The following is a 56,871-nucleotide window of genomic DNA, read 5'->3' as shown; positions in this document are numbered from 1 at the left end:
CCGCCTCGATCAGCGTGCAGCGCATGGGTGCCGGGCCGTCGATGCCGACGGCCGCGGAGGTTAAGGCCGTGCTCGGCGCGGGTTGATCACGCCAACGCGCTCTTCAGGTCGAAGCTCTCGTCCGCGGCCTGCTCCGGCGTGATCGAGCGGTCCATGGCCTGCAGGCGACGGCCGAACATGTGATCGCCGGCGCGGTTGATGGACTCGATGCCGAGCAGCTTCTCACCCTGGTAGCAGAACGCCGAAAACGCCTTCTTGGCGGGATCGCCGCGCAGCACGACGCGGTCGTAGCCGGTCGTCAGCCCCGCGATCTGGAGCTTGTCGTCGCCCTGGTCGCTCCAGAACCAGGGATGGCCGTCGTAAGGCTTCTTGTCGCCGGTCAGCCGCGCCGCGAGGCAGCGGGCGTGATCGGTGGCGTTCTGCACCGATTCCAGCCGCAACGATCCGCCGAAGCGTGGACTGGCGAACAGCGCGCAATCGCCGATGGCGGAGATGTCGGGGTCAGCGGTCGCAAGATATTCGTCGACGATGATGCCAGCGGCGACCGGCAACCCCGCCTGCGCCGCGAGTTCGATGTTCGGCAGCACGCCGACGCCGACCACGACGAGGTCGGCGGGCAGATGCCGTCCGTCGCTCAGGGACACGCCGGTGACCTTGCCGCCCTCGGCCTCGATCGAGGTCGCCTGCACGCCGAGATGGATGCGGATGCCGGCCTCGCGATGCCGCGCCTGGAAATATTCGGAGACCTCCGCCGTCACCGCACGCGCCATCACGCGCGGGGCAAGCTCGAGCACGTCGACCTCGAGGCCCTTGATCCGGGCGGTCGCGGCAAACTCGAGCCCGATGAAGCCGGCGCCGATGATCACAGCGCGCGTCTTCGACGGCATGATCGCGCGCAGCGCCTCGCTCTCGTCGAGGATGCGCAAATATTTCACGTCCGCCAGGTTGGCGTTGGGCAGATCGAGCAGCCGGTTGCGCGCCCCGGTCGCCAGCACGAGATGGCCGTAGGCAAGCGTCTCGCCCGAGGCGAGATGCAGCTTGCGCCCGGCGCGGTCGATCGACACCGCGCGGCCCGCGATCAGCTCGATCTTCTGATCCTGGTAGAATTTTTCAGGCCGGAACATCAGGCTCTCGGGACCGGCGGAGCCCTTGATATAGGCCTTGGACAGCGGCGGCCGCTGATAGGGCAGATGCGCCTCGTCGTTGATCAGGCAGACGCGCTGCGAAAAGCCCGCCTGGCGCAGCGACGCCGCGACCTGATAGCCGCCATGGCCGGCACCGACGATGATGACCGGACCCTCGCTCATTGGACAGCCCATTTCCGGAAGACACGAGCGTGACCCATGCCGCCTCCTCTCTCGCTGATTTTGGTTGCTGACCTTACGAGGAGCCGGCGCTCGTGTCCGTCCCTTGGCGAAGGCGCGTCCATTTGAGCCTATCGTTCCGTCCAGTGCAAGGGTGCACCGCGGGGATTGTCTCCCCCGCGCTTCTGCGATTTAGTCGCTGCTGACGACCTCACGCCGGGGATATTCCAGATGCCAGCTCCCGTCTCCCAGCCCGATGATCCCGCCCTGCTGCGGATCGACGGCCCGATCGCGACCATCACGCTCAACCGCCCCGCCGCCTTCAACTCGATCAACCTCGCCATCGCGCAGAAGCTCGAGCAGCTCGCGGCCACGATCGAAGGCGATGACGCAGTCCGCGTCGTGGTCCTCGAAGGCGAAGGCCGCGCATTCTCGGCCGGCGGCGATCTGCAGACGATCGGGGCGGCCGCGGAGGCGGGCACGGTGACGCCGGTCGTCGGCGAGCTCTTGAAGCACTATCATGCCTTCATCGAGATCATCCGGCGCATGCCGAAGATCTCGTTGTCGAGCGTGCACGGCTCGGCGGCTGGCGCCGGCATGGGCCTCGCCTTCGTCACCGATCTCTGCATCGCCGCCGACGACGCCAAGTTCACGCCGGCCTACGCCAAGATCGGCGTGTCGCCCGACGGGGGCTCGACCGTCGGCATCGTCGGCACGGTCGGCTCCCGCCGGGCGCTGCAGATCTTCCTGTCGGAGAACAATTTTACCGCGCAGCAGGCCTATGAATGGGGCCTGGTCGCGAAGATCGTGCCCGCCGCGGAATTGAAGGCGGCCACGCGAAAGCTCGCCGAGCGTCTCGCGCAGAACCCGCCGGCCGCCATCGCCGGCACCAAGCAGCTGGTCTATCAGGCCGCCACCACGCCGGTGAAGCAGCAGCTCGACGCCGAGGAGCACAAGATCATCATGGCGATGAACACGGAGGAATTCCGCGTTGCCGTGAAGAAGTTCACGAGCAAGGGCAAGTAGCGCCTGGCGCGATCAGCCCTTCACGGGGCCAGTCCTCTGCATGAAATCGAAGTCGCAGCCCTCGTCGGCCTGCATGATGGTCTCGTTGAACAGCCAGGCGTAGCCGCGCCGTGCTTCTTCCTGCGCGGCGGCCGGCTTCAGTGCGGCACGGCGCCGTTCGAGCTCGGCCGGATCGACCAAAAGCTCGATGCTGCGCTTGGCTACATCGAGGCTGATCATGTCGCCATTCATCACCAGCGCCAGCGGTCCGCCGACGGCCGATTCCGGGGTGATGTGCAGCACGATGGTGCCGAACGCGGTGCCACTCATGCGCGCATCGGAAATGCGCACCATGTCCTTGGTGCCGCCGCGCGCAAGCTTCTTGGGGATCGGCAGATAGCCCGCCTCGGGCATGCCCGGCGCGCCCTTCGGGCCGGCATTGCGCAGCACCAGCACGTCGTCGGAATTCACGTCGAGATCGGGATCGTCGACCCGCAGCGTCATGTCCTCGACGGATTCGAACACGACCGCGCGCCCGGTGTGCTTGAGCAGCTTCGGGCTTGCGGCGGATTGCTTGATGACCGCGCCGCGCGGCGCGAGATTGCCGTGCAGGATGGCGAGACCGCCCTCCTTCTTGATCGGATTGTCGCGCGGACGGATGGCGTCCTGGCCGGGCACGTCCTCGGCATTCGCCGCGATCTCACGCAGCGTCTGGCCGCTGATCGTCCTGGCGTCGAGATCGATGAGATCGCCGAGCTGCGCCAAGAGCTTCGGCACGCCACCAGCGTGATGGAAGTGCTCCATGTAATGCTCGCCGGACGGCTTGAGATCGACCAGCACCGGCACTTCGCGGCCGATCTGGTCGAACGCGCCGAGATCGAGCCGGTGCGGCGAGCGATGCGCCATCGCGGTCAGATGGATCAGGCCGTTGGTCGAGCCGCCGATGGCCTGGAGCACGACCTGCGCATTCTTGAAAGACGCCGGCGTCAGCAGATCGCTGGGCTTCGGCCCCTTGGTCTTGGCCATCTCGGCGGCAACCTTGCCGCTGGCCTCGGCAAGACGAAAGCGCTCGGCATGGGGCGCCGGGATCGTCGCGCTCATCGGCAGCGACAGGCCCATGGCTTCGATCATGCAAGCCATGGTCGAGGCCGTGCCCATCACCATGCAGGTGCCCACCGACGGCGCGAGGCGTCCGTTCACCGCTTCGATCTCGGCATCGTCCATGTCGCCGGCGCGATATTTCGCCCAGAGACGGCGGCAGTCGGTGCAGGCCCCTAACACCTCGCCTTTGTGATGACCGACCACCATGGGACCGACCGGAATGACCACGGTCGGCAGATCGGCGCTGATCGCGGCCATCACCTGCGCCGGCAAAGTCTTGTCGCAGCCGCCGATCACGATCACCGCATCCATCGGCTGGGCCCGGATCATCTCCTCGGTGTCCATCGCCATCAGATTGCGCAGGTACATCGAGGTCGGATGCGCAAAGCTCTCGGCGATCGAGATGGTCGGGAACACGAACGGCATCGCGCCCGACAGCATCACGCCGCGCTTGGCGGCTTCGATGATCTGCGGGACGTTGCCGTGGCAGGGATTGTAGTCGCTATAGGTGTTGGTGATGCCGACGATCGGGCGCTCCAGCGCGTCGTCGGAATAGCCCATGGCCTTGATGAACGCCTTGCGCAGGAACAGCGAGAAGCCGGCATCGCCATAGCTCGTCAGACCCTTGCGCAAACCACTCGTCATCATGCTGCTCCCTAAGCTCTCATTGTGGTACAACCTGCCCCTCGATTGTCAATAAGATCAGTCGATAGCGTCCGGCGTTAGCTTCGCCCCGTCCCGCTTGAGCCGCGCGCCATCGCGTTAAGCGTTTATTTCCTGCAGCCATCCTTCGAGATGCCCGCCTTAGGCGGGCTCCTCAGGATGAGGACCGAGTGCACGGCAGTAAGTTGCGACGAGCTGCGATGCAGCTTAGCCTCATCCTGAGGAGACCGCGAAGCGGTCGTCTTGAAGGACGAGGCGTGCGCGCAGACCGCCGGGAACTCTCCGTGAGCTCAACTCTCATCGTCCTTGCAGAGGCCACCTACCGCGTAGACCAGTCGCGCTGCAGCAAGCCAAGACGCGCAACAGACCGCTCAGTACCGTCTCAAGAGCCCGCGATCTGTGCTTGCCTCGCCATATTCGGCACAGGCCCGGTTCGGGTTTCTGATCAGGTCGGTCCGGACGCGCCTGAATGTCCTGGCGGCCGCATCCGCCACCTCCGGACGGAACTTGCCGGGATCGTAGCTCTCGCCGTCGCGGGCCTTGATGGCCGCGGCATAGGCGTCGATCATGGCCATGGCGGCATCGGGGCTGCCGAGCAGCCGGGCGCCGAGCTGAACGCTGCCGCTGCCGTCGACCTCGTAACCGTCGCATCGCTGTTCGAGCACCACGGATGCGATGACGAGTTGGTCGAGGAACGTCGCCTCGGCCTCGGTGAGCGCTGCGGCTTGCGACGGTTCGGAAGCGATCATCGCGAGCATCGCGACGGCTGACAATTTGATTTTCATTGTCGGGACTTCCGCTGCTGCCGTCGCGCCGCCATCAACGCAACGGGTGCTGATTACAGTCGCACCCATCGAAAGCCGGAAGGCTGGAGCAGCCTTGATCCATATCAACGGACGGAACGCCAGAGCACGCGGTGGCGCCAGTTGGACCGCACAAGACAATCACGCGTCGTCGCACAGGCGGGACACCGATCACGGGCGGCGGCTAGGCAGCACGTCCCGTCGTTCGCGTCTCGACCTCGCGCCGCAAGACCGCACAGGCAGCCTCGAACTTCCGCGAGCCCAGTTCGCCCGCCACCAGCTGGGCGGCGTGAATTTCCGCTGAAGCCCCTCGAACGTCATCATGCGCCAATTGCAGCTTCGCGATACGGAGTCTCAGCCTGACGGCCTGCACTCGCCCGTCGATGCTCGACCACAGTTGCCGGGCCAGGTGCAGATGCCGCAGGGCAGAGTCGTAATCGTCGCGCGCATCGGCAAGAACCGATTGCGCTTCGTTCGTCAATGCCCGGATCGACGGCATCGGCCAGCGGTCCGGACTTCCGGAAAGCTCTTCGATCAGCTCCCGGGCCTGTTCATGACGGCCTGTATGCGCGGCGGCGAGCGCCAGATGCGCGAACAATATTCCTCGCCGCTGCAAGGTCCACCAGGTCTTTCCGATCAAGCTGCGTTCGAGACTGGTGTAGGCCGCTTCTGCCTCGCCACGTTCCAGCAAGAGCATGGCGCGGCCGGGCTCCGGGCACCAGCCGAGGGCATAGGCCTTTTCGTAGGCTTCGAGCGCGGCGTCGTCATTGCCGATCGCAGCCTGGACATCAGCCAGCACGCGATTGGCATCGCCGATCGCCCATGGTGCATCGCTGGTCAGCCGTGCCAACGAATCCTGAATGCGCGACAAGGCTTCACCAAGCGAGCCCCTGACGCCAAGGACTTCCGAGCGATGAAGCTGGCAGGAGCCGGTCAATTCCATCCCGCTCTCGGAGCAATACTTCTGATAGCCCAGCGTCCACTGGTCCGCCCTCGCCCAATCTCCGAACATCCGCGCCGCCCAAAGGATGTTGCAGTAGAGGATGCCTCCGACGATCGGATCGATATCGCCGCTGGAAAGCGCCATCGCAGCGGCGAGGTCCTGATCCGCCAGTCCTGCGCGCGTATCGCCCAGACAGAGCCGGTAGAACCCGCGATAAGCAAGGCTCAGGGCCTCGATGCCAACGGCGTCCTTGTGCCGGACCGTGCTGTAGGCGATATCGGCCAGCGAAAGCGCCTGTTCAGGCTCGCCGTCGAACGCGGCGACTTTCGACTTCATCCAGAGAGTTAGCGCAGTCGTGGCGGGATCCTCGATGTCAGAGGCCCAATCCTCCGCGCGGGCCAGCCAACCCTTGGCAATCGCCGCCTGGCCGCGCTCGAAGTGCAAGCCGGAGAGCGTGACGGCGTCGACGACAGCCAGCGGCACGTTGCCCGCCCTGGTATGGGCGGCGACTGCACGAGCCAACAGAGGCAAGGCTGCATCGGCCCTGCCGGTGCACTGCAAGGCCAGCGCCCATTGGTGCAAGTCGGCGCCATCAAGCGGTTGGACGGGATCGGCCGCCTCGAACAGCGCTGCGGCGTCGTCCCAGGCTTGCGCGGCAGTCGCGCGTTGCGCCTGCGCCCGCAGGTCCGGGGCTTGCTCGTCCGTGGTCTCGAGAGCGGCAACCCGCGGCTCCGATACGCCGTCGATGCAGAAGCGATATCCCCTGCCCGGCATGTTCCGGATGGCGCTATCCATGCCGCCCCTGCGCAGCACCCCACGCAGCATGCTGACCGCCCGCTGCAAGGAATTGTCGGTGACGGTTACGTCAGGCCAGAGGGCATCGAGCAGCTCTTCCTTGGTGACGACCCGGTCCCGGTTCCGCGTCAGGTAGACCAGCAGATCGAACACACGCGGCTGCAACGCGACTTCCCGCTGCGCGTGAAGAAGCGCGCGGCCCGCTTCGTCGAGCTCGAAGGGTCCAAACCTGAGGGTCATATCGTTATGTCCAGGGGAGGCGGAAAAGGTTCAGACAAGGATCAGGCAATGATCAGGCCCCGGTCAGGACGATCAGCGCCGGCGGCGCCTATAGCTCCTCACGGCCTTCGGTCACGACCGACTGGCATCAACCCTGAGGAGACGCCTTATGGAACTCTATGTCATTCGCCGCCCAAGCGCCTGGGCAAACCTGAGCGAACTGGAAGCCGCAGGCGCGAAGTCCGCGCAGATCGGCAACGAGCAGATGTCCGACCGCGTTCGCTGGATCCGCAGCTATGTGGTCCATGAGGCTGACGGCCGCATCGGCACCTTCTGCATCTATGAAGCGCGCGACGGGGAGTCGATCCGCGAGCATGCACGACGCGTCGGCATGCCGGGTGAGGAATTCTACAAGGTCGCCACGACCGTGGTCGTTCGCAGCGATCCCACCCCGCAGACGGCCGCCGCCGAATAGCAGATCGGCGCGGGCGGCGCCTCAACTCGTGCTGCCGTGAAAGGATAAAGAAATGTCCATTCAGTCTCAGGCGCCGCCCGCACTGAGCCCCTCACAGCGATATCTCGCCGGCATCCTGCTGCGGCTTCGCCGACTCATCAATCAGTCTGTCGCCAGCATGCTGGCGAACCGCGAGAAGGCCGCAATGCAGTTCGCGAAGGGTTGCGGCGGGGCCACGGCGAGCGGTGATGGCACGGTTCGAGACGCGCTTCATCATCAGACGATTTGCATTCCCGGCAACAGTTTCAACTCGAGGACATAGTCATGAATTCTTTCTTCCAATCCGACGCTTCCGAAGCCAAGACCTCCGATTTCAAGAATTTCAGGCGCGGAAATCTCAAATCCAGAACCGCCGCGCTGGCGATCGGGACAATCTGTGCCGTCGTGATGTCGCTTGTTCTGGCCTCGGCTGCAACGACGCTCGGCGACCATCGCACCGACGGCGTGAGCGGCGGCGCAGCGGTCCAGAAAGGCCCCGGCAAATGCAAGGCCGCGACGGTTCCGACAGCCCTTGCAACGTGACGAAGGCGGCGGCGACACCGCCCGCTGAAACAGCCGCTTCAATCCTTCACCACTGAACTGGAAGATTCATCATGTCCATCACGATGCAAAACGGACCTACTCAGACCGCAAGCTCGCTCGCAGCACGAAGCTTCGTGCTTGGCTATGGCGTCCTCGCGTATCTCATCTTCTTCGTGACCTTTCTCTACGCCGTCGGCTTCATCACGCAGTTCGTCGTGCCCAAGACGATCGACGGCGGCGCAACCGGCTCGACCGGACAGGCCCTCATGGTCGACCTCGCGCTGATGTCGCTTTTTGCCATCCAGCACAGCGGCATGGCTCGCCAGGGCTTCAAGAAGCTGTTCGCCGCCTTCGCCTCACCCGCGCTCGAGCGCAGCACCTATGTGCTGCTGGCGAGCCTGAGCCTGATCCTGCTGTTCTGGCAATGGCGTCCCATCACCGCCGTGGTTTGGGAGATCGAGACGCCGATGGCAGCCTACGCCGCGGTCGCCGGCGGCTTCGCCGGCTGGCTCATCGTGCTGTACGGCACGTTCCTGATCAGCCATTTCGAATTGTTCGGACTGACGCAAGTCATCAGCCACTTTGCAGGACGGCTCGCGGAGCCGATGAGGTTCAGGACGCCGGGCCTCTACCGCCTGATCCGGCATCCCATCTATCTCGGCTTCATCATCGCGTTCTGGTCGGCGCCCACCATGACGCTCGGGCACCTGCTGTTCGCGACGGTGACGACGGCCTACATCTTCGTCGGCATCTGGTTGGAGGAGCGCGACCTGATGTCTCTGTTCGGAGATCAGTACCGGCACTACAGGGAGAAGGTGGCGATGCTGATCCCGGGCCTGTTCTGATCCGGCGCCAACGTACGGTGAGAGCGGCCAAGCAGAGCCTCGGCCGCTCTCACCATGTGGGGCGCCCTAGCGCTTATTCCAATCGATGATCCGGCTGGGATCGGCATCGAACTCCATGCTGCAGAACGTGCCGCCCTGGAAATAATCGCCGACCGGATCCGGCTTCAGCTTGGCCTGTTCCGCCATGGCATGCTCACGGAAATCCTCGGCGCGGCCCGTGGGCCGATAGCCGAATTCGTAGGCGCGATGGTTGTCCCACCAGGCACGCTCATTGAAGGAGGCGCCGTAGAATACTTCGAAATGAATGTCGGGATGCTCGAGCCCGATGCGGCAGAGCTGCACGAGGTCGTCGGGCTTGAGCCAGATCGAGAGCCGGCGCTGGTCGAGCGGCATGTCGCCGAAATTGCCGATGCGCAGGCAGGTCACCTTCATCCCGTGCTTGTCGGCATAGAGCGCGCCGACGGCCTCGCCGAACACCTTGCTGACGCCGTAGCGGCTATCGGGCCGCGGCGTGACGTCGGTGCCGATCTTGTGGTGGCGCGGATAGAAGCCGACGGCGTGGTTCGAGGAGGCGAACACCACGCGCTTGACGCCCTTGCGATACGCCGCCTCGAACAGATTATCCCCGCCGATGATGTTGGCCTGGAGGATCTGATCCCAGGTGCCTTCCACCGAATAGCCGCCGAAATGCAGGATGCCGTCGACGCCCTCGCAGATCGCCTCGCATTGCGCGAGATCGGCGAGATCCGCCGCCTTGAACTTTTCGTTCGCGCCGAGATCGGCGGGCGGCTTGATGTCGGAGAGCAGGAGATCCGGATAGATTGGCGGCAGCAGCTTGCGCAGGCTCGTACCGATTCCGCCCGAAGCGCCCGTCATCAAAATACGCGGCATGTCTTCCCTCACCTGTGCTGACCGATTTGCGGTCACATGTCTCTAATGATAGCAGGATTGTCCAGAGGGAACGAAACGAGAGAACCGGCATGAATGAGGCATCGTCCCACCCCCAGGAGCGGCCAGGCTGGCGGCCGGCGAGCTACTATCCCGATCCGGCGATCAGGGCATTGGACCCCCGTTTCGAAAAATACTGGCTGAAGCTGTCGGCGGTGGAGAGGATTGCAACCGGGCTGCGCTGGGCCGAGGGTCCGGTCTGGTTCGGCGACGGACGCTATCTGCTCTGCAGCGACATCCCGAACCAGCGCATCATCAAATGGGAAGAGGAGACGGGCGCTGTTTCAGTGTTCCGCAAGCCGTCGAATTTCGCCAACGGCAATACGCGTGACCGTCAGGGCCGGCTCATCACCTGCGAGCATGGTGGGCGCCGCGTGGTGCGCACGGAATATGATGGCAGCATCACCGTGCTGATGGATCAATTCAACGGCAAGCGGTTGAACTCGCCGAACGATGTCGTTGTGAAATCGGACGGCTCGATCTGGTTCACCGATCCGACCTTCGGCCTGCTCGGCAATTACGAGGGCTACAAGGCCGAGAGCGAGATCGAGCCCAACGTCTACCGGCTCGATCCCGAAACCGGCAAGGCGACCATCGTCGCCGAAGGCGTGCTGGGGCCGAACGGGCTCTGCTTCTCCCCGGACGAGAAGATCCTGTACGTGGTGGAATCCCGTGGGCAACCGAACCGCAAGATCCTCGCTTATGACGTCTCGGCCGACGGCACCACGATTTCCAGCAAACGCGTTCACATCGATGCAGGTCCGGGCACGCCGGACGGCATGCGCTGCGACATCGACGGCAATCTCTGGTGCGGCTGGGGCATGGGCGATCCCGAGCTCGACGGCGTCGTGGTGTTTGCGCCCGACGGCGTCATGATCGGCCGCATCGCCCTGCCCGAGCGCTGCGCCAATGTCTGCTTCGGCGGCCTCAAGCGCAACCGCCTGTTCATGGCGGCAAGCCAGTCGATCTACGCGCTGTATGTCAACACGCAGGGCGCGCCGGGGGGATAGGCGCATCTCTCTCCGCCGTCATTCCGGGGCGCACCGTCTTCGGCGCGAGCTATGGTGCGCAATAGCGCACCTGAGAATCCATCGTGCGGCAGAGCCTGCGGACAAATGGATTCCGGGCTCGTCGCTTCGCGACGCCCCGGAATGACGACGGAGCAAAACGAAAAACGCCGGAGCGGTTTCCCGCTCCGGCGTCGTGCTTGTTCAGAAGACTAAGACCTACGCCGCGTTGAAGCCGGCGACGGCCTTCACTTCGAGGAAGTCCTCCAGGCCGAACTTGCCCCACTCGCGGCCGTTGCCGGACTGCTTGTAGCCGCCGAACGGCGCGGTGCGGTCGTTGGGCACGCCTTGCAGGTTGACGTTGCCGGCACGGATCTGGCGGCCGACGCGCTTGGCGTCCTCGACCGAAGGACCGTAGACATAGCCAGCGAGTCCATACGGCGTATCGTTGGCGATCTTGACCGCGTCGGCTTCGTCCTTGGCGCCGATGATGGTCAGCACCGGTCCGAAGATCTCCTCGCGGGCGATCGTCATGTCAGGGGTGACGTCGGCGAAGATGGTCGGACGGACATAGAAGCCCTTGTTGACGCCTTCGGGCAGGCCCGGGCCGCCGGCGACGAGCGTTGCGCCCTCGTCGATGCCCTTCTTGATCAGGCCCTGGATCTTGTCCCACTGGCCGCGATTGACCACCGGGCCGATGGTGGTGCCTTCGGCGCGCGGATCGCCCGCCTTGGTCTTGTCGGCGACGGCCTTCGCGATCGCGGCGACTTCCTTCATCTTGGACAGCGGCACGATCATGCGCGAGGGCGCGTTGCAGGACTGTCCGGAGTTGTTGAACATGTGCATCACGCCACCGGTCACCGCCTTGGTGAGGTCGGCACCTTCCAGGATGACGTTCGGCGACTTGCCGCCGAGCTCCTGGCTGACGCGCTTCACTGTGGGAGCCGCACGCTTGGCGACGTCAATGCCAGCACGGGTCGAGCCGGTGAAGGAGATCATGTCGATGTCGGGGTGCTCGCTCATGGCGGCGCCGACCTCGGGGCCGAGGCCGTTGACGAGGTTGAACACACCCTTGGGCACGCCGGCTTCATGGAGGATTTCGGCGAAGATCAGCGCCGAGGTCGGGGTGAACTCGCTGGGCTTCAGGATCATGGTGCAGCCGGCGGCGAGCGCGGGCGCGACCTTGCAGGCGATCTGGTTGAGCGGCCAGTTCCAGGGTGTGATCATGCCGACCACGCCGATCGGCTCGCGCAGCACCATGGCGGTGCCGACCGGCTCCTCGAAATGATAGTTCTTGAGCACCTCGAGGGTGGTCATGAGATGGCCGAGGCCGGCGCCGGCCTGCAGCTTTTCCGCCATCGGCAGCGGTGCGCCCATCTCGTCGGAGACGGCGGCGCCGATCTCCTTGAGGCGGCCCTTGTAGACTTCGATGACCTTGGTGAGCAGCGCGACGCGCTCCTCACGGCTGGTCTGGGAGAAGGTTGCAAAGGCGCGCTTGGCGGCGGCAACCGCCTTGTCCACGTCGGCCTTCGAGCCCAGCGCAACCTCGTACATCGCCTCTTCCGTCGCGGGATTGACCACGGCGGTGGACTTCTTGACGGCGGGATCGACCCAGGCGCCGTCGATGTAGAATTGCATGCGATTGACCATCGTTAACCTCTTCTTGGGGGCATGGTGGGGGCGTTTCGGCAGGCATCCTTGCACGAAAGCGCCGGCAATTGAACCCGCCATATGCGGGGCCAGCGTTGCGGCGGACGGAGGTTATATGAGCCGATGGCGGGAGAGAGGCAAGGTAGTCCCGCTGTCATTCCGGGGCACGGCAAAGCCGCGAGCCCGGAATCCATTTCACCACCTGGACTGAGGCCCGATGGATTCCGGGTTCGATGCTTCGCATCGCCCCGGAATGACGACGTAGCTACACCGCCATTTTCCGATGCAGCACCGGCGCGCCAGTGGTGAGGCTTTCGGCCGCATCGATGATCGCATTCGCGTCGATGCCGTAGTGCCGATAAAGGTCGGCGATGCTGCCGGTCTGGCCGAACTGCTCGACGCCGAGCGCCTCGACGCGGTGGCCGCGGACGCTGCCGAGCCAGCCGAGCGCAGATGGATGGCCGTCGATCACGGTCACGATGCCGCAGTCGCGCGGCAGCGGCGCCAGCAGCTTCTCGATGTGGCTGAGATGCTGCACGCCGCGCCGGTCGCGGCGCAATTTCCGTGCGGCGGTCCAGCCTGTGTGCAGACGGTCGGCCGAGGTGATCGCGAGCAGCCCGACGTCGCGGCGGCTCTCGCCGATGAAGCCGGTGGCCTCGATCGCTTCCGGCGCGACCGCGCCGGTATAGGCGATCACGACCTCGGCATTCGGGCCCGGCTTGCGCAGCCAATAGGCGCCGTCGGTGATGCCCTGGCGCAGCTCCGGCGTCATGATCCGCTGCGCCTGCTCGATTGCGCGAGTCGAGAGCCGCAAATAGACCGAGCCGCCCTCGCCCGGATCGCGCTGCATGTGCTCGAAGCCGAAAGCCATGATCACGGCGAGCTCGTCGACGAAGGCCGGCTCGAACGAGGCGAGCCCATCCTGCGCCATGCCGATCAAGGGCGTTGCGATCGACTGATGCGCGCCGCCTTCGGGCGCGAGCGTGATGCCCGAGGGCGTCGCCGCCACCATGAAGCGCGCATCCTGGTAGCAGGCGTAGTTCAGCGCATCGAGGCCGCGCTCGATGAAGGGATCGTAGAGCGTGCCGACCGGCAGCAGGCGTTCGCCGTTGATCTGGTGCGACAGGCCGAGCGCCGAGAGCATAATGAACAGGTTCATCTCGGCGATGCCGAGCTCCAGATGCTGGCCCTTGGGCGAGGCGTCCCAATTGTAGGTGGAGGGAATTTTCTCGCTGCGGAATAAGTCCGCCTTCTCGGCGCTGGCGAACAGGCCGCGGCGGTTCACCCAGGGGCCAAGATTGGTGGAGACCGTGACGTCGGGCGAGGTCGTGACGATGCGCCTCGCCAGCTCGCTGTCGTCGCGCGCGATCTCGTTCAGCACGAGGCCAAAGCCCTGCTGGGTCGACATCTGCGGCGACGGCTTGAAGGCGAGCTGCGCGGGCACCTCGACGACGGGCGCGGTCAGGCGGCGGCCGTCCTGGTTGAAGGGAACGCGGGCGAGGAAGGCGTCGAGCTCGGCGGCCGATTGCGGCAGGCCCTCGTACTTGTCCCATTCATGGCCGGGCCGGATGTTCTGGCTGTCGCGATATTTCTCCATCTGCGCGACCGTCATCAGGCCGGCATGGTTGTCCTTGTGACCCTGGAACGGCAGGCCGACGCCCTTGATGGTGTAGGCGATGAAGCAGACCGGGCGATCGTGGTCGATCGATTCGAACGCCTCCAGCATGCTCGCCATGTCGTGGCCGCCGAGATTTGACATCAGCGCCAGCAGCTCCTCGTCGCTGCGCTTGTCGATCAGTCTTGTGATCGGTCCCTGATCGCCGATCTCGTCGTGCAGATGTTTTCGGAAGGCCGCACCGCCCTGGAAGCACAGCGCCGCATAGAGCGCGTTCGGGCAATTGTCGATCCAGCGCTTCAAGGCTTCGCCGCCTGCTTCCGCAAACGCCTCGCGCATCAGCCGGCCGTATTTCACGATGACGACGTCCCAGCCGAAATTGCGGAACATGGTCTCGAACTTTTCCCAGAGCCCCTCGCGCACGACGGCGTCGAGCGACTGCCTGTTGTAGTCGACCACCCACCAGGTGTTGCGCAGGCCGTGCTTCCAGCCCTCCGCCAGGGCCTCGAAAATGTTGCCCTCGTCCATCTCGGCATCGCCGACGAGCGCAATCATCCGCCCTTCGCGGCGGTCCTTCATCCAGCCATGCGCCTTGACGTAGTCCTGCACCAGCGAGGCGAACAGCGTCTGCGCGACGCCGAGGCCGACCGAGCCCGTGGAGAAGTCGACGTCGTCGACGTCCTTGGTGCGCGAGGGATAGGACTGCGCGCCCTTGAAACCGCGGAAGTTCTCCAGCTTCTCACGGCTCTGCCGGCCGAACAGATATTGGATGGCGTGGAACACCGGGCTCGCATGCGGCTTCACCGCGACGCGATCTTCGGGGCGCAGCACGTGAAAGTACAGCGCCGACATGATGGTGGCGAGCGAGGCCGAGGACGCCTGGTGGCCGCCGACCTTGAGGCCATCGGCGTTGGGGCGGATGTGATTGGCGTGGTGGATGGTCCAGGACGACAGCCACAGCGCCTTGCGGCTGAGGGCGGTCAATGTGTCCAGACGGGCGGAATCAACGGGCATGGCAATGCTCCCGGAAACAGATGGGGCGATGATACGCCCACGGACGGCGCCAAACTTCTCAATTTTTCGCGCCATACCTGGCGATATTGGGATATTTTACCAATGGATCGCACCAAGGACAGGTTTCATCCCAATGCCCGAGCTCGACGCCATCGACCGCAAGATCCTCAGCCACCTCCAGGCCGACAGCCGGCTGACCATGCAGGAACTTGCCGACAAGGTCGGGCTCTCGGTCTCGCCCTGCCACCGCCGGGTCAAGCTATTGGAGGAGCGCGGCGTCATTTCGCGCTATGTCGCGACCGTGGACCAGAAGGCGCTCGGCCTGCATGTCAGCGTCTTCATCTCGATCAAGCTGGCGCGGCAGAAGGAAGAGGACCTCAACCGCTTCGCCCGTGCGATCTCGAAATGGGATGAGGTGCTGGAATGCTATCTGATGACCGGCAATCGCGACTATCTGCTCCGCGTCGTCGCGGCCGACCTCGCCTCCTACGAGACCTTCCTGAAGACCAAGCTGCCCCGCCTCGACGGCATCGCCTCGATCGAGTCGAGTTTTGCGCTCAGCCAGGTGAAGTATTCGATCGCACTGCCGGTGTAGCCGTCACCGCCACGGCTGCACGATGATCTTGGTGTGCGCTTCGGGATTGGCGAGGTCGGCGAAGGCCTTTGCGACGCCGTCGAGGCCGACCTCGGCGGTCACCATCGCGGCGGCGTCCACCTGCCCTTCCGCGATCAGGCGCAGCGACGCAGCAAACTCGTCCGGCGTGTAGCCGAGCACGTATTGGACGTTGAGCTCCTTCATGATGCCCAGCATCGGCTCGTTTCTGTCGCTCTCCATGCAGACGCCGACCACCACGATCCCAGCATCGCGCGGCGCGCCCTCGAACACCTGCTGCAACAGGCCGGGCACGCCGACGCATTCGAAGATGATCGCGGGCTTGAGCGCCGGCAGCATGGCCTGGAACGGCGGCCGCGCCGCCTTCTCGGCATCAGACATCTGCGCGTGCTCGGCCCAGGTCGCATAGGGCTGCGACACCCTGGGATCGACGACAATGTCGGCGCCGAGCCTGGCCGCGAGCGCGCGCCGTGCCGGCGAATAATCGGCGGCGACGATCGGATGCAAGCCCTTGATCCGCAGCGCCGCGATCACCGCAAGCCCGACCGGACCGCAGCCGATCACGAGCGGCACCTCGCCGCCACGAATGCCGGCTTTCGCCACGGCGTGGACCCCGACGGCGAGCGGCTCGGTCAGCGCCGCGTGTTCCGGGGCAAGGCCGTTCGGCACTTCGAGCAGCAGCGCTTCGCTCAGCAGCATCGCCTCGGCATAGCCGCCGATATTGTCGTTGGAATAGCCGATGCCCTCGATGCCTTGAGGCGTCACCAGCGCCGGCAGCGAGCAGACATGCGTGCCCGGCTTGAGCTTGCGCGTAGTGCCGGAACCATAGTCGACGATCTCGCAACAGAACTCGTGGCCGAACACGACGTCACGGGTGAGGTCCATCGGCTTGCGCCCGGTCTTCTTCGCCATCTCCACCATGCGGCGAGCGTGCTGGCGCGCATGCAGGTCTGAGCCGCAGATGCCGCAGGCGAGCGTCTTCACCAGTACCTGGCCGGGGCCCGGCCTCGGCGCGGCCATCCGGTCAACGACAATCTCACCGTTCCTGAAGATCGCAGCGCGCATCCGGCTCCTCCCCAATTGTGGGAGCCGTTGATAGCACGAAGTGCGAATAGCGATATTGCGTCAGGCGTTCGGGGAACGCTCTTCCAGCACCAAGAGCTGGGCGCGGCGCACTCGCTCGCGATGGGCGATGTAGAGGCCGCTGGCGACGATGAAGGCCGCGCCGACGACGGTCCAGACGTCAGGGACTTCGCCGAAGATGAAGTAGCCCAAGATGCTGACCCACAGTAGCTGCGTGTAGGAGAACGGCGCCAGCACCGAGGCATCGCCGTAGCGATAGGCCAGCACGATGATCCACTGGCCGACGGTCGAGGCGACGCCGATCACGATGCCGAGCCCGATCGCGCTCCAGCTCGGCGTCACCCAGACGAACGGCACCATCACGGACAGGATCGCAACGCCGGTCAGGGCGGAATACGCCATGGTGGTGAGCACGGCCTCGCGACCGCTCATCATCCGCGTCAGGATCAGCGCGGCAGCCCAGCAGAACGCCGAGATGATCGGGAAAAACGCGGCGGCGTGGAACGCGCTCGTGCCCGGCCGCAGGATGATCAGCACGCCGGTCAGGCCGATCGCGGTCGCGATCCAGCGGCGCATGCCGACCTTCTCGCTCAGGAAAACGATCGACAGCGCCGTGACGAACAGCGGCGAGACGAAGCCGGTGGCGGACGCTTCCGCAATGGGAAGGAAGCTCAGGCCGGTGATGAAGAACAGCGAGGAGCCGAGCAGCGCGGCGCCGCGCATCAGCTGCAGGCCAAGCCGGTCGGTGCGCATCGCATGGAGCGGCGAGCCGGGCAGCATCACCGGCGTGAACATCAGCGCGAAGGTGACGAAGCGGATCCAGGTGATCTCGATCGACGGCAGGCTGGTCGAGAGATATTTCGCGGTAGTGTCGGAGGTGCCGAGAAAGACCGTCGACAACAGCACCAGCGCAATGCCCTTGAAGGGATGATCGACGCGCGCGGGCGCGCGGCGAGCCTTCTGCTGCTTCTTCTCCGGCACAGGCATAGGGATAGTGTCGAGCCTTGCGGCTGCGGCGGGCGGCGGTGTCACGGCTGGAACCCGGGCAAAATGCGAATCGAGAACAGTCGTAAAAAACGACAATTGCGCCGCGTTCACAACTTCCGAAAACAGGATGCCGATATGCGCTCACGTCCGCGCGCGTCAATGCTCCGTTAACAATGGGTGTTTGTGCACTACAGCATTGGCAGGCTGCGCGGCTTCGGGCCGCGTGGAAACGCCGCATCGAGTGCAGAAATCTCGTCTTTCGTCAGCACGAGATCGCCGGCCGCCGCATTCTCGCCGGCATGTTCGGCCGACGACGCCTTCGGGATCGCGAACACCGTAGTTGCCCGGGTCAGGAAGCTCAACGCGACCTGACGCGGCGTCGCGCGACGCGCCTCTGCGACGCGCGCCAGCACGGCACCGCCCTTGCTGCTGCTCGCGGGAAAATCGTCGTGACCGAACGGCGAATAGGCCACCACCGCGACGCCATGCCGCTCGCACCAGGGGATCACCGCGTGCTCGATCGCGCGTTCCTTCAGATGATAGAGCACCTGATTGCAGGCGATGCGGCCCTCGCCGGCAACGCCAAGAATCTCGTCGAGATCGTCCGCGTCGAAATTGGAAACGCCCCAGGACTTGATCTTGCCGGCCTTCACCAGCTCCTCGAAAGCGGCCACGGTATCTTCCAGCGGATAGGCACCGCGCCAGTGCAGCAGATAGCAATCGAGGCGGTCGGTCTTCAGCCGCTTCAGCGAGCGCTCGCAGGCGGAGACGGTTCCACGACGTGAGGCGTTGCTCGGCAGCACTTTCGAAACGAGGAACACCTCATCGCGGCGGCCTGCAATGGCATCGGCAATGACGAGCTCGGCATCGCCATACATCTCGGCCGTATCGATGTGGCTCATGCCGAGATCGAGCCCGCGCTGGAGCGCGGCAACCGCACGCTTGCGGTCGCCGTGGTCGAGATACCAGGTGCCCTGCCCGATGACGGAGACGTTGGCGCCGGTCTTGCCGAAAGGATTTGTGTTCATGTTGGAACTCACAGTCCGCCGAGATCCGCCACCAGCACGCTGCCGGTCGCGGACTCCGTAATGTAGAGATGATCCTTGTTGGCGCCACCGATTGCGACATTCGTGCAATTCGGCCCCGCGCACGACTTGATCCGCGCGATCAATTCACCGTTCGGCGCAAACACGAAGACGTGGCCGAGCGAGGCGTGGCCGACGAACAGCCTGCCCTTGGCATCCATGGTCATCCCATCGGGTCCGCTGGTGCCGAACAGTGAGCAGAAGCGGCCGACCTTGGACACGCTGCCGTCCCTCATGAACGGCAGGCGCCACACCGCATTGTCGCGCGTCATCGCAACGAACAGCACGGTTTCGCTGGGGTCGAGCACCAGGCCGTTCGGGCTGATGCCGGTATGAAGCAGGCAATCGAGGCGGCCATTCAATGCCAGTCGGTAGACCCGGCCGCTTGCGTCATGCAGGCCGGTCTGGCCCTGGTCGGTGAAATAGATGTCGCCATTGGAGGCGAGATGGAGATCGTTGCAGCCGCGGAAGGATTCCGAATTACGGGCCGTCAGGACCGGCCTGACGCGGCCAGCTTCGACATCGAGCTCCATGATGCCGTGCATGTAATCAGCCACCAGGATGCGGCCATCGGGGGGGATCTTCAGCCCGTTCGGCCATCCCTCATATTCGATCACGAGCGACCATGCACCCTCAGGCGCGATGCGGAAGATGCGACCAAACGGAATGTCGACGATGTAGAGATTGCCGTTCTTGTCGAAGGATGGCCCCTCGATGAAACTGTCGGTCGCAATGCCCGGCCGGTTGGCGTCGGCCCAATCCGTCCGCACGTCCTTGCGGCGGAACTTTTCGGGCATGGCAGAGAACAGCCTGGTCTCGATCAGACGCGGCGGCGTTTCCAGGTACATCATTGTCGTTTTTGAATGTGTTGAGGGCAGCGCGCGGCACCATAGGGCACAATCGACGGCGCGTCGATTGGGCGAAGGCATGGCTCCTCCTCCCAACCGTCATTCCCCGCCTTGTGCGCAATTGCGCACTGGGGCGGGGAATCCAGTACGCCACAGTCTCTCGATGACCCGCTGCCGTCTCGGAGTCCTGGATCGCCCGGTCAAGCCAGGCGATGACAGCGGAGTTTATGGCGACGACCGAGAACGTCGCCTCTATCCCGCAGCGACCTTCGCCGGCTTCACCGGCGCGACGTCCGTCGTCGCGATCAGACGCTTCAGCTCGGGGATGCAGGAGCCGCAATTGGTGCCGGCCTTGAGCTTGGCGCCGATCTCCGCCGCCGTGCGCGCGCCGCTCGCGATGGTGTCGCAGATGGTGCCGCGGCCGACACCGAAGCAGGCGCAGACGATCGGCCCGGTCGAGGCCGCCCCCTCCGTCGACTTGCCCGATAGCAGCATGCGGCGCTGCTCGTCGGTGACGTGATCGGCCGCAAAGGCCGTTCTGACCACCTCCCAATCGCCGGCGTCATGTCCGGGACCGACGAACAGGCAGGCCTCGATGCGATCTCCGGCGAAGGAGGCAGCACGATAGATGCCGCCGCCAAAATCGCGATATTCGGCGACGTCCTCGCCCGCGATGCCTTCGAGCCAGGCCGGCCAGCGCGACAGATCCGCGTTGTCGGCGAACAGATAGCCGAAGCCGCCGGCGACCGTGACGCGGGTCCAGAGCAGGTTCGATGGAAGGTCGAGCTGCTTGCGTGCCAGCGCAAAGCCGCGGAAGACGAATTCGTAAGGCGCGATCGCCGCCGGCGTCGCCTTCGATTCCGGCTGCCCGGAGAACGGATCGGTGAAGGACTGCACCAGCGCACCGACGCGGCCGTGCGAGGCGTTCATCGCGCTCCAATGGATCGGCGCGAACAGTGTGCCGCGCTGTTGGCGGTCGCTCACGACGGCCTTCAGGATGCATTGGCCGTAGTCGGTGGTGATCCGGACATAGCCGTCATGGGCGATGCCGTATTTGCTGGCGTCGTCGGGATGGATCTCGACGAAGGGCTCGGGCAGGTGCGCGCCCAGTCGCTGGCTGAGCCCGGTGCGCGTCATGGTGTGCCACTGGTCGCGGATGCGCCCGGTGTTGAGCCGCAGGGGGCGCGACGGGCCGATCTCGCTGCGCAGCGACGGCACCTCCGGCGCGACGAAGCGGCCCTTGCCGTCATTGGTGAAGAAGCCGCCTTGCGCGAAGAAGCGCTCGCCGGGCGTCCCGCCTTCGCGCATCGGCCACTGCACCGGTTTCAATGCGTCGAAGGCTTCGTCGGACAGCGAGGTCAGCGCCCCAATGTCGAAATCGCGGCGGCCGTCGTTCTCGAACGCCGAGAGCGCGGCATGCTCGCGGAAAATGTCCGCGGCGGATTTGTAGTTGAAGCTGTCGCCGAAGCCGAGGCGTTTCGCGGTCTCACTGAGGATCCACCAATCGGGGCGCGCCTCGCCCGGCGCCGGCAGGAACGAGCGCTGGCGCGAGATGCGGCGCTCGGAGTTGGTCACCGTGCCCGACTTCTCGCCCCAGGCGAGCGCCGGCAGCAGCACATGCGGACCCGCCTCGACCGTGTCGTTGGTCAGCACGTTCTCGGAGACGACGAACAGCTCGAGCTTCTTCAGCGCCTCGCGCACCAGATCCGCATCGGGCAGCGACACTGCGGGATTGGTGCCCATCACCCAGAGCGCCTTGACCTCGCCGCGATTGATCGCCTCGAACAATTGCACCGCCTTCAGGCCTTCATGGGTGGCGATGCGCGGCGCCTTCCAGAACCGCCTGACCCGATCGATGTCGGGCGGCGTGAAGCCCATATGGGCGGCGAGCATGTTGGCGAGGCCGCCGACCTCGCGGCCGCCCATCGCGTTCGGCTGCCCGGTCAGCGAGAACGGCGAGGCGCCCGGCTTGCCGATGCGCCCGGTGGCGAGATGGCAATTCAGGATGGCGTTGACCTTGTCGGTGCCCTGCGCCGACTGGTTGACGCCTTGCGAGTAGAGCGTGACGACCTTCTCGGTGTCGCGGAACATCCTGAAGAAGGCGGCGACGTCCTGCTCGGACAAGCCCGTGGCAAGCGCAGTCGCGGTGATGCTGCCGGCGATGCTGCGCGCGCGCGCCAGCGCATCCTCGAAGCCCGACGTGTTGTCGGCGACGTAGCCCTTGTCCAACGCGCCGCTGTCGACGAGATCAACGAACAGTCCGGAGAAGAGGGCCGTGTCGGTGCCCGGCTTGAGACCGAGGAACAGATCGACGTCGTCAGCGGTGTCGGTGCGGCGCGGATCGATCACGATCATCCGCGCGCCCCGCTCCTGCCGGTTCTTCAGCATGCGCTGGAACAGCACCGGATGACACCAGGCTGCGTTCGAGCCGACGAAGACGAGCAGATCGGCCTGGTCGAGATCCTCGTAACAGCCGGGCACGGTGTCGGCGCCGAAGGCGCGGCGATGGCCGGCAACCGACGACGACATGCAGAGCCGCGAGTTGGTATCGACGTTGGCCGTGCCGACAAAGCCCTTCATCAGCTTGTTGGCGGCATAATAATCCTCGGTGAGAAGCTGGCCGGAGAGATAGAACGCGACCGCATCGGCGCCGTCGCGGGCCACGATGTGCTGCATGCGATGGGCGACGTGATCGAGCGCATCGCTCCAGGCGACGCGTTCGAGCACGCCCTTGCAGCGGATCATCGGATGGAGCAGGCGGCCCTCCAGTCCGACGGTCTCACCGAGCGCGGAGCCCTTGGAGCACAGCCGGCCGAAATTGGCGGGATGATCGGGATCGCCCGCGATCGCCGCGCCGCCCTTGCCGTCCGGCGTTGCCAGCACGCCGCAGCCGACGCCGCAATAGGGACAGGTCGTTCGGGTGGTGCGGAGCGTGGGATCGATCGCCGTCATGTCAGGCTGCTTTCGAAGGAAGCGCGAGCGCGCGGCCAAACATCATGTCGGTGCGGATCGCCGCCACCTTGTCGCGATTGCGGATCAGCTCGAGATACCAGAGTGCGTCGACGGTATCGCCGATCAGCACCGCACCGGTGAGCCGGCCGTCGGCGATCACGAGCTTCTTGTAGGTGCCGCGCCTGCGGTCGGTCAGCACCAGGCTCTCGCTGCCCTGCACGCCCATGAAGTCGCCGGCGGAGAACACGCTGACGCCGGACACCTTCAGATTGGTCGAGACCACGCTGCCCTGATAGGCGGCGGGCTTAGCGGCGAGATGCCGCGCCAGCACCCGCGCCTGCTCATAGGCGGGCTCAACCAGGCCATAGCAGGTGCCGCGGTGCTCGGCACATTCGCCGAGCGCGAAAATGTCGGATGAGGAGGTCTGCATCACGTCGTTGACGACGACGCCGCGGTTGACGGCGATCCCCGCCTCTTTCGCCAGCGTGACGTTCGGCCTGATGCCGGCGGCGAAGATCACCGCGTCGGCCTCGATGCGGCTGCCGTCGGCAAGCTCGACGGCCTCGACATGTCCATCACCATGGATGCGGGCGGTCGAGGCGTTGAGCAGGATGCGGATGCCCTTGCGCTCGACCAGCGTCTTGAGCAAGTCGGCAGCCGGCCCATCGAGCTGACGCTCCATCAGACGGTCCATCAGGTGCAGCAGCGTCACCGGCGCGCCGGCCTTGGCGAGGCCATAGGCCGCTTCAAGGCCTAGCAGCCCGCCGCCGACCACGACGACGCGCTTCTTCGCCGCGGCCAGCGTCAGCAGAAGGTCGACGTCGCGCGTATCGCGAAACGTGTGCACGCCGGCGAGATCGGCGCCGGGCACGTTGAGCCGCAGCGGCGTCGAGCCGGTGGCAAGCACGAGCTTGGAATATTCCATGCTCTCTTCGCCCGCGATCTTGAGCTCGCGGCGGCCGGTGTCGATCTCGGTAACGCGGTAGCCGTAGCGAACGGTGACGCCGCGATGGCGCCACCAATCGGCCGGTCTGAGCTCGATCTCGTGCGAGCCGGTCTCGCCGGCCAGCACGGACGAGAGCAGCACGCGATTGTAAGCGAGCCGAGGCTCCTCGCCGATGACGGCGACCGCGTAGCGGCCGAGCGCGGTCTTGGCGAGCTCGTCGACCAGACGCGCGGCCGCCATACCGTTACCGACGATCACCAGCGGTTCACTCACGAAGCATCTCCTATTCAGCGGCCTGCGGCTGTGCACCGTAGGCTTCGGACATCATGTAGCCGGACAGCACGCCGTAGGCGTCGGTCCAGGCCTTTGCCAGCTCGGGCGTCCAGGCTTCGCCGAGACCCTTCTCCAGGGTCCAGAGCAACGTCGCGCCGACCACCGGATAGTGCTCGGCCGTTGCGCCGTAGGCGACGTGACGCTTGGCGAGTGCGGAGGCAGCGGGAAGAATCGAGTCCAGGTTCGACAGGCCGCCGACGACGGCGGCAAGCATGCCCATCAGCTTTTTGCGCTGCTCGGTCATGTCTTCAGGGAACATCGCGCGCACGGACGGCGCGACCTCGAACAGTCGGTCGTAGAACAGCACTGCAGCCTGCTCCGAGATCGGTGCGACCTTGGCGAAGCTCTGCTGGATGAGGGCGATCTGCTCGGGCGTCATAGTGTTCTCCTGTCTGTTTCGGTCTGCCTTCGTCCGCGACGTTGCGGAAAAGGTTCATGGATCAAACGTCATCAGAGGGGCTTCTCCCCGCGTACGGAGAGAAGCGAGATTCGTACCAAGTGTTACACGCGAGCCTCTGCAAGGCTTGGCGCGCCGTCAGGCTGCGGGCTGCGACGCAGGTAGAACCACCAGGTGAGCGCGAGGCACGAGGCGTAGAAGGCAAGATAGATCGCAAGCGCGAGCGACGGGCCGCCGGTCATGGCGATCGACTTGCCGAAGCCGCTCGGGATCAGGTAGCCGCCGACGGCGCCGACCGCGCCGATGAAGCCGACGGCCGCGCCGCTCTCGATGCTCGCCGTCTTCAAGGCTGCGCTACGTGCCGCATCGCCCTTGCCGCGAACCTTGAACAGATTTTCTTCGCGGAAGATCGAGGGGATCATGCGGTAGGTCGAGCCGTTGCCGATGCCCGTCGTCACGAACAGGATCAGGAACATCGACAGGAAGCCGATGAAATCCTTGTGCCCGACGAAGTAGAGCACGCCGACCGTCGCCGCCGCCATCAGCATGAAATTCCAGAAGGTGATGATGGAGCCGCCGACCTTGTCGGCGAGCCAGCCGCCGAACGGGCGCGCCAGCGAGCCGACCAGCGGTCCGAGGAACGCGATCGAGATCGTCACGGTCGGGAACTGGGTCTTGATCAGCAGCGGAAAGGCCGCGGAGTAGCCGATGAAGGAGCCGAACGTGCCGATATAGAGATACGCCATGATCCAGGTGTGCTTGCGCTTGACGATCGCCAGCTGGTTCTTCACCGACGATTTCGCCGAGGTGAGGTTGTTCATGAAGAACACCGCGCCGAACACCGCGATCGCGATCGGCAGCACCCACATCAGGCCGGCGTTCTGGAGATAGATGCCGTCGACGGGCGTCGCCTGGAACAGGTTGAAGACGGCGAGCGTCATCAGGATCGGGGTCAGGAGCTGCACGCTGGAAACGCCGATATTGCCGCCGGCCGCGTTCAGGCCGAGCGCCCAGCCCTTCATCCGGTCCGGAAAGAAGAACGAGATATTGGTCATGCTGGAGGCGAAGTTGCCGCCGCCGAGGCCGGCGGTCGAGGCGATCAGCAGCATCAGCCAGAACGGCGTGTCGGGCTGGCTCACGAAATAGGCAAGAGACAACGTCGGGATGAACAGGATCGCCGCGCTGAAGATGGTCCAGTTGCGGCCGCCGAAGGTCGTCACTGCGAATGTATAGGGAAAGCGCATCAGGGCGCCGATCAGGCCCGGCACCGCGACGAGCTGGAACAGCTGGTCGGTGCTGTAGTGGAAGCCCGCCTGCGGCAGCTTGGTGGTCACGATGCTCCAGATCAGCCAGACCGAGAAGCCGATATGCTCGGCCACGATCGACCAGATCAGGTTGCGTCGGGCGATCGTCTTGCCAGTCGCGTTCCAGAACGCCTCATCTTCGGGGCGCCAGTCTGAAATCCAAGTCGGGTTCAGAGTCGGATTCTTCGTCATTGAGTATCCCTTCCAGGCTCACCGCTGCGTCGTTGCAGGCTCTGCCTCCAGGCATGGAGGCGCGCTCCGAGGCGCTACCCCGGTGGCGAGTTCACGATGCTGATTGATGATGTTGAGGGACGTCGTCGTTGGCGTCGCGCAAACACGTTTCAATTTCCGTGCCAGTTGCGCTCGCGCTGGAAATGCAGGGATTTCAGGATGTTATTCGTATTGCCCGAATTCTTTGCAGGGCTGTTTCCGCACGCTAATTTTGCGATTCGCTCAATCCCTGTGCGACGCACAAGGATTGAGCGAGATGTCGATTATTTGGGCGCGGGCATCTTTCGCGTTAACGCTTCGCTCATGCAGCCTCGACGAAGCGATGACGCTCGTAGAGGAATTCGAGCACGCGCTGGCGACACTTCAGGTAAGTGGCGTTGGTGGCAAGCTCGAGCCGCTTGCGCGGCCGCGCCAGCGGCACCTCCAGCACCTCGCCGATGCGCGCGCTCGGTCCGTTCGTCATCATCACGATGCGATCGGACAACAGCACGGCTTCGTCGACGTCGTGGGTGATCATCAGGATCGTGTTGCCGAGCTTCTGATGCAGCGCCATCACCGAGTCCTGCAGGTGCGCACGGGTCAGCGCATCGAGCGCGCCGAACGGCTCGTCCAGCAGCAGCACCTTCGGCTCCATGGCCAGCGCCCGGGCGATACCGACGCGCTGCTTCATGCCGCCGGAAATCTCGGACGGACGCTTGTCCCTGGCATGGGCCATCTGCACGAGGTTGAGATTGTGCATGACCCAGGCGTCGCGCTCGGCGCGGGACTTGGTCTTGGCGAAGACCTTGTCGACGCCGAGCCTGACGTTCTCGTAGACGGTCAGCCATGGCAACAGGCTGTGGTTCTGGAACACGACCGCACGGTCGGGCCCCGGCGAGTTGACCTCGCGATTCTCCAGCAGCACGCCCCCCGTGGTGGCGTTGGTCAGCCCTGCGATGATGTTGAGCAGGGTCGACTTGCCGCAGCCGGAATGGCCGATGATCGAGACGTATTCGCCCTTCTCGATCGTCAGGTTGATGTCCTTGAGCACCTCCGTGGTCGCGGCGCCGCGGGTGAAGACCTTGTCGATGTGGTCGAGCTTCAGATAGGCGGTCATGTGGCCCTCTCCTCTCAGTTCTGCGCGGTGCCGCGGGTGACGACCTTGCCGAGGCCGGCGATCAGGCGGTCCAGCACGAAGCCGACGATGCCGACATAGAACAGCGCCAGGATGATCTCGCTGATATGCGAGGAGTTCCAGGCGTCCCAGATGAAGAAGCCGATGCCGACGCCGCCGATCAGCATTTCCGCCGCGACGATCGCCAGCCACGACAGGCCGATGCCGATGCGCAGGCCGGTGAAGATGTAGGGCGCGGCCGCCGGAATCATGATCTTGGAGAAGAACTCGAGCGGGTTGAGCTGCACCACCGCGGCGACGTTGCGATAGTCCTGCGGGATGTTGCGGATGCCGACCGCGGTGTTGATGATGATCGGCCAGATCGAGGTGATGAAGATGACGAAGATCGCCGAGGGCTGGCCGTCGCGGAACGCCGCCAGCGAGAGCGGCAGCCAGGCCAGCGGCGGAATCGTGCGCAGCACCTGGAACAGCGGATCGAGCCCGCGCATGGCCCAGACCGACTGCCCGACCAGCACGCCGAGCGCGATGCCGGCGACCGCAGACAGCGAATAGCCGAGCGCGACGCGCTGGAGACTGGCGGACAGATGCCAGAACAGGCCCTTGTCGATGCCGCCATGGTCGAAGAACGGATCGAAGATCAACTCCTTGGTGTCGTTGAAAACTTTCGACGGCGGCGGCAGGGCCGAGCCGGCGCGGCGGCAGACCAGCTCCCACACCAGCGTCAGAAGCGCGATCACGACCAGCGGCGGGATCACGCGCACCGCGGTTTCGCGCGCCATCCGTGCGTAGGTCTCGGCGCGCGGCGGACGCTTCGGCGTCAGCGCGACGACCGGCGCCGCAACGGCCGCAGGCGCTGCGGTCTCAAGCTCAATCTTCGTGGCAGGCATGTTCATCGAAAATCCCTTTTCCGGCATGATCAGGACGATGCGGCCGCCCAATGGGCGGCCGCAGGGCTGCATCAGACTTCGACGCGCTTGATCGCGAGCGACTTCAGATACGCCGCCGGATTTTCGGGATCGAACACCTTGCCGTCGAAGAAGGTCTCCTTGCCGCGCGAGGTCGAGGTCGGGATTTCCGCGGCAGCGACGCCGAGCGTCTTGGCCGCATCGCGCCACATGTCCTCGCGGTTGACCTTGGCGATCAACGCCTTGGTGTCGAAATTCGCCTCGTACTTGCCCCAGCGGATGTCCTCGGTGAGGAACCAGAGATCGTGGCTCTGGAACGGATAGGAGGCGAAATCGCGCCAGTACTTCATGATGTGCGGCGAGTTTTCGACGACCTTGCCCGGGATGCCGTAATCGAACTTGCCTGCAGTGCGGTCGAGCACGTCCTCGACCGGGCAGTTCATCCACTGCCGCTTGCCCATGATGGCGGCAAGCTCGGCCTTGTTCTCGGCCTTGTCGGACCATTGCTGGGCTTCCATCACGGCCATCAGCAGCGCCTTTGCCGCTTTCGGGTATTTGTCGACGAAGGCGGCGCGCATGCCGAAGGATTTTTCCGGATGCTTGTTCCAGAGCTCGCCGGTGTTGACCGCGGTGTAGCCTATCTTCTGGTGGATCAGCTGCAGGTTCCAGGGCTCGCCGACGCAGAAGCAGTCCATGGTGCCGACCTTCATGTTGGCCACCATCTGCGGCGGCGGCACCACGATGGTCTCGATGTCCTTGTCGGGATCGATGCCGCCGGCGGCGAGCCAATAGCGGATCCAGAGGTCGTGGGTACCGCCGGGGAAAGTCATCGCGGCTTTCACCGCCTTGCCCGACGCCTTCTTCTTCTCCAGCGCGGCCTTGAACGGCGCCGCATCGACGCCGAGCTTGAGGTCGGCATATTCATTGGCGACGGAGATGCACTGGCTGTCGAGATTGAGCCGCGCCAAAATGTACATCGGCGTCGGCTGGTTGTTCTGCGTCACCTTGCCGGCCGAGATCAGGTACGGCATTGGGGTCAGGATATGCGCGCCGTCGATGCCGTTGCCTTCCGAGCCGAGCACGAGGTTGTCGCGCGTCGTGCCCCAGGAGGCCTGCTTCTGCACGTCGACGTCGGGCATGCCGTATTTGGCGAACAGGCCCTTGTCCTTGGCGACGAAGAGCGGTCCGGCGTCGCTGAGTGCGATGAAGCCGAGCTTGGCGCCCTTGACCTCGGGGCCTGAATCCTGCGCGAAGGCGCCGGCGGGGAAATTGAGTTTGGCGGCGGCGAGAAGTGCGGCGGTGGAGCCGGTGGCTTTCAACAATTGACGGCGGCTAAGGCCCGTCTCCGAGGGCCGGCGAGTGCGCATGGTCATAGGCAGTGTCGTCCTTTGCATCGTTGCAGAATTGATTGGCGTCTGTGCACACGAGCAGCCCGTCCGTCCGGCGGCGCCATCCTTGGCGCATGCGAACGCGCGACGGGGGAGACCCCCGCCGGGTGGCGTCGGCAAGTCGGATGAGAAATCTCGCGGGACGGCTTCAATGGCGTCGCAGGGAACCATTCAAGCTTCGTGCCAAGGCCGACACCTGAAAAAATATCAATAACTCAGCACGTTAATTGAGATGCGCCAGACTGCCGCAGGGCTGTTCCGCTTGCGAAACCAGCGCCCTGCTTAATTGTTGTGCGGCGCACAAAGCTTGTGCAGCCGCTCATACAACAGGCCCGCGGTCGCATGGGATCCGTTCGGCCAAAGATGCATCATATTGATATCATTGCCTCTTTCCAGCATCACGACCCGGCACGCGACTTGCATCGCCTTTGGCGTCAACGACGACTGCGGCTTGCCGCATCGGTGCAGCCTCTGGCGGCTGCATCCGGAAGCTCAACTGCTTCGCGGCCCTCGCCGGCTCAGTCCTCGTGACGCGATTCCCAAGGCTTCCAACTCTCCATAGCCCCCGTGCGCGGCCGGCCAGCCCGCACGGCCCAAGACGTTCAGCCGCGCCTTCGCCAGGAACGTGTCGATCTCACTTATGAAGCAAAGGAACCATTGATGTCGTATCTCGCGCCTTCGGAATTCGTCGCCAAGATGGTGGATGCGGGCGAGTCCAAGATCTTCATGTCCACCCGGGATACCATCATCCGCGCCTACATGGCCGGCGCCATCCTGGCATTGGCGGCCTGGTTCGCCGTCACGATCAACGTCAACACCGGCCAGCCGCTGATCGGCGCGCTGTTGTTCCCGGTCGGCTTCGTCATGCTCTATCTCCTGGGCTTCGACCTGCTGACCGGCGTGTTCGTGCTCTCGCCGCTCGCTCTGATCGACAAGCGCCCGGGCGTCACGCTCGGCGGCGTGCTGCGCAATTGGGGTCTCGTCTTCCTCGGCAACTTCGCCGGCGCCTTCACCGTGGCCTTCATGATGGCTTTCGTCACCACCTTCGGCTTCACGCAGGCGCCCGACAAGGTCGGCACGGCGATCGGCAACATCGGCGAGGGCCGAACGCTCGGCTACGCCGCGCACGGCGCGGCCGGCATGGCGACACTGTTCATGCGCGGCATGCTCTGCAATTGGATGGTCTCGACCGGCGTCGTCGGCGCCATGATCTCGACCTCGGTCTCCGGCAAGGTCATCGCCATGTGGATGCCGATCCTGGTGTTCTTCTACATGGTGTTCGAGCATTCGGTGGTGAACATGTTCCTGTTCCCGTCGGGCCTGATGCTCCATGCCAAGTTCTCGATCATGGACTATCTGATCTGGAACGAGATCCCGACCGTGCTCGGCAACCTCGTCGGCGGCCTCGCCTTCACCGGCATGACCCTCTACGCCACACATGTCATGACCCTGCCGAAGCGCCAGGTCGACAAGGCCGCGAAGCCCCGCGTCGCCGCCTGATCGAATACGTCTCGACAGGGGAGCCCCGCCCGAGCAGGGTGAGGCTCCCCTCTCCTGGTGATGACGATGACCCGCGGACTCCTGATTTCGGTCGGCCAGCACTCCGACAAGGGTCGCAAGCCCGTCAACCAGGATTTCCACGGCGTCCTGATTCCCGAGGAGCCGTTGCTCGGCCTGAAGGGGATCGCCGCGGTCCTCGCCGACGGGATCTCGAGCAGCACGGTGAGCCAGATCGCCAGCGAGTCGGCGGTCAAGAGCTTCCTGATGGACTATTACTGCACGTCGGAATCCTGGACGGTGAAGACGTCCGCCCGCCGCGTGCTGAACGCCACCAATTCCTGGCTGCACGCACAGACGCGCAAGAGCCAATACGCCTATGACCGCGACAAGGGCTATGTCTGCACCCTCAGCGCCATGGTCATCAAGGCAACGACCGCGCACATCTTCCATGTCGGCGACTGCCGCATCTACCGCGTTGCCGGCAAGGCGCTCGAGCAGCTGACCGACGATCACCGCATCATCGTCTCGTCGGAGCAGACCTATCTCGGCCGCGCGCTCGGCATCAATCCGCAGCTCGAGATCGACTACCAGGCGCTCGAGGTCGAGGCCGGCGACACCTTCCTGCTGGCGACCGACGGCGCCTACGAATTCGTCGACGCGCGTTTCGTCACGAGCGCGCTGAGCGAGCATGCAGCCGAGCTCGACGGGGCGGCAAAGGCGATCGTCGAGGAAGCCTATCGGCGCGGCAGCGACGACAACATCACGGTCCAGATCCTCCGCATCGATGCGGTGCCGCAGCGCGAGCCGGCCGGCATCTTCAACCAGCCCTCGGCCCTGCCGCTTCCCGCGCTGCCGGAGCCGCGCGCGATCTTCGACGGCTACCGGATCGTCCGCGAGATCCACGGCAGCAGCCGCAGCCATATCTACCTTGCGGTCGACACCGAGCCCGAGCAGCCGGTCGCGCTCAAGCTGCCGTCGATCGATCTGCGCGACAACGCCGCCTATCTCAAGCGTTTCCTGATGGAGGAATGGATCGCGCGCCGGATCGACAGTCCGCATGTGCTGAAGCCGCTGTCGCAGTCGCGGCGGCGCGGCTATCTCTACGTCGCGACGGAATTCGTCGAAGGGCAGACCCTGAAGCAGTGGATGATAGACAACCCGCGCCCGGATCTCGAAACGGTGCGCGGCATCATCGAGCAGATCGCCGCGGGCCTGCGCGCTTTCCATCGCATGGAGATGCTGCATCAGGACCTCCGACCCGACAACATCCTGATCGACAAGACCGGCACCGCGAAGATCATCGACTTCGGATCGGTCAGGGTCGCCGGCGTCGCGGAAGCGGCGCCGCCGGGCGAGGCCGGCGAAATCCTGGGGACGGTCCAGTACACCGCGCCGGAATACTTCCTTGGGCAGGGCGGCTCGCCGCGCTCCGACATGTTTTCGCTGGCCGTGATCTGTTACCAGATGCTGACGGGGAAGCTTCCCTACGGCACCCAGATCGCCAGGATCCGGCGCAAGGCGGACGTGCGGAGGCTCAAGTACCGCCCGGCCGACGACGACCGCAACGTGCCGGCCTGGGTCGACGGCGCGCTCCGGCGCGCGCTTCATCCCGATCCCTACAAGCGGCACGAGGATCTGTCGGAGTTCATCTTCGAGCTTCGCACCCCCAATCCGGCCTATCTCGACGCCCGGATCACGCCGCTGCTCGAGCGCAGCCCGCTGATGTTCTGGAAGCTGACCTCGGCCGCACTCGCCTGCGCGGTCGTCGTGCTGCTGGCGCTGCTGCACGCGCGCTGATCGAGCTTGCCCGCTCACCACATGATCCGTGGTGAGCGGTGCAGCCAGGCGCCAGCACACACCTGCTCGATGGACCTCAGACAGCCGCCGTGATCTCGGCGACGAAGTCGCGATAAGAGCGCAAGGGACGGCCCAGGATGTCGGTCAGACGCTTGACGTCGCCGGCCTCGGGGATCATTCCCTCCGAGAGGAAACGCTCGCTCATCACCCGCATATCGAAAGCCATCCAGCCGGGCATGAACTGCCTCAGGTTCTTCTCAAATCCCGCGGCGTCATCGCCGCCATAGGCGATCGCACGGCCGAGCACGTCCGACCAGATTGCGGCAGCCTTGGCACCGGTGAGTGTATCGGGACCAACGAGATTGAGCCGCTCGCGCGGAAGCGGCGTGGCGGATGTCTCGCGGCGGATCAGTTCGAGGGCCGCGATCTCGCCGATATCGCGCACATCAATCATCGCAAGTCCCTTGCTGCCGATCGGCATGGGGTAGACGCCGTATCCGGTCACGACATCCCTGATCATGAGCTCGTTGTTCATGAAATAGGCCGGGCGCAGGATGGTCGCCTTGAAGTCCATCTGCTCGATCATGCGCTCGACGCCGAACTTGCCGGCGAAGTGCGGCACGTTCACGTAGAGATCGCTGTGGATGACCGATAGATAGACGAACCGCTCGATGCCGGCCTCGCGCGCGAGATTGAGCGCAGTCAGCGCCTGGGTGAATTCGTCCGGCACGACGGCGTTGAGCAGAAACAGCGTCGAGACGCCTGAGAACGCGGCGCGCAGGGAATCGACGTCCAGCAGGTCGCCCTGCGCCACAGCGACGCCTGCCGGCAAGTTCGCCTTGGCGGGATTTCGGACGAGTGCGCGCACATCGGCGCCACGCCTGACGAGTTGCTCGACGACGTGGCGGCCGATCGTGCCGGTGGCGCCGGTAACGAGGATGGTCATGGGATCACTCCGGTTTGGGTTCAGAAGACAAGCCGGAAATTAGTGATCCACGTGCGGGCCGATAGACGCTATATTTAGACAGTTCGTCTCACTGGTGGAACAGATGGATTTGCTTGCACTGGCCGACTTCAATCTCGTCGCCCGCCACGGAGGGTTCGGAAAGGCCGCGCGCGCCGCGGGACGTCCGAAAGCGACCTTGTCCCGCCGCGTGTCCGAGCTCGAGAGCAGCCTCGATTTGCGCCTGTTCGAGCGCGGCGGGCGCACGCTCAAGCTCACCCAGGAAGGACGAGCGCTCTACGAGCGGACCGGAGCGCTCCTCACCGAGCTCGACGAGACGGCGGCAGCGATCGCCTCGGGCGGAGACAAGCCAAAGGGCAGGTTGCGGATCAGCGCTCCCCTGCTCTTTTCACAAACTGCCATGGGCCGGCTCGCGGCCGGCTTCGCGCTTCTGCATCCGCAAGTCCGGCTCGAGGTCACCACTGAAGATCGCCACGTCGACATGATCGAGGAGGGTTTTGACCTCGTGATCCGGGTCAATCCCGATCCGGACGAAAGTCTCGTCGGCCGTATCTTCTTGCGTGACCGATTGGTGGTCGTAGCCAGCCCCACACTCAAACGACCGAAGCGCCATCTGGCCGTTCCGGTGGTGGTGCGCGGAGATGATGAGGCCGCAGCGTGGGAAATCAGGCGCCCAGGCGGAACATCGCGAATCTCCGTCGACCCGGTGCTTCGCCTGTCATCGCTGATGATGGTTCGCGACGCAATTCGAGCCGGCGTAGGCGCGGCCCGGCTGCCGCTGTCACTCGTCAGTCGCGATCTCGCCGCTGGGGCGCTTGTACGATGGGGCGACGTCGACGGGTTCGACATCGCTCTCTGGACGCTCTATCCCTCGCGGCGATTGCTCAGTGCCCGCGTCTCCGCCTTTCTCGATTATCTCAAGGACGCCTTTCCGAAGGGAACGCCCGACGAATTGGCTGCCTATATCGGGGGATGACCGAGATATTAAACCCTCACGCCGGCTCCGCCGCCTTCACGCCCAGCGGCTTCGGCGCCATGCCGCCGCCGGGCTTGAGGTGGAACTCGTAAGTCATCAGATGCCACTGCCCGTTCGCCTTAGTGCCGTCGGGCATCTCAGCATCGTTGCGTGGCTCGACCTTGGCAACGAGGTCGTCCTTGACGCCGAACACGACGTCGGAATCCAGATATTTGTCGCCGCCGATGAAGACGTGGGTGATCAGCGGCTCATAGCCTTTCGCATTGACCAGGAAATGCACATGTGCGGGGCGCATCGGATGGCGGTTGGTCTGCACGATCATCTCGCCGACCGGGCCGTCGGTCGGGATCGGATAGCTGCACGGCAGGATGGTGCGGAAGAAGAAGCGGCCGTCGCTATCGGTGATGAAACGCGCCCGCGCCGAGGCGCCGACCTCGTCATAATTGGCCTTCTGTGAATCGTAGAAGCCGTCATCGTCGGCATGCCAGACGTCGACGGGGACGTTCGCGAGTGGCTTGCCCTTCAGATCCGTGACGCGGCTCTGCACGAACATCCGCTCGCCGGTCTGGTTGTTCGGAGAAATATCCGTGCCGTGCGCCGTCACCTTGTGCTCGCCGACATAGAACGGGCCGAGCACGGTGGTCTCGGTGGCGCCCTCGCGGTCGCGATGGTTGACCGCGTCGACCAGCATGGAAACGCCGAGCACGTCGGACAGGAGAATGAATTCCTGGCGCGTGTCGGTGCATTTCTGCCCGGTGCGGGTCAGGAAATCGATCGCGTAGTCCCATTCCTCGAAGGTCAGGCCGGTCTTGCTCACGTAATCGTGCAGCGACTTGACCAATTCCTGGAGCAGGAATTTCGCGCGCGGATTGGGCGTGTTGTCGAAGCTCCTGACGACGGCTTCGGTGAGATCGGTCTCGTTGAACTGGGTCATAAGCGTTTGCCCTCTCGTTTTTGTCGTTGGCCCGGGCGGGCTGCCTGGAAGCGTTCCAGCGCGAGCCTACACCAACCGGCAGGGTCGCGTTAAGCGCAACCGGCTTGGAATGGGGCCGCTATTTCGCTATCAACTTTCCGAGAAACTGTCCGGAGGAACTGATGCTCGCGCCCGCCCCCGCCTCGCCCGAATCCGTCGGCATGTCCAAGGCCGCGCTCGACCGCATCGATGCGCATCTGAAGAGCCGGTACATCGACGCCGGCCGCTTCCCGGGCACGCATCTTTTGGTGTACCGCCGCGGCAAGGTCGCGCACAGCTCGGTTCAGGGCTTCGCCGATGTCGAGCGCAAGCTGCCGGTCAAGGATGACACCATCTACCGCATCTATTCCATGACCAAGCCGCTCACCAGCGTCGCCTTCATGATGCTGGTCGAGCAAGGCCTGGTCGCGATCGACGAACCCGTCGCCAAATACATTCCGGAATGGAAGGACCTCGGCGTGTTCGTCGCTGGCACCTATCCGGCCTTCCTGACCCGGCCGCCGTCCCGGCCGATGCTGATCGTCGACCTCTTGCGCCACACCGCCGGCCTCACCTACGGCTTCCAGCAGCGTTCCAATGTCGATGCCGCCTATCGCAGTGAGAAGATCGGCGAGGTCGAGAAGTCAGGCACGCTGCAGACCATGATCGAGGGCCTCGCGAAGATCCCGCTGGAATTCTCGCCGGGCGATTCCTGGAACTATTCCGTCGCGACCGACGTGATCGGCTATCTCGTCGGCAAGATCTCGGGCATGCCGTTCGAGCAATTCCTCAAAGAGCGCATCCTCGACCCGCTCGGCATGACCGACACCGACTTCCACGTCCCGGCCTCCAAGGCGCATCGCTTTGCGGCGTGCTATTCCGCCGATCCCGGCGGCGGCATGACCTTCCATGCCGGCCAGCGACGTGAGGGCCTGACGCTTCAGGACGATCCGACGACGAGCTCATTCCTGTCGCCGCCCTCGTTCATTTCCGGCGGCGGAGGCCTGTGCTCGACGGTCGCCGACTACCTCACCTTCTGCCGTGCGCTGCTCAATGGCGGCGAGCTCGGCGGTGTCAGGCTGATCGGCCCGAAGACGCTGGCGCTGATGACGACCAACCACATTCCGGGCGGCCGTGCGCTGCCGGAAGTCTCGCGCTCGCTGTTCTCGGAAGCCACCTATAACGGCATCGGCTTTGGTCTCGGCTTCGCCGTCACCATGCGCCCGGCCGAGACGCTGATCGCGGGCAGTCCCGGCGAATATAATTGGGGTGGCGCGGCCACGACCTCGTTCTGGATCGATCCGGCTGAGGAGCTGATTGCGATCTTCATGACGCAGGTGCTGCCATCGAGCGCCTACCCGATCCGGCGCGAGCTGCGCAGCATGGTCTACGCTGCCATCACCGAGAGCATCCTCTAACCGATAGTGATGATCCCGCGGCCGGCGGCCGCGGGACCTCGCCATCACATGCTCATTTGAGCATCTCCGGCACGATCAGGCGCGGCAGGAACAGCGACACGCTGGGCCAGACGATGACGGCCGCGAGCACGAGCAGCATCGGGATCAGCATGATCACCGTGTCCTTCAGCGCATAGCGCAGCCGTACGCCGGCGATCGAACAGGCGATCATCAGGCAGAGGCCATAGGGCGGCGTCACCAGCCCGAAAGCCAGCGACACGATGGAAATGATCGCGAACTGGACCGGATGAAGGTCGACCGACTTGGCGAGCGGCTCCAGCACGGTGCCGACGATGATGATGGCCGGGATGGCGTCGAGGAAGCAGCCCACCACCAGAAAACAGAAGGAGATGAAGAAACCGGCGGCGACAGTGCCCATGCCCCATGTCGAGACGTTGGCCAGCAGCTCCTGCGGAATCCTGTAATAGGCGAGCAGCCAGCCGAAAGCGCTCGCCGTGCCGACGCAAAACAGCGCCACGCCGGCAAGGCGCCCGGTGTCGAGCAAGGCCTTGTACAATTCGCGCACGCCCGTCTCGCGGTAGAAAAATGCGGAGAGCATCACGGAATAAAGCACCGCGACGCAGGCGGACTCGGTCGCTGTGAACCAGCCCAGCAGAATGCCACCGACGATGATGAACGGCGTCATCAGCGCAGGTATCGATCGCCAAATGGCGCATCGCATCTCGACCCAGGTCGCCTTCGGATAGGTCGGGTAGCCGCGGCGCACGGCATAGACGTGCACCGTCGCCATCTGCGCGCCCGCGATCAGCAGGCCCGGCACGATTCCGGCCAGATACATCGCGGCAATCGAGGTCGAGATCAGCCCGCCCCACACGATCATCAGGATCGAAGGTGGAATGATGACTGCGAGCACCGCGGAGACCGCAGTGATGGCGATGGAGAACGAAAGATCGTACCCCTCCTTGGTCTGCGCATCGATGAAGATCTTGGACTGGCTCGCCGCATCCGCAGTGGAGGAGCCCGAGATGCCCGCAAAGAACACCGACAGCACGACGTTGATCTGTGCCAGCGATCCCGGCCAATGCCCGACCATGGAGCGCGACAGCGCCACCAGGCGGTCGGTGATGCCGCCGATGCTCATCAGGTTCGCCGTCAGGAGGAAGAACGGCACTGCGAGCAGAATGAACGAATTGTACGCGTTGAACGTCTCCTGCGCGAGCATCATCAGCGACAGGCGCGGCTCGACCAAGAGGATCGGCACGCAGGCAAGGCCGAGCGCGAAAGCCACTGGCACGCGCACGATGAGCAGGCCGATGAAGACCCCGAACAGCACCATCGCGGCCTGTCCGGCAGAGAGTACATTGCCGCTCATCGCCCCACCCCGACCAGAACGCGCATTTCATCAAGGATCTGTTCGCCCGCAAACACGATCCAGGTCACGCCGGCCACCGGCCAGGCGACGTGGATCAGCCAGAGTGGCAGATCAGCCAGCTCCGACGTCCTGTTCCAGGCGAAGCGTGTGAACTCGATTCCGGCCCACACAAACACGATCGCCAGTGCCAGCACGCCGAGCCGCGCGATGATCCGCACCGCGGCCTCCGATCGCCGCGAGAGGTCGGGCCACACGTCGACCTCGAAATGCTGCGCCTCGCGGATGCCCACCATGGCGCCGATCATGATCGTCCAGACGAACAGGAACCGCGCCATCTCCTCCGTCCAGATGTAGGAGGGAATGAAGGGCGTGTAGCGCGAGATGATTTGCAGCGTGACCGGAATGATCAGGATGCCGACGCAGGCGGCCAGCAGGAATTCCAGCAATTTCGCATAGGCCGCGGTGACGCGACGCCACAGCGACGGTGTGGACGGGGCGTGCATTTCGGACATTGGAGCTCCGTACGGCGCTCATCCGCCAATTCCGGGCAGAAGGCGGGGCCTGCCCGGAATGCTGTCGGCGGACAGAACGACCTCAGACGACGTTGATCTTCTCGAAAATGCCCTCCGCGCCGATCTCCTTGGCGTAGGTGGCCATCACGGGGTCGGCGAGCTTCTTCATGGCGTCGCGCTCCTCGAACGGGACGCGCTTGAGCTTGCCGGCCTTCTCCAGCGTGTCGAGCTTGACGACCTCCTCGCTCGATTCGAGCTGGCGGCCGTAATCGCCGGCCTCCTTGCCAGCCTTCATGATCGCGTCCTGCAGATCCTTTGGCAGGGTCTTCAGCGTCTTCACCGAGAAGCAGATCGGCCGGATCGACACGGCGTGCTGGGTCAGGCTGAGATGCGGAGCCACTTCGTAGAACTTCATCGCCTCGACGCCGGCCGCCTCGTTCTCACCTGCCGATATCACGCCGTTCTGGATCGCGTTGTAGATCTCGTTATAGGCGATCACGGTCGGGCTCATGCCGACGGCCGCAAAGGTCTTCGACCAGATCGGCGCGCCCTGCACGCGGACTTTGAGACCTTTGAGATCGGCTAGATTCTTGAGCGGCTTGTTGGCGAAAATGTTGCGAATGCCGCCGCCGGCATAGCCGATCAGCACGACCTCGGCCTTCGCCGCGACCTCGTCGGCGATCGGCGCCAGGATATTGGCCTCGACGACCTTGTTCATGTGCTCGATGCCCTTGAACACGAAGGGCGCATCGATGAACGGGGCGGCCTTGGCGAAGGTCGACATGTGAGCCGGCGAGACGATGCCGTAGTCGACCGCCTTGCCTTGCGACATGTACTCGAAATACTGCTTCTCGAGGCCGAGCGAGGAGTTCTTGTGCAGGGTGAAATTGACGGGCTTTCCGTAGTACTTCTTCACCAGCTCCTCGAACCGGATCAGCGCCCGGTTGAAGGCATGGTCATCGTTGAACTGCACGGCTCCGTTGAGCGTGATCGGTGCCTGCGCCCCGACGATCGACGGCATGCCGACCACGGCCGCCGCAGTGGTCGCACCGAACCCAGCGAGGAATAATCTTCGCTTCATGGTCTCCCCTCCCTTTGATCCTCCGCCCCTGTCGCCGGGGCGTGAGCGCAGCCGGTATGCGGCTTGCGAGAGCAAGCGTATGAAAAACCTCGGCCAGACGGAAGTCATTTCGCCTGCTTCGCGGAGACTCCTTCGTCGCAGAACACACCTGCCATACCCTGTTGCACTGCAACCCGGGCTACTTCTGGCACGCGATTTCTCAATTCTCTTCGAGGACCCGACCGGTGCCGTAAGCATCAGCGCGGCCGGGCACAGCCTCGGCCGTCTTCGCCATGTGTCCACTATTGACCACAATCGGCACGCGCCGAAGCGCAGTACGTATCGACGAGGCAGCAAGATTCCGTTTCGCCCTAGCCGCCGATGCGAAAATCGTGGCGCCATGCAGGCTCCGCCCGTATGGTCTTGCCAAAATGATGATCCGGCGCCGCTGCGCCGGAATCGGGACGCCCGTGTTGTCAAAGCTCCCCCTGCCGGTCCGCCTCGCTCTCCTCGTCACGGGAACGATGTTGCCGCTGATCGTCTTTGCGGTCGGTATCGTCGTCTACAATTACACGCAGGATCGCAACGACGCGACGCGCCGGGTGCTGGAGAACGTGCGCAGCATGCGCCTGGTGCTGGATTCCGAAGTGCAGCGGATGACCGGCGGCCTGCAGGTCCTGGCGCTGACGAATTCGCTGCGCAACGACGACTTTGAAACCTTTCGGCGCATCGCGCTCGGTTTCGTCGAGCAGTACGGCAGGGGCGGCCTCGTGCTGATCTCGGACCGCAAGGGCCGGCTGTTGTTCTCCTCCGCGACAGAAGACACCGCAAGCGTGCCGCCGCGCGGCCATCTCGAGACCATCGAAAGGGTCTTTACGAACAAATCGCCGCAATATTCGGACCTGTTCACCGGCGCGATCAATGGGCGCCAGGTGCTCACCGTCGAGGTCCCGGTGTTCCGCGATGGCGAGGTGATCTACGATCTCTGCTTCAGTCCGCCGATCAGCATCTTTCAGGAGCTGGTTGAGAAGCAGCGGCCCGACCAGCTCTGGACCGTGTCGCTGCTCGACACCAAAGGCGTCGTGTTCGCGCGTGCGCCGAACCCGGGCGAGACGATCGGCAGGCAGGCTTCCGGCGCGCTCCACGACGCGATGTCTCGCACGTCCGAGGCCGCCCTTTCGACCGTCTCGCTCGACGGGGTAGCGCTGTCCTCTGCTTTTACCAGATCCCGCCTGACCGGCTGGACGGTCGTGGCCGGCGTTGCCGAGAGCTCGCTGATCGCGCCGCTCTGGCGCAACATCGCCATCGCTAGCCTGATCGGCGGCATCCTGCTGCTGACCGGCCTGACCTTCGCGGTTAGGATGGCGACCACGATCGCGCGCGGCGAGATGCTGCACAATCTCCTGATCGAGGAGCTCAACCACCGCGTCAAGAACACGCTCGCCCTGATGCAGGCGATCGCGGTGCAGACATTCCGCAGCGCCAGCCGGGACGAGCGGATCAAATTCGAGGGACGGCTCGGCGCACTGGCGGAGGCGCACAACCTTCTGAGCCAGGAGAAATGGGCGGGCTCCGAGCTCCGGGACGTGATCGTCCGCGTGCTCCAGCCGTTCGTGCTGAACAATCCCGATCGCATCCGCATGGCCGCCCCCGCCATGCCGTTGTCGCCGCGGCTCGCCGTGGTGCTGTCGATGATCGTGCACGAGATCGCCACGAACGCCGCGAAATACGGTGCACTGTCCAACGAGACCGGCCGGGTGACGCTCGACTGGGAGATCATCGCCGAGACACCGAAGCCGCGGCTGCGGCTGATCTGGACCGAGACCGGCGGACCGCCGGTGACGGCGCCGGTGCAGCGCGGCTTCGGCTCGCGCCTGATTGAGCGCAGCGCGCGGGACCAGCTCGGCGGCGAAGCAACCGTCGACTTCCTGCCGCGCGGCGTGGTCTGCACGGTGGTCTGCACGCTGGACGAGACGCGGTGAACGGACGAGGCCCCTACCCGATCGTCTGCAATGTCGGAAACGTCTCCAACAGCCAGATGCTCACATTCGAGACTGCGCCGGTGAGAAAGCCGATGCCGGTGATCACCATCAACACGCCCATGGCGCGCTCGACATTGACGAGGTGACCCTTCATGCGTGCGAACAATGCGGAGAACTGTTCGATCATCAGCGCGGCGATCAGGAAGGGAATGCCGAGACCTGCGGAATAGACCGCGAGCAGGCCGGCGCCCTTCGTCACCGTGGCTTCGGCCGCGGCGATCGAGAGGATCGCCGCGAGGATCGGACCGATGCAGGGGGTCCAGCCGAAGGCGAAGGCGAGGCCCATGATGTAGGCCCCCCAGAGCCCGACCGGCCTTGGAATCGGCAGCCGTCCCTCGCGCATCAACAGGCCGATGCGCGTCAGTCCGAGAAAATGCAGGCCCATGACGATGATGACAATGCCGGCGAGGATCGACAGCTCCGCCGACCAGGCCCGGATCAGCCCGCCGATCAGCGAGGCGCTGGCGCCGAGGGCGACGAACACCGTGGAGAAGCCCAGCACGAACAGCAGCGCCGACATTGTGATCGCACGCTTGGAGGCCGAGACCGGCTCGTCGCTCTCGACATGTTCGATGGTGGCGCCGGTGAGGTAGATCAGATAGGGCGGCACCAGCGGCAGGACGCAAGGCGAGAGGAAGCTGACGAGGCCGGCAATCAGCGCCGCCGGGATCGAAACATTTTGCATGATGCCGTCTGAGCCATCTCAGGTGCCGTTAGGGCGCACGGGACATGCGCCCGGCCGGAACCGAACCGGCTCTGGTGTAGCCGATGCCGGAGAATGCGCAACAGAGGCGCACGGAACCAGGGCTCCTCCCGATGCCGTCTGCGATCACAGGTGCGGCACCGGGACGCGCGCAAATCTCGCCAAAAAGCGAGATTCGGCGGCGTGGCTACTTCACCACGCGGAGCAGCGGACGCCGGGGCTGGTCCTGCGTCTGCTTGGAAGGGGATGGCGGCACGCTCGCGGCGCTCCGCAGCATTTCGTCGCACAGCGCCTTGAGATCGGCACTGTCTATTCCTTTGAGCTTCATCCTGACGTCGAGGATGACGATGGACAGCAGCTCGGCCGACTCCCGGCTGTTGCACGCGTTGAGAACCTTGCGGCACTCCTCGAGCGTTTCCAGCACCGACTGCAACTGTTCGTCTGAATGCGACACCGGCGTTCTTTCCGTTAGTTCGGCCTGCGAGACGTGATGGTGACGACCCCTTCGGCCGCCATGAAATATCGAGGATAGCATGAGGCCGCTGAGCCTCCGAACCTGATTTCACCGCGTTTCTGCCGTGGAACCGCGGTTCCTGCCAACATCGCTACGCTGCGCCGTCGGCCATGATCGAAACAGTCTGGGAGAAAACGCCTGGCAGGCTGCGATTGATCCACCAAGGGCGGCAAAGCCGGCTCTCGCGCAGAGACGATCATTGCGGACAGCGCCGACAATCCCGCAGCCAAGTTAAGGCTCGCAACGGAACTCACGCCACACCCCTCATTCAGGCGAATAGCCTGCCCGATTCCCAGCCCGTGGCAGCACCCAGATACCACCCGCGAGGTAGTAAGGATGACGTTCAAAACTCATCATCCCCCAACCCGCAGTGGTTGTGGTTTGCGCCAGATTCTGCCAGTTTAGCCACCCGAAGGGAATTGTATGCACTCCTTGGCGGAAAGGGGCGTTCCTCTGGCGGAACGCCCAAAGACAAATCTCAGCGGCCTCTCGGATTGGGATGCGGCCCGCATATTTCTTGAAGTCGTCCGATGCGGAAGCTTCCGGTCGGCGGCCGAACGGCTGTCGCTATCGATCAACGCCGTGCGCCGGCGAATCGACGATTTCGAACGCCAGACCGGCACCACGCTGTTCACCCGCGACGTCCACGGCACCCATCTGACCGATGAAGGCGCGCTGGTGGTGTCCGCCGTCGAGCGCATGGAGGCTGCCACCTTTGACGTGCTGCGCGCCAGCGATTCGATGGCGAATGCCCTATCCGGCGAGGTTCGCGTCGCCGTCACCGAGGGGCTCGGCACGTTCTGGCTCGCCCCGCGCCTGGTTGAATTCCAGCAGGCCTATCCGAAGATCCTGGTCGACCTGCATTGCGCGATGCGCTCGGCCGACGTCTCGCGCCACGAGGCCGACGTCGCCATCCATCTCTCCCGTCCCTCGGCGCTCGACATCAAGCTGGTGCGGCTCGGCCGCATGCATCTGATGTTCTGGGCCTCCGAGAAATATATCGAAAAGCATGGCGCGCCGCGTTCGGCGGCGGAGTTGATCAAGCACCGCCTGGTGCTGCAATTCGCCGACCAGCTCGCCGCCAAGGAATCCTTCGAGAGCTTCTTCCCGGGCGTTTCGGAACGTGACCTTCTGGTCATGAAGACCAACGTCTCAAGCGCCAACTATTGGGCGGTCGCGAATGGCGCCGGCATCGGCGTCTTCCCCAGCTACGCCATTGCGCTTGGCGGGAAGTTGATTCCACTTGAGGTCGAGTTGAACCGACCGCTGGATATCTGGTTGTCCTACCATCCTGGTAGCGGCCGGATTCCGCGCGTGCGGCACATGATTGACTGGCTGATCGAGGCTTTCAATCCAGCTCGCTTCCCGTGGTTTAAGGAAGAGTTCGTGCACCCGCATGAATTCAGGCACTCGTATATGGGCGAACCCCTGACCCAGCTCTTCGGGGGATTTTCAACCGAAGAACAAAGGTGAAAACAGAGATGAAAGCAGCGGCGAAAAGAATGAAGCAGCGCAGCGCCGGCAAGCCGGATATCGAGCTTGGCAAGCGGATCCGTCTGCGGCGCGTCGAGATGAAGATCTCGCAGGCCGAGCTCGGCGAAAAGCTCGGCGTCAGCTTCCAGCAGGTCCAGAAGTACGAGAAGGGCGTCAATCGCGTCGGCGCGGCTCGGCTCCAGCAGATTGCTTCCGCCCTCGACGTGCCCGTGACCTTCTTCTACGACGGCGACAACAAGGCGCGCGAAGTCGAGAGCCTGCTGTTCCTCGATTCGGCCTTCAGCCTCCGCCTGCTGCGCGCCTACAGCAAGATCAAGGACCAGACGGTTCAGCGCCAGCTCGTCTCGCTGATGGAATCGATCGCAGCCAACGAAAGCTGAGATCGACCGACGGTCCGTCTTGACCGCCGATCTTCAATCCGCCGCGTCACAGGGGCGCGGCCGGATTGAGCGGGACCGGATCGCATGTCATTGCGTCCGCCTTGGCCCGCGCGCTTTCTGCGCGCGGCCTTTGCTTCCAGGGGCGGTCTGACCGCCCTTTTTTGTTGTCGAATGGCCCGCCATTCCTCCCCGTCTTGCGAACGTCGTTCCATCGCCGCCATGCAATGGCGGCACAGGCGGATGCAAGCCTCCTCATCTGCCGCCGTTGACCGCGGCAACGCCCCCGCAGCACATTGCCCCTTGCAACGATGAGCGAGCGCGCGATGCCTGACATGTCCAGCACGATCGAAACACCTTACGCCGACGGCAAGATCCTCAAGCACGCGGCCGGCGGCGTCGGCGTGATCACCTTCAACAACCCCGACAAGCGCAACGCGATGTCGCTGGAAATGTGGGAGGGATTTGGCGAGGCGCTGACGGCCCTGCGCGACGACGAGACGGTGCGCGTCGTGATCCTGCGCGGTGCCGGCGGCAAGGCCTTCGTCTCTGGCGCCGACATCAGCCAGTTCGAGAAGGTCAGGCACAACGCGGCGGCGTCCGAGGAATACGCCAGGCGCAGCGCCGCCCAGCGCGCCCTGCTCGCCGACTATCCCAAGCCGACGATCGCCTGCATCGACGGCTATTGTCTCGGCGGCGGCATGCAGGTCGCCATGCTCGCCGACATCCGTCTCGCCTCGCATGGCAGCCAGTTCGGCATTCCCGCGGCGAAACTCGGCATCGCCTACGGTTTTGATGGACTGCGGCACCTGGTGTCGCTGGTCGGCCCGTCCTGGGCGCGCCTGTTGATGTACACGGGCATGCGGATCGATTCCGCCGAAGCGCTGCGCATTGGTCTCGTCGAGCGCGTGTTTCCAGTCGACGAGCTCTGGGGCGAGACCATGACGATTGCCGAGACGATCTCGCAGAACGCCCCGCTCGCGATCGAGGCCGCCAAGATCACCATCGCGCAGGTGCTCAAGGACGAGAGCCGGCGCGACATGGAAGCGATCAAGGCGATCGGCAACGCCTGCATGGACAGCGCGGATTTTCGCGAGGGCCGGCAGGCCTTCATGGAGAAACGGAAGCCCCGGTTCCAGGGGAAGTAGCTGAACCCCTATTCAGGAAGATTAAATTCTTCGCGCAGCTCTCTGCGGAAGCAACCAGTTGATCCACCGATAGTTCTCCCGCCACCAATGAGGGAGATCGCGATGACATTCAAATTTGCTGTTCTTGGTCTGGCTGCGCTGGGCGGCGCGGCGCTGGGGTCGGGGCAAGCGCTCGCGGCGATGCCGAACGGCATTCCGCAGGCCGACGGCATCGCCAGCGGGCCGGCCGCGAATATCGATCAGGTCCGCATGGTCTGCAACGCCTGGGGCCGCTGCTGGTGGCGACCGAACTATTACGGTGCCTATGGCTATTACGGCCCACGTCGTTTCTACGGGCCACGGCCATATGGCTATTACGGCTACCGCCACTGGCGTCGCTGGTAAACGACGAAGGGCGGCCCCGAGGGCCGCTTTTTCGTGTGCGCACTCTGATTACAACGCGCCCAGCACGGCTTTGGTGATGTCGGCGGTGCCATTGCTGCCGCCGAACTCCATCGGCTTGATGCCGCCGGCATAGACCCGATCCACCGCACGCTCGATCGCCTCGCCCGCTTCCGCCGCGCTCTCAATGCCGTGCTTGTCGGCGAGCCAGTCGAGCATCATCGCCGCCGACAGGATCATGCCGGTGGGATTGGCCTTGCCCTGCCCCATGATATCGGGGGCGGTGCCGTGGCACGGCTGGAACACGGCGTATTTGTCGCCGATGTCGGCCGACGGCGCCATGCCGAGGCCGCCGATCAGGCTCGCGGTGATGTCGGAAACGATGTCGCCGAACATGTTCTCCATCACCATCACGTCGAAATCCCAGGGCCGCTTGACCAGCATCGCCGAGCAGGCGTCGACATAGAGCCGGTCGGTCTTCACCCCTGGATGCTTCTTCTCGATCTCGTCGAAGATGCCGCGAAAGAATGCGAACGCCTTGAACACGTTTGCCTTGTCGACGCAGGTGAGCATCCCGGGCTTGCCGCGCGCCTTACGCCGCTCGGCGAGGCGGAACGAGAACTCGAACAGGCGCTCGGACGTCCTGCGCGTGATCACCATGGTCTCGCGCGCGTCCTCATGAGTGACGACGCCCTTGCCCATCGAGGCGAACAGGCCCTCGGTGGATTCACGGATCACGACGAGATCGATGCCGCGCTGGTCGGCACCGACGATCGGGCTCGGCACGCCGGGAATGAGGCGCGCCGGCCGCACGCCGGCATAGAGATCGAAGATGAAACGCAGCTCGATCTGCGGCGCGATCTCGGTATTGTCGGGATAGCGCACCGATGGCAGGCCGCAGGCCCCGAGCAGGATCGCATCCGCCTCCTCGCAGAGCTTGATCGTGGAGTCCGGCATCGACTTGCCGGTCGCGAGATAATTGTTGGCGCCGGCCGGCGCCTCGGTGAAGCGGAAGCCGAGACCGGATTTTTCGCCGACCTTGCGCAGCACCTCCAGCGCCGGCGCCATGACTTCGGGACCGATGCCGTCACCGGCGAGCACGGCAATGTGGAAGGCGTTGTTTGCGGACATGGGGTTCCTGTATCGGATACGTCATCCCGGGGCGGCTCGAAGAGCCAAACCCGGGATCTCGAGATTCTCAGGTGCGCAATTGCGCACCATAGTTCGGTCCTTCGGACCGCCCCGGAATGACGGAGGTTGTTACGGCATCAGCACCGTGCGGCCGACCACCGCGCCCTGCTGCAACTGCACCAGCGCGTCATTGGCCTTGGCGAGCGGGGCCGTCGTCACCGGGATCGGCGGTACCTTCTTGCTGCGCACGAGGTCGAGCAGCTCCTGCGTCTCGCGCAAATTGCCGACATAGCTGCCCTGGATCGTCACCGCCTTGATCGGAATCAGCGGCAGCGCCCAGGTCGCGCCGCCGCCGAACAGGCCGACGATGACGAGCTTGCCGCCCTTGGTCAGGCAATCAAAACCGAGCTGCGTCGTGGCGGCATTGCCGACGAGATCGATCACGGCGCGGATCGGTCCGCCCGCCTTCTTGGCAAGCTGCTCCAGCGCATCCGGCGCCTTGGGATCGACGGTTGAGAGCGCGCCGGCCTTCTCCGCCGCCTCGCGCTTCCTGGCGTCGATGTCGACCATAATCGCGCCCTTGCCGCCCATCGCCTTCAAGAGCGACAGCGCCATCAGGCCAAGGCCGCCGGCGCCGAACATCACGATCGGTGTGTCGAAATGCTGCTCGACCTTCTTCAGCGCGCTGTAGGTGGTGACGCCGGAGCAGGCATAGGGCGCGGTCGTCGCCGGATCGAGCCCTCTCAAATTGAGCAGGTAACGCGGATGCGGCACCAGCATGTGGTCGGAATAGCCGCCGTCACAATAGACGCCGAGCGAGCGTGGCGTCAGGCACATGTTCTCGTCGCCGGCAAGGCACGTGGCGCATTTGCCGCAACCGATCCAGGGATAGACCAGGCCAACATCGCCAATCTTGAGGTCGCCCTGGTCGGTCGGCTTCACGTCGGGACCGAACGCCAGGATTTCGCCGACGGTCTCGTGCCCCATGGTCAGCGGCAGGTTGATGCCGCGATCCTTCAGCGACAGCGGCTTTCGGCCATGGCCGAGATCGTAGCCGCCTTCCCAGATGTGGAGATCGCTGTGACAGACACCGGCCGCTTTCACCTTGATCAGCACCTGCGTGCCCGATGGCTGCGGCGTCGCCTCGTCGACCTCCTGCAGCGGCGCCTTGAAATCGGCAACCTTGAAACTCTTCATCGGCATCCTCCCGGCATGCTTGTCCTTGTCGCCACCATGCCATGGGTGGCGTGACGAGACAAATTCGAGTGCTGTCTTAGTTTAGGCCAGCGGATGGTGGCAAGCCGCGAACTGGCCGGGCCCAACTTCGCGTAACTCCGGTATCTCCGCGCTGCATCGCTGATCGGCCCGCGGGCAGCGGGTGCGGAAGCGGCAGCCGGACGGCGGCGCAATCGGCGATGGCGGCTCGCCCGCTGCCACACTCTCGGCGGGACGGATATCCGGGTCGGGCACCGGGATCGCCTGCAACAGCAGGTTCGTGTAGGGATGCCGAGGCCTCGCGAACAATTGCTCTGATGGCCCGACCTCGCAGAGCCGGCCCAGATACATCACCGCCACGCGGTCGCTGACCGCTTTGACCACCGCAAGGTCGTGCGCGATGAACAGCAGCGTCAAGCCGAAGCGCGTCTTCATCTCCTCCAGCAGGTTCAGGATCTGCGCGCGGATCGAGACGTCGAGCGCCGAGACCGGCTCGTCGCAGACGATGAACTCCGGGTTGAGCACCAGCGATCGCGCGATGCAGATGCGCTGGCACTGGCCGCCGGAGAACTCATGCGGCAGGCGGTTCGCCACCAGATCAGGATCGAGCCCGACGGCCGAGAGCACCTCGTGAACCCTGCGCTGGCGCTCGGCGGCATCCCTAACGCCGGCGATGATCAGCGGCTCGGCCACGATATCGCCGATGCGACGGCGCGGATTGAGCGAGGCGATCGGGTCCTGGAAAATGAGCTGCACGCGACGGCGCATCTTGCGCAGCGCCTCGCCCTCCATCGCGGTGAGATCCTCGCCGTCGAACAGCACTCGTCCTGATTTGGCCCGGCGCAATTGCAGCACTGCGCGCCCCAGCGTCGACTTGCCGCAGCCGGATTCGCCGACCAGCCCCAGCGTCTCGCCGCGCGCGACCCGAAGGCTGACGCCGGAGACCGCATGCACGGCCTTGTTGCCGAGGCCATATTCGACGACGAGATTGTCGACGCTCAGGAGCGGCTCGGTGCGCACGGCAAGCTGCATCATGCGCCAACGCCTTCCGCGATCCGGATCGGGTGGAAGCAGGCATAGAGATGATCGGGCATCTCGGCACTCGTCAGTTCGGGCTTGGCTTCACGACAGCGGCCGACCGCATAGCGGCAGCGCGGCGCAAAGGAGCAGCCTCGCAGCGGCCGGGTCGGATCGGGCGGACGGCCCGAGATGGCCGGCAGCGGCGTATGCGGCGCGGCATCCAGCTTCGGGATCGCCGCCAGCAGCGCCTCGGTGTAGGGCATGTGCATGCGCTTGAACAAGGCTTGCGTCGGCGCGCGCTCCACTACCCTGCCCGCGTACATCACCGCGACCTCGTCGGCACGGCCGGCGACGACGCCGAGATCGTGGGTGATGATAATCATCGCCATGTGGCGGCGGCGCTGCTCGCGGGCGAGCAGATCGAGGATCTGTGCCTGGATGGTGACGTCGAGCGCGGTGGTCGGCTCGTCCGCGATCAAGAGCTTCGGCTCGCAGGACAGTGCGATCGCGATCGCGATGCGCTGGCGCATGCCGCCGGAGCATTGGTGCGGATATTGCGGGAGCCGCTGCTCCGGCGCGGGAATGCCGACGGCCGCCAGCAGCTCGATGCTGCGCTTGCGTGCCTCCGGGGCATCGAGCTCGAGATGCTCCTGGATCGTCTCCATCAACTGCGTGCCGATGGTGAGCACCGGATTGAGCGAGGTCATGGGGTCCTGGAACACGACTGCGAGGTCCCGCCCGCGCAGCCGCCGCAGGCTTTCAGGCTCAAGCCGCACCAGATCCTGGCCGTCGAACATCACGCGGCCGGTCAGCTTCGCCTTCTTGGGCAGCAACTGAAGCACGGCGCGCGACAACATGGTCTTGCCGCAACCGGATTCGCCGACGATGCCGAGCGTGCGGCCCGCCGCCAGCGACAGGTCGACATGATCCACCGCGCGCAAATTGCCGCGGGGCGTCGGCAGCTCGACCACGACGTCCGCGATGGTGAGCAGCGGGGCGCTCACAGCGCCCCCTGACGTGGGTCGGTCAGCGCCCGCAAGGTGTCGCCGACCAGGTTGAAGGCCAGCACGGTGAGGAACAGTCCGGCCGCCGGCAGGAACGCCAGCCGCGGCGCGACGTCGAGGCTGTCGCGCCCCTCGCCGATCATGCTGCCCCAGCTCGCCATCGGCGGCGGCACGCCAAGACCGAGGAAGGACAGCGCGCCCTCGACCACGATAGTGACGGCAACACCGAGCAGGAAGAAGGCCAACAGCGGCAGGATCACGTTCGGCAACAACTCGCGCAGCAGGATGCGCGCATGGCTGGCGCCGAGCGCCTCGGCCGCGATCACGAACTCGCGTCGCGCCAAGGTCAGCGTCGCCGCCCGCGCCACGCGCATGAAGGCGGGAATGCCGAGCACGCCGAGGATCAAGGTGAGGTTGGGGACGGACTGCCCGAGATAGGCGGTCACGGCGAGCGCGAAAATCAGCGGCGGAAAGGCGAGCAGCACGTCCATGCTGCCGACCACCAATGTCTCGAACCGGCCGCGGAAATAGCCGGCGAACAGGCCAAGCGCACCACCGATGGTGAGGCCGATCATCGGTGCGATCAGCCCGACCGTCAGCGACGCCCGCGCGCCAAAAATCAGGCGGGCGAGCTCGTCGCGGCCGAGCGCGTCGGTGCCGAGCCAGTGCTCCCCGGAGAACGCCGCGCGACGCTCCAGCATGTCCATGTCTACCGGATTCTGCAGCGGCAGCACCGGCGCGAGGATTGCGAGCGCAAGGATGATTGCGAGCCAGGCGCTCGCGATCCAGAACAGCAGGCCGAGCTTGCGCTTGCGGCCGGCCGATACGGGCGCCGCCTCATCCTGCAGCGAGAGCTCAAGCGTGGCCATGGCGGATCCTGGGGTCGAGCACGGCATAGAGCATGTCGACGATGAAGTTCACGAGGACGAAGCCGCATGCGACCAGCAGCACGACGCCCTGGAGGATGACGAGGTCGCGGGTGTAGATCGCCCCGACCAGGAGCCGGCCGATTCCGGGCAGCGCAAAGATCGATTCCACGATCAGCGTGCCGCCGAGCAGGCGGCCGATATTGATGCCGGTCACCGTCACCAGAGTCAGCGAGGACGGCTTCAGCGCATGCACGAACAGGATGCGCGCGGGCTTGAGGCCCTTTGCTTTCGCGAGCGCGATATAGTCCTCTTGCAAGGTCGCGATCATGTCGGAGCGCAGCACCCGCATGATGCCCGGCCATTCCGCCAGCGCCAGCGTCAGCGCCGGCAGCACGAAGAAGCGCAGATTCGCCAGCGGCTCCTCGGTGAACGGCACATAGCCGGTCGCCGGCAGCCAGTGCAGCTCGACCGCGAACAGATAGATCAAGAGGATCGCCACCAGGAAGGACGGCATCGACAGCATCGCAAACGCGCTGCCGGTCATGAAGCGGTCGAAGGCGCTGCCGGCGCGCGCAGCGCAGGCGATCGCGACGGGAACGCCGATCAGGAGGCCGATGAACTCCGCCATCAGCATCAGCTGAAGCGAGACCGGAATGCGCTCGGCGACCGCCTGCAGCACGGTCTGACCGGTGCGGAACGAGCGGCCGAGATCGCCCTGCAGGACATGGCCGAGCCAGCTCAGGTAACGCCACCACAGCGGCTGGTCGAGCCCCATGTCACGGCGCAGCGCCGCGACATTCTCCGGCGTCGCCTGGTCGCCGAGGATGACGAGAGCGAGATCGCCCGGCAGCAGCGAGGCGATCAGGAATGTCAGCAGCGAGGCGGCGAGCAACACCGGCAGCATGCCGAGCAGCCGGCGAACGACAAAGTTCAGCATCGCACCGTCATTCCAGCCAGGTGGTCGAGACGTCGATCACGCCATTGTAGATCTTCGGGAAGCCCTTCAGCTTGGCGCTCGACAGCGCGTAGTAGGTGTTCTGGAAGGTCCAGAACCAGATCGCCTCCTTGTTGATCAGGCGGCTGATGGCGCAGTAATCCTCGGTGCGCTCGCCGAGATCGGGAGTGACGCGCGCGTGGTCCAGGAGCTTGTCGAGCTCGGGGTTTGAGTATCCGGCGAGTGCGAGCGGGCTGCCGCTGCGGAAATTCGCGTACATCTGCGGATCGGGATCGGCGAGATCGACGATGCGCCACGGCGTCATCTGGAACTGGCGGGGGAAGGCGCGCGATGGAATGGTGGCCTGGTCGACTTGCTCGATCTCCATGTTGGCGCCGACGCGCTTCCAGAATTGCTGAAGCACCTGGCCGACCATCCGGCCGCGCGGCGTCGCGGTCACCAGCATCTTGAACTCGACCGGCTTGCCGTAATCCTTGATCAGCGCCTTGGCCTTCTCGACGTCGAACGGCAGCGCGCCGTCGTCCTTGCACTTGACCCAGGAGCCGTCACCGTATGGATTGGTCGCGGGCCGGCTCAGGCCGTTGCTGATCGCCTGCGACATCTTCGGACGATCGAGCGCCATCACCAGCGCCTGGCGCACGCGGACGTCGTCGAACGGCGCGACCTTGGTATTGAAGGCATAGACCGCAGCGCCCGAGCCCTTGTAGGTGTGAACGGTGAGCTTGGGGTCCTTCTGCGCCCTCGTGATGTTGTCGGCGTCGGCTTCGTCGTCCCAGATGATGTCGGCCTCGCCCGATTGCAGCGAGGCGAAGCGCGACTGCGCGTCCGGAAGCGGCTTTAAGATGATGCGGTCGAGATAAGGCCGCCCCTTGTCCCAATAGTTCGGGTTCTTCTCCAGCACCATGCGGTCGCCGGCGGTCCAGGATTTCAGAATGTAGGGACCGGTCCCGACGGGATTGCGGTTATAATCGTCGCCCTTGGTCTTCCAGGCCGTCGGCGAGTGCACGACGTTGTTCTGGCTCTGGATGGTGATCGTCGCCGGCAGGTTCACGCTAGGATCGGTCAGATTGTAGACGACCGTGTATTCGTCCGGCGCCAGCACTTCCTTGATGTTGGTGATGTAGAAGGCACAGCGGCACTTGTTGGCGGGATCCTTCTGCCGGTCGAAATTCTCCTTGAAGGCCTGCGCATTGAACGGCGTGCCGTCGTGGAATTTCACGCCTTCGCGCAGCTTGAAGGTCCAGCTCTTGTAGTCCTCGGAATGCGTCCAGGACACCGCGAGCTTCGGCGCGGCCTCTCCCTTCTCGTTCAATGTGGTCAGCGTGTCGAAGATAGCGGCGGCAGCGGTGAAGGTTGAGGTATCGTAGACACCGACCTTGAGCGGATCGAAGCCGGCGATATCCAGCTCCTGGCCGACGGTGATGCTGCCGCCGGACTTCTGCGCCTGCGCGGGCTCGGCCGGAGGAAGGACGGCAAATGCCGCAACAAGGAAAATCGGCGCGTGCTTGCGCGCCGCAGCAGCAATCTTCGTCATGGTTCCTCCCGGGATCCCTCGTCCGATGTTTCGGATCGTTGAATGACTGGGAGGCGAGATTGGCGACAAATGCTCGCGACGGCAAGAGGAACGCACGAGAGATCACATGCCGCAGGTGCGGCGCAACGGTGCTCAGAACGTCGCGGCCGTTTTGCCTATCGGAATTGGCGCGTCATCCGCGACGCCGATCTCGTCGCGCAGCGCATCCGTGTGCTCGCCGAGCACGGCCATCGTCCTTGCGGGCGTGATGTCGGCCGCCGACATTCGGAACGGCAGGGTGAGCACCTTGAAGGAGCCGCCCTCGTCCCGCACCTCTGTGAGCGCCTGCCGGTGCGCGAGCTGCGGATCGTTCAGCGCCTCGGACACGGTGCGATAGGCCGACGCCGGCACGCCGGCCGCGCCGAGCGCAGCGAGACAGGCATCGGTCGTGAGCTGCCGCGACCAGGCCTCGACACCGTCCATCACCTCGGCCCAGTTCTCGCGGCGCGGGGCATAGGTCGAGAAGCGCGGATCGGAGATCCATTCGGCTCGGCCGATCACGCCCATCAATCCCTGGAACGTCTTCTCGCTGGCGACCGTGATCATGACATAGCCGTTCGCCGTTTCGGTCGGGCCGAACATCGGGCGCGGCGGCGGCTTCACTGCGAATTGCGCGCTCTGCAATTCGGTCAGCGTCAGCGACAGCATCGTTTCCAGCATGGACACGTCGATATGCTGGCCGAGCCCGGTCACGGTCCGCTGATAGAGCGCGGAGGCGATTGCGCCGAAGCCATAGGTGCCGGTGACGACGTCGGCGTGATAGATGCCGCAATAATCGGGGCGGCTGCGGCCGGGCTGGTAGGCGAGATGCGCCATGTCGTAGCCAGAGGCGGCATGGATCACCGGCGCATAGGCCGGCAGCTCGGCCGAGGGGCCGGTCTGGCCGTAGCCGGAGATCGAGCAATAGATCAGCCGCGGGTTGACGGCGCGCAGGCTGTCGTAATCGAGCTGCAGCCGATGCATGACGCCAGGGCGGAAGTTCTCGACCAGGATGTCTGATGTCGCGGCCAGCCGGCGGACGACCTCCTTGCCGTCAGCGGATTTGAGGTCGAGCACCATGCTCTTCTTGCCGACATTGAGTTGGCCAAACGCGGTGCTGCACCCCTTGCGCAGCGGCGGCCGGGTCCGCATCGTCTCCCCGCCGTCGGTCTCGATCTTGATGACCTCGGCGCCCATGTCGGCAAGCATCCGCGCGCAATGGGGACCGGCGATCGTGGTCAAAAAATCCAGGCCCCGCAGGCCCGCCATGATCTTTGTCAAAGTCCCCTCATGCTTGTCTGGTAGCTGCATGCTTGCTCACGTCCTTGGGTCGCTTCGGAACAATCAATGTTCTCTGTTGTTGATGCGGCGACCCTAGAGGGCGGCGGCTGAGTAGGAAAGTGTTTACCGAACAGACGTGCCGCGTGGGCGGGCTTTGGAATTCCAGCACAACTGGACCCGTTCTTGCATAGGAGCAAGCGGGGTCTGAAGAGGGCGGCTGTTCTTGAGGGTCTTGTTCGTCACCACGGAGATGGACGACTTTGTCCGCGTCGGCGGACTTGGCGCCGTTTCCGCAGCCCTTCCCCGAGCCCTTCGCCCCTTCGCCGATATCCGGGTCATGCTACCGGGCTATCGCGACATCATCGAGCAACTCACGCACATTCAGATCGTCGGCCGCTGCCCGGCGTTCGCGGAAATGCCGGCCTGCACGCTCGGTCGGGCCGCGACCAAGGACGGCCTACCGGTCTACGTGCTGTTGTGCTCGCAACTCTACGACCGGCCCGGCAATCCCTATGGCGACGAGTCCGGGCGCGACTGGCCGGACAACGACATCCGCTTCGCGCGCTTTGCCTCGGCAGCCGCTGAGCTCGCCATGGGCACGCTGGACAAGAATTGGGCAGCAGACCTGATCCATGCCAATGACTGGCAGGCCTCGCTGGTGCCGGCCTATCTCGCCTGGCGCGGGGCCAAGCTGCCGTCGATCCTGACCATTCACAACCTCGCCTATCAGGGCCTCTTCCCGAAGGACTCGCTGCGGCGGATCGGCGCACCGGAGAGCTCCTTCCACATCGACGGCATCGAGTTCTACGACCAGCTCTCCTTCCTCAAGGCGGGGCTGGTCTACGCCTCGCACCTCACCACGGTCAGCGGCACCTATGCCCGGGAGATCACCACGGTCGAGTTCGGCTGCGGCCTGGAGGGCCTGCTTCGCCTGCGCTCGGACGCCGCCGAGCTCACCGGCATCCTCAACGGCATCGATGAGAGCTGGGACCCGCGGTCCTGCGCCCAGCTCGCCCAGCAGTTCGGCGCCGGCGACTGGGCCGGCAAGAGGGCCAATGCGGATTACGTCCGTAAGCAATTCGGCCTGGCGGTCTCGCGCGGCCCGATGTTCGGCATCGTCGCGCGCCTGGTGCACCAAAAGGGCATCGACCTCGTGCTGTCGGCGGCCGACGAGATCGTCGACGCCGGCGGGCAGATCGTCGTCACCGGCTCCGGCGAGCCGGCGCTCGAACAGGCCCTGATCGACGCGCATCGCCGTCGCCCCGACGCCATCGGCGTGGTGATCGGCTTCAACGACGCCCAGGCCCGCCGCATCTTTGCCGGCAGCGATTTCACCCTGATGCCGTCGCGCTTCGAGCCCTGCGGGTTGAGCCAGATGTACGCCCAGCGCTTCGGCTCGCTGCCGATCGGGCACCAGACCGGCGGCCTTGCCGAGACCATCACCGACGGTGAGACCGGCTTCCTGTTCTCCAAACCCTCGCGCGATTCGTTCCTCGGCGG

The 56,871-nt window shown here is 64.7% G+C and carries 51 protein-coding genes (2 of these 51 cut by a window edge); 18 read left to right on the top strand and 33 right to left on the bottom strand.

Features of this window, described 5'->3' with window-relative positions; all coding sequences use genetic code 11:
* Positions 1-86, top strand: partial view of a ribokinase gene (locus X268_RS08105; RefSeq protein WP_128924441.1) — the 3' end only. It extends 832 nt beyond the left edge of the window; the window shows 86 of its 918 coding nt (coding positions 833-918); its start codon lies off the left edge, out of view; it ends in the stop codon at positions 84-86.
* On the opposite strand, the gene X268_RS08100 is transcribed toward X268_RS08105, so the two are convergent.
* Positions 87-1,307, bottom strand: a complete 1,221-nt coding sequence (locus tag X268_RS08100) for an NAD(P)/FAD-dependent oxidoreductase (protein ID WP_128924440.1) — start codon at positions 1,305-1,307, stop codon at positions 87-89.
* 228 nt (positions 1,308-1,535) lie between these two features.
* On the opposite strand from X268_RS08100, the gene X268_RS08095 reads away from it, so the two are divergent.
* A complete protein-coding gene (locus tag X268_RS08095; RefSeq protein ID WP_128924439.1) occupies positions 1,536-2,330 on the top strand; it encodes an enoyl-CoA hydratase/isomerase family protein in 795 nt (264 codons plus the stop codon).
* 12 nt (positions 2,331-2,342) lie between these two features.
* Here X268_RS08095 and X268_RS08090 read toward each other — a convergent pair whose 3' ends face one another.
* From X268_RS08090 to X268_RS08080, 3 genes are all read right to left on the bottom strand, one after another.
* On the bottom strand, positions 2,343-4,055 hold the full coding sequence (locus X268_RS08090; RefSeq protein ID WP_164937609.1) for an IlvD/Edd family dehydratase: 1,713 nt from the start codon (positions 4,053-4,055) through the stop codon (positions 2,343-2,345).
* Positions 4,056-4,444: 389 nt separating this feature from the next.
* Positions 4,445-4,858 carry a hypothetical protein gene (locus X268_RS08085; protein ID WP_128924437.1) on the bottom strand — a complete coding sequence of 138 codons (414 nt, stop codon included), beginning with the start codon at positions 4,856-4,858 and terminating at the stop codon, positions 4,445-4,447.
* A 202-nt stretch (positions 4,859-5,060) separates the two neighbouring features.
* Positions 5,061-6,854, bottom strand: a complete 1,794-nt coding sequence (locus X268_RS08080) for a winged helix-turn-helix domain-containing protein (RefSeq protein WP_128924436.1) — start codon at positions 6,852-6,854, stop codon at positions 5,061-5,063.
* Positions 6,855-7,002: 148 nt separating this feature from the next.
* Here X268_RS08080 and X268_RS08075 point away from each other — a divergent pair, with 148 nt between their 5' ends.
* The 4 genes from X268_RS08075 (at position 7,003) to mddA (ending at position 8,714) form a co-directional block, all read left to right on the top strand.
* Positions 7,003-7,308, top strand: coding sequence for a nickel-binding protein (locus tag X268_RS08075; protein ID WP_128924435.1), 306 nt, complete (start codon positions 7,003-7,005; stop codon positions 7,306-7,308).
* Positions 7,309-7,360: 52 nt separating this feature from the next.
* Positions 7,361-7,609, top strand: coding sequence for a hypothetical protein (locus X268_RS08070; RefSeq protein WP_128924434.1), 249 nt, complete (start codon positions 7,361-7,363; stop codon positions 7,607-7,609).
* A gap of 2 nt (positions 7,610-7,611) precedes the next feature.
* The gene (locus X268_RS08065; protein ID WP_128924433.1) at positions 7,612-7,869 is read left to right on the top strand and encodes a hypothetical protein; all 258 of its coding nucleotides are present in this window, start codon (positions 7,612-7,614) and stop codon (positions 7,867-7,869) included.
* 71 nt (positions 7,870-7,940) lie between these two features.
* A complete protein-coding gene (mddA, locus tag X268_RS08060; protein ID WP_128924432.1) occupies positions 7,941-8,714 on the top strand; it encodes a methanethiol S-methyltransferase in 774 nt (257 codons plus the stop codon).
* A 66-nt stretch (positions 8,715-8,780) separates the two neighbouring features.
* Here mddA and X268_RS08055 read toward each other — a convergent pair whose 3' ends face one another.
* The gene (locus X268_RS08055; RefSeq protein WP_128924431.1) at positions 8,781-9,605 is read right to left on the bottom strand and encodes an NAD-dependent epimerase/dehydratase family protein; all 825 of its coding nucleotides are present in this window, start codon (positions 9,603-9,605) and stop codon (positions 8,781-8,783) included.
* 89 nt (positions 9,606-9,694) lie between these two features.
* Here X268_RS08055 and X268_RS08050 point away from each other — a divergent pair, with 89 nt between their 5' ends.
* Positions 9,695-10,672 carry an SMP-30/gluconolactonase/LRE family protein gene (locus X268_RS08050; protein WP_128924430.1) on the top strand — a complete coding sequence of 326 codons (978 nt, stop codon included), beginning with the start codon at positions 9,695-9,697 and terminating at the stop codon, positions 10,670-10,672.
* A gap of 216 nt (positions 10,673-10,888) precedes the next feature.
* On the opposite strand, the gene X268_RS08045 is transcribed toward X268_RS08050, so the two are convergent.
* Positions 10,889-12,319 carry an aldehyde dehydrogenase family protein gene (locus X268_RS08045; RefSeq protein WP_128924429.1) on the bottom strand — a complete coding sequence of 477 codons (1,431 nt, stop codon included), beginning with the start codon at positions 12,317-12,319 and terminating at the stop codon, positions 10,889-10,891.
* A 265-nt stretch (positions 12,320-12,584) separates the two neighbouring features.
* Complete coding sequence (locus X268_RS08040; protein WP_128924428.1) at positions 12,585-14,948, bottom strand: transketolase; 2,364 nt, start codon at positions 14,946-14,948, stop codon at positions 12,585-12,587.
* 133 nt (positions 14,949-15,081) lie between these two features.
* On the opposite strand from X268_RS08040, the gene X268_RS08035 reads away from it, so the two are divergent.
* On the top strand, positions 15,082-15,543 hold the full coding sequence (locus X268_RS08035; protein WP_128924427.1) for an Lrp/AsnC family transcriptional regulator: 462 nt from the start codon (positions 15,082-15,084) through the stop codon (positions 15,541-15,543).
* A gap of 3 nt (positions 15,544-15,546) precedes the next feature.
* Here X268_RS08035 and X268_RS08030 read toward each other — a convergent pair whose 3' ends face one another.
* From X268_RS08030 to X268_RS07980, 11 genes are all read right to left on the bottom strand, one after another.
* Positions 15,547-16,626 carry a zinc-binding dehydrogenase gene (locus X268_RS08030; protein WP_128924426.1) on the bottom strand — a complete coding sequence of 360 codons (1,080 nt, stop codon included), beginning with the start codon at positions 16,624-16,626 and terminating at the stop codon, positions 15,547-15,549.
* Between the two features lie 60 nt (positions 16,627-16,686).
* Positions 16,687-17,631 (bottom strand): DMT family transporter, encoded by a 945-nt coding sequence (locus X268_RS08025; protein WP_164938102.1) that lies wholly within the window; start codon positions 17,629-17,631, stop codon positions 16,687-16,689.
* Positions 17,632-17,819: 188 nt separating this feature from the next.
* Complete coding sequence (locus X268_RS08020; protein WP_128924424.1) at positions 17,820-18,659, bottom strand: aldo/keto reductase; 840 nt, start codon at positions 18,657-18,659, stop codon at positions 17,820-17,822.
* 8 nt (positions 18,660-18,667) lie between these two features.
* Positions 18,668-19,564, bottom strand: a complete 897-nt coding sequence (locus X268_RS08015) for an SMP-30/gluconolactonase/LRE family protein (RefSeq protein WP_128929190.1) — start codon at positions 19,562-19,564, stop codon at positions 18,668-18,670.
* A gap of 252 nt (positions 19,565-19,816) precedes the next feature.
* Positions 19,817-22,516: a nitrate reductase gene (locus X268_RS08010; protein WP_128924423.1), complete on the bottom strand. Its 2,700-nt coding sequence runs from the start codon at positions 22,514-22,516 to the stop codon at positions 19,817-19,819.
* Position 22,517: 1 nt separating this feature from the next.
* Positions 22,518-23,735, bottom strand: coding sequence for an NAD(P)/FAD-dependent oxidoreductase (locus X268_RS08005; protein ID WP_164937608.1), 1,218 nt, complete (start codon positions 23,733-23,735; stop codon positions 22,518-22,520).
* 10 nt (positions 23,736-23,745) lie between these two features.
* Positions 23,746-24,174, bottom strand: coding sequence for a globin family protein (locus tag X268_RS08000; protein ID WP_128924421.1), 429 nt, complete (start codon positions 24,172-24,174; stop codon positions 23,746-23,748).
* A gap of 122 nt (positions 24,175-24,296) precedes the next feature.
* The gene (locus X268_RS07995; RefSeq protein WP_128924420.1) at positions 24,297-25,688 is read right to left on the bottom strand and encodes an MFS transporter; all 1,392 of its coding nucleotides are present in this window, start codon (positions 25,686-25,688) and stop codon (positions 24,297-24,299) included.
* A gap of 340 nt (positions 25,689-26,028) precedes the next feature.
* Complete coding sequence (locus X268_RS07990) at positions 26,029-26,823, bottom strand: ABC transporter ATP-binding protein (protein WP_128924419.1); 795 nt, start codon at positions 26,821-26,823, stop codon at positions 26,029-26,031.
* A gap of 14 nt (positions 26,824-26,837) precedes the next feature.
* Positions 26,838-27,734, bottom strand: coding sequence for a nitrate ABC transporter permease (ntrB, locus tag X268_RS07985; protein ID WP_128924418.1), 897 nt, complete (start codon positions 27,732-27,734; stop codon positions 26,838-26,840).
* 65 nt (positions 27,735-27,799) lie between these two features.
* Positions 27,800-29,119, bottom strand: coding sequence for a CmpA/NrtA family ABC transporter substrate-binding protein (locus X268_RS07980; RefSeq protein WP_128924417.1), 1,320 nt, complete (start codon positions 29,117-29,119; stop codon positions 27,800-27,802).
* A 675-nt stretch (positions 29,120-29,794) separates the two neighbouring features.
* Between X268_RS07980 and X268_RS07970 the strand changes: the two genes are divergently transcribed.
* Entirely contained in the window at positions 29,795-30,634 is an 840-nt protein-coding gene (locus X268_RS07970) for a formate/nitrite transporter family protein (RefSeq protein ID WP_128924416.1), read from the top strand.
* 60 nt (positions 30,635-30,694) lie between these two features.
* Entirely contained in the window at positions 30,695-32,431 is a 1,737-nt protein-coding gene (locus X268_RS07965; RefSeq protein ID WP_164937607.1) for a bifunctional protein-serine/threonine kinase/phosphatase, read from the top strand.
* Between the two features lie 76 nt (positions 32,432-32,507).
* Here the strand turns inward: X268_RS07965 and X268_RS07960 are convergent, their stop codons facing one another.
* Entirely contained in the window at positions 32,508-33,377 is an 870-nt protein-coding gene (locus tag X268_RS07960; protein ID WP_128924414.1) for an SDR family oxidoreductase, read from the bottom strand.
* A gap of 103 nt (positions 33,378-33,480) precedes the next feature.
* Between X268_RS07960 and X268_RS07955 the strand changes: the two genes are divergently transcribed.
* A complete protein-coding gene (locus X268_RS07955; RefSeq protein ID WP_128924413.1) occupies positions 33,481-34,371 on the top strand; it encodes a LysR family transcriptional regulator in 891 nt (296 codons plus the stop codon).
* A gap of 16 nt (positions 34,372-34,387) precedes the next feature.
* Here X268_RS07955 and X268_RS07950 read toward each other — a convergent pair whose 3' ends face one another.
* A complete protein-coding gene (locus X268_RS07950; RefSeq protein WP_128924412.1) occupies positions 34,388-35,305 on the bottom strand; it encodes an intradiol ring-cleavage dioxygenase in 918 nt (305 codons plus the stop codon).
* A gap of 161 nt (positions 35,306-35,466) precedes the next feature.
* On the opposite strand from X268_RS07950, the gene X268_RS07945 reads away from it, so the two are divergent.
* Positions 35,467-36,741, top strand: a complete 1,275-nt coding sequence (locus tag X268_RS07945; RefSeq protein ID WP_128924411.1) for a serine hydrolase domain-containing protein — start codon at positions 35,467-35,469, stop codon at positions 36,739-36,741.
* A gap of 52 nt (positions 36,742-36,793) precedes the next feature.
* Here X268_RS07945 and X268_RS07940 read toward each other — a convergent pair whose 3' ends face one another.
* The 3 genes from X268_RS07940 to X268_RS07930 form a co-directional block, all read right to left on the bottom strand.
* Positions 36,794-38,113, bottom strand: a complete 1,320-nt coding sequence (locus X268_RS07940; RefSeq protein ID WP_128924410.1) for a TRAP transporter large permease — start codon at positions 38,111-38,113, stop codon at positions 36,794-36,796.
* Positions 38,110-38,625 (bottom strand): TRAP transporter small permease, encoded by a 516-nt coding sequence (locus X268_RS07935; RefSeq protein ID WP_128924409.1) that lies wholly within the window; start codon positions 38,623-38,625, stop codon positions 38,110-38,112. Before X268_RS07935 ends, X268_RS07940 begins: the two co-directional genes overlap by 4 nt.
* Before the next feature lie 82 nt (positions 38,626-38,707).
* Positions 38,708-39,706, bottom strand: a complete 999-nt coding sequence (locus X268_RS07930) for a TRAP transporter substrate-binding protein (protein ID WP_128924408.1) — start codon at positions 39,704-39,706, stop codon at positions 38,708-38,710.
* A gap of 503 nt (positions 39,707-40,209) precedes the next feature.
* Between X268_RS07930 and X268_RS07925 the strand changes: the two genes are divergently transcribed.
* Complete coding sequence (locus X268_RS07925; RefSeq protein ID WP_128929189.1) at positions 40,210-41,667, top strand: sensor histidine kinase; 1,458 nt, start codon at positions 40,210-40,212, stop codon at positions 41,665-41,667.
* Between the two features lie 13 nt (positions 41,668-41,680).
* Here X268_RS07925 and X268_RS07920 read toward each other — a convergent pair whose 3' ends face one another.
* Positions 41,681-42,412, bottom strand: coding sequence for a cytochrome c biogenesis CcdA family protein (locus X268_RS07920; protein ID WP_128924407.1), 732 nt, complete (start codon positions 42,410-42,412; stop codon positions 41,681-41,683).
* A gap of 205 nt (positions 42,413-42,617) precedes the next feature.
* Entirely contained in the window at positions 42,618-42,884 is a 267-nt protein-coding gene (locus X268_RS07915) for a hypothetical protein (RefSeq protein WP_128924406.1), read from the bottom strand.
* Positions 42,885-43,367: 483 nt separating this feature from the next.
* Here X268_RS07915 and X268_RS07905 point away from each other — a divergent pair, with 483 nt between their 5' ends.
* The 4 genes from X268_RS07905 to X268_RS07890 all read left to right on the top strand — a co-directional run bounded on the left by X268_RS07905 (position 43,368) and on the right by X268_RS07890 (position 46,347).
* Positions 43,368-44,417 (top strand): LysR family transcriptional regulator, encoded by a 1,050-nt coding sequence (locus tag X268_RS07905; RefSeq protein ID WP_128924405.1) that lies wholly within the window; start codon positions 43,368-43,370, stop codon positions 44,415-44,417.
* 29 nt (positions 44,418-44,446) lie between these two features.
* On the top strand, positions 44,447-44,818 hold the full coding sequence (locus X268_RS07900; protein WP_020608151.1) for a helix-turn-helix domain-containing protein: 372 nt from the start codon (positions 44,447-44,449) through the stop codon (positions 44,816-44,818).
* 323 nt (positions 44,819-45,141) lie between these two features.
* Positions 45,142-45,963: an enoyl-CoA hydratase gene (locus X268_RS07895; protein WP_128924404.1), complete on the top strand. Its 822-nt coding sequence runs from the start codon at positions 45,142-45,144 to the stop codon at positions 45,961-45,963.
* 102 nt (positions 45,964-46,065) lie between these two features.
* Positions 46,066-46,347 (top strand): hypothetical protein, encoded by a 282-nt coding sequence (locus tag X268_RS07890; protein ID WP_128924403.1) that lies wholly within the window; start codon positions 46,066-46,068, stop codon positions 46,345-46,347.
* 48 nt (positions 46,348-46,395) lie between these two features.
* Here the strand turns inward: X268_RS07890 and X268_RS07885 are convergent, their stop codons facing one another.
* The 8 genes from X268_RS07885 to X268_RS07850 all read right to left on the bottom strand — a co-directional run bounded on the left by X268_RS07885 (position 46,396) and on the right by X268_RS07850 (position 55,401).
* Positions 46,396-47,475, bottom strand: a complete 1,080-nt coding sequence (locus X268_RS07885) for an isocitrate/isopropylmalate dehydrogenase family protein (protein ID WP_128924402.1) — start codon at positions 47,473-47,475, stop codon at positions 46,396-46,398.
* Between the two features lie 129 nt (positions 47,476-47,604).
* Positions 47,605-48,672 (bottom strand): alcohol dehydrogenase, encoded by a 1,068-nt coding sequence (locus tag X268_RS07880; protein WP_128924401.1) that lies wholly within the window; start codon positions 48,670-48,672, stop codon positions 47,605-47,607.
* 81 nt (positions 48,673-48,753) lie between these two features.
* Positions 48,754-49,725: an ABC transporter ATP-binding protein gene (locus X268_RS07875; protein ID WP_128924400.1), complete on the bottom strand. Its 972-nt coding sequence runs from the start codon at positions 49,723-49,725 to the stop codon at positions 48,754-48,756.
* Positions 49,722-50,714, bottom strand: a complete 993-nt coding sequence (locus tag X268_RS07870; protein WP_128924399.1) for an ABC transporter ATP-binding protein — start codon at positions 50,712-50,714, stop codon at positions 49,722-49,724. Before X268_RS07870 ends, X268_RS07875 begins: the two co-directional genes overlap by 4 nt.
* Positions 50,711-51,583, bottom strand: a complete 873-nt coding sequence (locus tag X268_RS07865; RefSeq protein WP_128924398.1) for an ABC transporter permease — start codon at positions 51,581-51,583, stop codon at positions 50,711-50,713. The genes X268_RS07870 and X268_RS07865 overlap by 4 nt, the downstream gene beginning before the upstream one ends.
* Positions 51,570-52,520 (bottom strand): ABC transporter permease, encoded by a 951-nt coding sequence (locus tag X268_RS07860; RefSeq protein ID WP_128924397.1) that lies wholly within the window; start codon positions 52,518-52,520, stop codon positions 51,570-51,572. Before X268_RS07860 ends, X268_RS07865 begins: the two co-directional genes overlap by 14 nt.
* Before the next feature lie 7 nt (positions 52,521-52,527).
* The gene (locus X268_RS07855) at positions 52,528-54,072 is read right to left on the bottom strand and encodes an ABC transporter substrate-binding protein (protein WP_128924396.1); all 1,545 of its coding nucleotides are present in this window, start codon (positions 54,070-54,072) and stop codon (positions 52,528-52,530) included.
* 132 nt (positions 54,073-54,204) lie between these two features.
* Positions 54,205-55,401 (bottom strand): CaiB/BaiF CoA transferase family protein, encoded by a 1,197-nt coding sequence (locus X268_RS07850; protein ID WP_128924395.1) that lies wholly within the window; start codon positions 55,399-55,401, stop codon positions 54,205-54,207.
* 193 nt (positions 55,402-55,594) lie between these two features.
* Between X268_RS07850 and glgA the strand changes: the two genes are divergently transcribed.
* On the top strand, positions 55,595-56,871 hold the 5' portion of the coding sequence (glgA, locus tag X268_RS07845; protein ID WP_128924394.1) for a glycogen synthase GlgA. It continues 139 nt past the right edge of the window; the window shows 1,277 of its 1,416 coding nt (coding positions 1-1,277); it begins with the start codon at positions 55,595-55,597; the stop codon falls past the right edge of the window.

It is taken from the genome of Bradyrhizobium guangxiense (genome assembly GCF_004114915.1).
In the GTDB taxonomy this organism is placed as follows: Bacteria; Pseudomonadota; Alphaproteobacteria; order Rhizobiales; family Xanthobacteraceae; genus Bradyrhizobium; species Bradyrhizobium guangxiense.
This window is presented reverse-complemented; position numbering and strand designations above follow the sequence as displayed.

Bases quoted from the DNA above. Each gene is read 5' to 3' on its own strand.
- X268_RS08100 (WP_128924440.1), bottom strand. From the start codon at position 1,307: ATGAGCGAGGGTCCGGTCATCATCGTCGGTGCCGGCCATGGCGGCTAT.
- X268_RS08095 (WP_128924439.1), top strand. From the start codon at position 1,536: ATGCCAGCTCCCGTCTCCCAGCCCGATGATCCCGCCCTGCTGCGGATC.
- X268_RS08090 (WP_164937609.1), bottom strand. From the start codon at position 4,055: ATGACGAGTGGTTTGCGCAAGGGTCTGACGAGCTATGGCGATGCCGGC.
- X268_RS08085 (WP_128924437.1), bottom strand. From the start codon at position 4,858: ATGAAAATCAAATTGTCAGCCGTCGCGATGCTCGCGATGATCGCTTCC.
- X268_RS08080 (WP_128924436.1), bottom strand. From the start codon at position 6,854: ATGACCCTCAGGTTTGGACCCTTCGAGCTCGACGAAGCGGGCCGCGCG.
- X268_RS08075 (WP_128924435.1), top strand. From the start codon at position 7,003: ATGGAACTCTATGTCATTCGCCGCCCAAGCGCCTGGGCAAACCTGAGC.
- X268_RS08070 (WP_128924434.1), top strand. From the start codon at position 7,361: ATGTCCATTCAGTCTCAGGCGCCGCCCGCACTGAGCCCCTCACAGCGA.
- X268_RS08065 (WP_128924433.1), top strand. From the start codon at position 7,612: ATGAATTCTTTCTTCCAATCCGACGCTTCCGAAGCCAAGACCTCCGAT.
- mddA (WP_128924432.1), top strand. From the start codon at position 7,941: ATGTCCATCACGATGCAAAACGGACCTACTCAGACCGCAAGCTCGCTC.
- X268_RS08055 (WP_128924431.1), bottom strand. From the start codon at position 9,605: ATGCCGCGTATTTTGATGACGGGCGCTTCGGGCGGAATCGGTACGAGC.
- X268_RS08050 (WP_128924430.1), top strand. From the start codon at position 9,695: ATGAATGAGGCATCGTCCCACCCCCAGGAGCGGCCAGGCTGGCGGCCG.
- X268_RS08045 (WP_128924429.1), bottom strand. From the start codon at position 12,319: ATGGTCAATCGCATGCAATTCTACATCGACGGCGCCTGGGTCGATCCC.
- X268_RS08040 (WP_128924428.1), bottom strand. From the start codon at position 14,948: ATGCCCGTTGATTCCGCCCGTCTGGACACATTGACCGCCCTCAGCCGC.
- X268_RS08035 (WP_128924427.1), top strand. From the start codon at position 15,082: ATGCCCGAGCTCGACGCCATCGACCGCAAGATCCTCAGCCACCTCCAG.
- X268_RS08030 (WP_128924426.1), bottom strand. From the start codon at position 16,626: ATGCGCGCTGCGATCTTCAGGAACGGTGAGATTGTCGTTGACCGGATG.
- X268_RS08025 (WP_164938102.1), bottom strand. From the start codon at position 17,631: ATGCCTGTGCCGGAGAAGAAGCAGCAGAAGGCTCGCCGCGCGCCCGCG.
- X268_RS08020 (WP_128924424.1), bottom strand. From the start codon at position 18,659: ATGAACACAAATCCTTTCGGCAAGACCGGCGCCAACGTCTCCGTCATC.
- X268_RS08015 (WP_128929190.1), bottom strand. From the start codon at position 19,564: ATGTACCTGGAAACGCCGCCGCGTCTGATCGAGACCAGGCTGTTCTCT.
- X268_RS08010 (WP_128924423.1), bottom strand. From the start codon at position 22,516: ATGACGGCGATCGATCCCACGCTCCGCACCACCCGAACGACCTGTCCC.
- X268_RS08000 (WP_128924421.1), bottom strand. From the start codon at position 24,174: ATGACGCCCGAGCAGATCGCCCTCATCCAGCAGAGCTTCGCCAAGGTC.
- X268_RS07995 (WP_128924420.1), bottom strand. From the start codon at position 25,688: ATGACGAAGAATCCGACTCTGAACCCGACTTGGATTTCAGACTGGCGC.
- X268_RS07990 (WP_128924419.1), bottom strand. From the start codon at position 26,823: ATGACCGCCTATCTGAAGCTCGACCACATCGACAAGGTCTTCACCCGC.
- ntrB (WP_128924418.1), bottom strand. From the start codon at position 27,734: ATGAACATGCCTGCCACGAAGATTGAGCTTGAGACCGCAGCGCCTGCG.
- X268_RS07980 (WP_128924417.1), bottom strand. From the start codon at position 29,119: ATGACCATGCGCACTCGCCGGCCCTCGGAGACGGGCCTTAGCCGCCGT.
- X268_RS07970 (WP_128924416.1), top strand. From the start codon at position 29,795: ATGTCGTATCTCGCGCCTTCGGAATTCGTCGCCAAGATGGTGGATGCG.
- X268_RS07965 (WP_164937607.1), top strand. From the start codon at position 30,695: ATGACGATGACCCGCGGACTCCTGATTTCGGTCGGCCAGCACTCCGAC.
- X268_RS07960 (WP_128924414.1), bottom strand. From the start codon at position 33,377: ATGACCATCCTCGTTACCGGCGCCACCGGCACGATCGGCCGCCACGTC.
- X268_RS07955 (WP_128924413.1), top strand. From the start codon at position 33,481: ATGGATTTGCTTGCACTGGCCGACTTCAATCTCGTCGCCCGCCACGGA.
- X268_RS07950 (WP_128924412.1), bottom strand. From the start codon at position 35,305: ATGACCCAGTTCAACGAGACCGATCTCACCGAAGCCGTCGTCAGGAGC.
- X268_RS07945 (WP_128924411.1), top strand. From the start codon at position 35,467: ATGCTCGCGCCCGCCCCCGCCTCGCCCGAATCCGTCGGCATGTCCAAG.
- X268_RS07940 (WP_128924410.1), bottom strand. From the start codon at position 38,113: ATGAGCGGCAATGTACTCTCTGCCGGACAGGCCGCGATGGTGCTGTTC.
- X268_RS07935 (WP_128924409.1), bottom strand. From the start codon at position 38,625: ATGTCCGAAATGCACGCCCCGTCCACACCGTCGCTGTGGCGTCGCGTC.
- X268_RS07930 (WP_128924408.1), bottom strand. From the start codon at position 39,706: ATGAAGCGAAGATTATTCCTCGCTGGGTTCGGTGCGACCACTGCGGCG.
- X268_RS07925 (WP_128929189.1), top strand. From the start codon at position 40,210: ATGTTGCCGCTGATCGTCTTTGCGGTCGGTATCGTCGTCTACAATTAC.
- X268_RS07920 (WP_128924407.1), bottom strand. From the start codon at position 42,412: ATGCAAAATGTTTCGATCCCGGCGGCGCTGATTGCCGGCCTCGTCAGC.
- X268_RS07905 (WP_128924405.1), top strand. From the start codon at position 43,368: ATGCACTCCTTGGCGGAAAGGGGCGTTCCTCTGGCGGAACGCCCAAAG.
- X268_RS07900 (WP_020608151.1), top strand. From the start codon at position 44,447: ATGAAGCAGCGCAGCGCCGGCAAGCCGGATATCGAGCTTGGCAAGCGG.
- X268_RS07895 (WP_128924404.1), top strand. From the start codon at position 45,142: ATGCCTGACATGTCCAGCACGATCGAAACACCTTACGCCGACGGCAAG.
- X268_RS07890 (WP_128924403.1), top strand. From the start codon at position 46,066: ATGACATTCAAATTTGCTGTTCTTGGTCTGGCTGCGCTGGGCGGCGCG.
- X268_RS07885 (WP_128924402.1), bottom strand. From the start codon at position 47,475: ATGTCCGCAAACAACGCCTTCCACATTGCCGTGCTCGCCGGTGACGGC.
- X268_RS07880 (WP_128924401.1), bottom strand. From the start codon at position 48,672: ATGAAGAGTTTCAAGGTTGCCGATTTCAAGGCGCCGCTGCAGGAGGTC.
- X268_RS07875 (WP_128924400.1), bottom strand. From the start codon at position 49,725: ATGATGCAGCTTGCCGTGCGCACCGAGCCGCTCCTGAGCGTCGACAAT.
- X268_RS07865 (WP_128924398.1), bottom strand. From the start codon at position 51,583: ATGGCCACGCTTGAGCTCTCGCTGCAGGATGAGGCGGCGCCCGTATCG.
- X268_RS07860 (WP_128924397.1), bottom strand. From the start codon at position 52,520: ATGCTGAACTTTGTCGTTCGCCGGCTGCTCGGCATGCTGCCGGTGTTG.
- X268_RS07855 (WP_128924396.1), bottom strand. From the start codon at position 54,072: ATGACGAAGATTGCTGCTGCGGCGCGCAAGCACGCGCCGATTTTCCTT.
- X268_RS07850 (WP_128924395.1), bottom strand. From the start codon at position 55,401: ATGCAGCTACCAGACAAGCATGAGGGGACTTTGACAAAGATCATGGCG.